The sequence below is a fragment of the Lysobacter sp. ISL-50 genome (assembly GCF_018612875.1).
In the GTDB taxonomy this organism is placed as follows: Bacteria; Pseudomonadota; Gammaproteobacteria; order Xanthomonadales; family Xanthomonadaceae; genus Lysobacter.
In genome coordinates, this window is the sequence record NZ_JAGGRI010000017.1 from 57,672 (window position 1) to 115,342 (window position 57,671).

The window sequence follows — 57,671 nt, forward strand, 5'->3', positions numbered from 1 at the left end:
TCCCTTGTTCAATCCCGGCATCGACTATGGCGCTTATCTCGGCATCGCTTTGCTTGTGGGTACCCTGCATTGCTTTGTCTTCCTGCATGGCGCGCGCACGGTCGCAGCCGAGCGTGGAGATGGGCGGCGCGCATGGTCGCAAGCGGCCCGCGGGCGTCCGTGGACCGCCCTTCTGGGCAAGCTTGTGCCGGCTTGGCTTTGGTGGTTCGTATTCGGCCTGGGAATACTGTACGGCGCCTATTCCTGGCTTGGCTTGCCATGGATGTCGGCGCCTTGGCTGTTGATCGCCGGCTGGGGTGTGCTGGTCGCCGGCTACCTCGCATTCGGCGCCTTGTTGTCGAGCCTGCTGCAGGCGCATCTGGCGTACTCCGGTGTCAGCGTGCTGTCTGCGCCGGCGCTCGCGTTCTCGGGCGTCACGTTTCCACTTGCGGCAATGCCATTGCTGCCCCGGCTGTATGGGGAATGCCTGCCGTTAACCTGGTTCCTCCGGCTACAGACGCAACTCGTGACCGAGCGCATCGATGCACGGTTTGCCTGGCCGACGTTCGCGTACCTGCTGGTGCTTGCCATCGTGCTGGTGCTTGCCGCTGCGTTCTCGCATGCGTTAGCATGGCGGAAAAGGGCGTCTGCGTGAAGTCGTTCCTGGCCGGCATCCGTTTCGAGATCGATGCCCTGCGCCGGACGACGGGTGCCGTCGTGATCCTGGCCGGCGCTTCGCTGTTTTACGGACTCATCTATCCCGCGCCGTACTCGTCACAGGTCTATCGCGAACTGCCGGTCTACGCGCTGGACCGCGACGACAGCGCGCTATCGCGCAAACTTCTCAGCCGCATCGACGCAAGCGAACAACTCCACATCGCCGATAGGTCGGCTGACCCGCGTTCGGCGAAACAAGCGCTGGAGCGCGGCGATGTATTGGGCATCGTCGAGATGCCAGCCGGACTCCAGCGCCAGGCATTGCGTGGCGAATCGCCCGTGGTTGTCGTGTATGCGAATGCGGGCTATCTGCTCGCCTACAGTGAAGTCGCCACCGCGGCGACCATGGCGGTGCTCGAAACCGGCGCTGAACTCGGCGTAGGCGCAGAGGCGATGCGCACGGGCGTGCCGGGCCGGGCCATCGCCGATCAGGCGCCGCTGGGCATCCAGGTTGCGCGTCTGTATGACCCGGGCGGCGGTTACGCAAGCTTCGTGGTGCCGGCAGTGATTGTGGTGATCCTGCAACAGACGATGCTGATCGGTCTGGGCATGCTGTGCGAGGCGCGGCGTAAGGGGCTACCGGCTCCACGCGGCGCGCTTGCACGGATCGGCTGGATATTTGGTCGCGCGACACCTTGGGTCGTGCTGTACCTGGGCCAGTTCGTGTTGATCGTATCGGGCATCTTCGCGTTCTACGACCTGCCGGTCGCAGGTGCATTGTGGTGTGTAGCGCTGTTCATGATGCTGTTTCTGTTCGCCTCGGCGATGTTCGGCATGTTGCTTGCGCAATGCTTCAGGCGCAGCGACGACGTGATTCCGTTGCTACTGTTCACCTCGCTGCCCATCGTGTTCCTGTCCGGGTTTTCCTGGCCGACCCAGCTGATGCCGATGCCGCTGCAATGGCTGGCGCGTATCTTTCCGAGCACGTCGGGTGTCGAGGGCTTCGTGCGCTTGAAACAGATGGGCGCACGGCTCGGCGATGTCCTGCCACAAATGCTCAACTTGTTTGTGCTGACCATCGTGTGCGCCACCACGCTGGTGTGGCTGTCGCGGCGGGATGTCGGTCAGGACGGAGGCGACGCCGCCCTGCCGCCGAATCCGGGCTCCAATGGAACCTCAGCTCAGCGCAACCACCGCCGGCCCGAGGATCGTCAGTAGAATGTTGCCGATCGCATAAGGCACCGTGAAGCCCAGGGCGGGCACCGGACTTTCCGCTGCGTCGCTCGCCGCAAGCATGGCGGCATCCTGGGTTTGCGCGCCGGCCAACGCTCCAAAGAGCACCGCAGGATTGATGCGCAACAGGAAATGACCGACGCATAGTCCGGCGATTTGCGGAACCAGCGTCACCAGCAAGCCCGCGACAAGGATGGTGACGCCATCCGCTGCAAGCGCGGCCATGGCTTGCGGCCCGGCGGTCAGGCCGACCAAGGCGCAGAAGGTGGCAAGGCCCAGGTCCCACATGATCTGTGTAGCTGCAACCGGCACGTTGGCCCGGTCCGGGTGGCGCGCATGCCATCCGCCGAACAGCAACCCCGCCATCAGCGCGCCGCCGCCTGCGGCAAGCGTGATGGGCAGCCCACCAATGGTGATGGTGATCAGGCCGATCAGGACGCCGGACAGCAGCCCGGCTGCTACGAAAGCGATATCAGCGCGGTCGCTTTTCTTCCGCGGCATGCCAATGGCTGGCAAGGCCGTATCCAGGCGTTCGGCCGGTCCGGCAAGCGTCAGCACATCGCCGGGAAGCAGAACCGTTCGCGCGGTGACGGGAATGTCATGCGCCTGGCGCTGGATCCCGCGCAGGAAGACGCCATGCCCTGCTGCGCCGAGCTTATGCGCGGCCTCCCGCAAGGTGATTCCGGTCAGGGACGGGTGGATGACGGCATCCACGCTGGGTCCCAGAAGATCATTGACCAGTGTCTCTGCCAGCATTTCCTCGCCGATATGCGGGGCAGCCTTCACGATGGCCGACTGATAGCCCGCGATGGCGATGAGATCCCCGCGCTGCAGTTCGAGATCGGGAGATGGCGCAAGCGCGGCGCCTGCCCGACGCACCTGCTCGATGGCCGCCAACCCCGTCAAGGTGGCATCCACCTCGGCGACGGTCTTGCCCTGGGCCGCGCCGACGCGAAACACCCGCGCCACCAGCGAGCGATAGTCCAGCAGCGGGTCGTCCGTGGCGGATGCATCCTCCTGTTCGGTTTCGTGTTCCCGCGCCGCGGCCTTGAGATTGACGCCGATCAGCCGCGGCCCGATCTGCGAACAGAACAAGACGACGCCAAGCGTTCCGAAGGTGTAGGTAAGCGCGAAGGCGACCGCCGCCTGACTTTGTACCTGCTGGAGGACATTGCTGGAAATGCCGGAACCGCCGAGTGCGCCGTAAGCGGTTCCAAGCATTGCCGCCTGCGTGAGGGCGCCCGCGGTCAGGCCGATGACATCCCCCTGTCCAAGGTGGAAGAGATGGCCGACCGTCACCGCCGTGACAAGTCCCGTCAGCGCCACGACCACCGCGAGCAGTGCCAGCGGCAAGCTGGCCCGCCCCAGCGAAGCGAAGAACTGCGGCCCGCTCTGGAAACCCACTGCAAACACGAATAGCAGGAAGGCGATCGATTTCAGCGTGGGTGAAATCTCCGGCGCGGCGGTGCCGACCATCGCTCCGATTATCGTTCCCACGATCAGGGTTCCGGCGGCATTGCCGAAGGAGAAACCGCCGGCCTTGACGCGGCCGAGCAACACGCCCAGCACGACCGTCAGGAACAGCAACGCCTCGGGCGAGGCGATGACCGGATGGAGCATTTCCAGCATGGATGGACTCCGGTTGCAGGTTGCCGCCCCTGTCACTGCTGTCGCCGCGGCGAAGCCGAGCGCCCGGCGCGACGGCAGGGCCCTGTCAGGACAGGATCATCGCCACGTAGCCGCCGATCAGGGCCAGTACCGTGGTCAGCGCATAGGCCAGTGGAAACGGCACTGCGGCCACCGTGCTCCTGGACTCGTCGGAGATCGCATTGAGTCCCGGCGTGAAATTACGCGCGCCGGCACAGGCGCCAGCGCAGAACACCGAGTTCAAGTCGAAGAACTTGCGTCCGACCACATAGGCGACCACGACCGGAAGCAGTGATGCGGTGGTGCCGATCAGGGCAACCCAGAGCACGGTGGTGCCCTGGAACGAGGCGATGATCTTCGGGCCTACGTTGGCGGCCAACACGGCGACGAACAGGTTGAGGCCGATATCCTGCAGGAAACTGCGCGCGCCTTCATCGACCGGGCCGCCGAATTCGGGATTGCGGCTGCGGAAGTAGCTGACGAAGATGCCGGCCAGCATGCAGCCGGCCGAGGTGCCCAGCGCGAACGGAATGCCGGCGACGGTAACGCTGACGATGCCGACGAGATAGCCGACCAGCATGCCGAGCGCGAGATAGGTCACCTCGGTGGTGGCCGAGTTCAGGATCGCCTTGCCACCGACCGCCTTGGCGACATGCTGGATCGCCCTGTCCGGACCCGACAGGCGCACCACGTCACCGAACCGGACATCGGTGTTGGGGCCAACCGGGACCTCGTGGCCAGCGCGGAACATCGCCACCAGCTGCACGCCATAACCGATGATCGAGCGGCCAAGCTCGTCGAGGGTCTTGCCCGCAATCTCGTGCGAGCCGATGCGGATGTCGGACACTTCGATGGGAATCTCGCGCGCCAGGGCATCATCGACTTCCAGGCCGATGCGCTCGCCTTCCTCAAAGATCAGTTCGTGGACGTTGGCGCGGACGGTGACGATGTCGCCCTTGCGGATCTCGGGATTGCTCTGGATGTCCAGCACCTGGCCGTCGCGGATGATCCGCAGGATCGGCGCCCGTGGGTATTTCCTGAAAAAATCCTCGATGTGCTGGCCTGCGATCGCGTCGTGCTCGACGCGGTAGGCGCGCAGGTCGTAGGGCGAGAAGCCCAGCGTCAACGCGCTTGGGGAGCCGGGGAGGGCGTGGGTCGCGCCACCGCTGAACACCTGCTCGGCGACCTTCGCGTCCGCGACCGGATCGTGCCCGGACAATTTGGGCAGGTAGCGGATCAACAAGATCGTCAACACGCTCGACAGGATATAGCTGATCGCATAGCCGGCCGCCATGTTGGCGCCGATCTGATCGACCGACACCCCCGTCGGTGGCTGGAACGCGCCGCTCTGCACCGCACTCTGCGCCGCGCCCATCACCGCGGTGATGGTGTAGCTGCCCGAGATCATGCCGGCGGCGAAGCCTGGCTCCAGGCCAAGCAGTTTTGCGCCGCCCAAACAGATGATCCAGTTCAAACCCCAGACGATGACGCTGATTGCGACGATCGCGAGCCCACCTGAGCGCAGCCCGGCGAAGAACTGCGGCCCGACGCGCAGGCCGAGCGCGTACATGAACAGCAACAGGAACAGCGACGAGACGATGCCGGGAATCGAGTAGGTGAGGTCGAACGCCAGCTTGGCCACAATCGATAGAGCGACGCCCGCCAGCAGTGTGCCCGCCGTCGAGCCGAGGGAAATGCCGGCCAGCGACACGCGTCCGAGCGGATAGCCGATGGCCAGCGCAAGCAGCAGGAAGACGATGGGCTGGTTGCCGAGCAGGGCGAAGAAACCGTGGACGCCGCTTTCGGCAACGGGTTCGAAAAACTCGAACACGTTGCCGGCCGCCGATTCCAGTGTTGTGACTGCGTTCAATTCGACGTCTCCGGTGGGTGCGGGGCCAAGTCGTCCATCAGCACTTGCTGGGGGTGGATACCTCGTGACCGTGCAGTTCCGGCGGAGTTGAGGTACCGCCATGCTCCTTCAGCCAGTCGCAGACATGCACGATGTCCTTGGCCAAACCGCAGATGACATTGTGGTTGAGGTGCGGGCGGACAACGATGCGCAGGCTGTTCACGTTCTCCGCATTCGGCGGCATCGAGTAGGCCGACAGCACCCAGCCGCGCTCGCGGACTTTCGACGAGACGTCGAATTCATTGAAGTTATTGAACTCGGCCTTCAGCGTCAGCGCGACCACCGGAATGCGTTGGGTCTGGTTCATGATTTCGAAATAACCGCTGGCGACGAGCAGGTCGCGAAGGTGCTTGGCGTTCTCGACGGTGCGCTGCATGATCGCCTTGTAGCCGTCGAAGCCTAGCCGGATAAAGAGGTAGTACTGGTAGGCGATCTGAGCTGCATTACGGGAGAAGTTCAACGTCGCCGTCGGCATCTCGCCGCCGAGATAGTTCACGTAAAACACCAGGTCCTTGTTGAAGACCTTGTTGTCCCGGAACACGATCCAGCCCAGGCCCGGCGGAACCAATCCGAACTTGTGCCCGGAAGCATTGATCGACTGCACGCGCGGCAGGCGGAAGTCCCACTCGTAATCGGGATAGAGGAACGGGTTCACGAAACCGCCGGATGCGCCGTCGATGTGCATGGGAACGGAATGTCCGGTGCGTTTTTCGTACTCGTCCAGCCAGGCGTGGATTTCCTGAATGTCGTCGTCCTCGCCGGTGAAGGTCTGCCCCGCGATCGCGACAACGGCGATCGTGTTCTCGTCGACCAACTCCTCCAGGTGCTCGACCGTGAGGCGGTAGTTGCCGGGCTTGAGCGGCGCGATCCTCGGCTCGACGTCGAAATAGCGCATGAACTTCTTCCACACGATCTGTACGTTGCCACCGGTAACCAGATTCGGGCGCGAGCCGTCCTGGCCAGCCCGTTCGCGTGCCTGCCGCCAGTTCCACTTGTGTGCGAGGCCGGCCAGCATGCAGGCCTCGGACGAGCCGACCGTCGCCGTGCCATACGGCTCGACGTCCTTGGGGCCGTTCCACAGTTCGTGGAGCCAGCGCACCATCCGACTTTCCATCGCGAAAAGCTGCGGATACATATCGTGATCGATGTAGTTCTTCAGGAAATGCCGCTCCGCCACCTTCAGCGCTTCCGGCTCGGTGAACGTCGTGACGAACGAAGACAGGTTCATCACCGGCTGGGAGTCCGTCCAGGCCTCCGAGTTGACGATCGACTCGGCGGCGAAGGCCGAAATGCTCTTGCGCGGAAAGCGATCTTCCGGGATCTGCTCATTGAATTCATCGAAGAACAGGTCGAATGGCGAACGATGTGTCATGGATCAGTTCCTCGATTGGGTTCCAGTGTCGAACAAGCCGCTGCCGAACAGTTCCTGCGCAATCATTTCAATGGCCTTCTGTGCCTTGACCGAGTTGCCGGCGGCATCGAGTGGCGGGGCGAACGCGGCGATCGCCAGCTTGCCCGGGGCCACCGCGACGATGCCGCCGCCGACCCCGGATTTCGCTGGCAACCCGACATTCCACGACCAGGTGCCGGATGTCTCGTACAGGCCGGTGGTGAGCATCGCGGCCATGGTTTTCTCGGCCGCTATCGCGCCGACGACCTTCTTGCCGGTGACGGGATTGGTGCCGCCGTTGGCGAAGGTCGCGCCCATCGTCGCCAGGGTATTGGCCGTCACTTGGATCGAGCACTGGCGCGTGTACACATCCAAGGCGACTTCAGGATCGCCATTGAGTGTGCCGTAGCCTTTCAGCAGGTGTGCGATCGCGCGGTTGTGTTCGCTGCTGCCGGCCTCGGATTTATAGACAGTGAAGTCCATTTTGAGCTTTTGGCCGGCGTAATCGCTCATCAGTTTCTGGATCGCCTGCCAACGCCCAGTGGCCTCAGCCGGTTCGATCCAGCTGACAATAGCGATTGCGCCAGCATTGACGAGCGGATTCATGGCTGGCGTGGTTGTCGTATGGTTTTCGAGTGCGACGATCGAGTTGAAAGGTAGGCCAGTCTGGTTCGCGCCGATTTTGTCCCGGACCCAATCCGGGCCCCTATGGTCGATAACCTTGGCTGCCGCGAACGGCTTGGAAACAGACTCGATCGCGAAAGGATGGTCGGCATCGCCGATTGCGTAACGCTTGCCGTCAGCGGTGACCACAGCGATTCCGAACAGCTCGGCCGGAACCTTGGCCAATGCGGGAATGTAGTCCGCCTCCTTACCATCGGTGATGGTGCGCGCGGCGGCGTAGGCGCGATCGACTGCCGCTTTGATTTCAGCCTCGGGCGGGATCGCGGCTGCAGTCGCGACAATCGGCATCAGCAGGGCCAGCGCGGCGGCATGAGCGAGCCATTGGCCGGCGCGGGGAGGACGACGTTGCGTGCTCGTGGGGGATCCCATGACCTAATCCTTGTTTGAGAAACTGTATTTGACGGTGAGCTGCAGGCGGCGGTCGCTGCTGCTGGCGCCGTCATGGTCGGTACGCCGTCCCCATAGGTATTCGGCGCCGATGAGGAATGCGGCGCTGGGACGGTTGATCAGGTTGACCGACGCATATTCGCCCTTGTGATAGGCGTCGGCGGTCTGGTTGTTGGTGTTGTCGACCTGGACGAACGAGTAACCGAGCGAGGAGCTCCAGTGTTGGTTCCACCAGCGGTCGTAGTAGAGAACCCCGGCCCAGAGCGGCAGAGCGACGGCGTCCGGAATTACGCCTGGCGGACTGTCGTCCGGAACTAGGTCGACGCCACCATCGTTCATGTAGTTGGCGATACCCCTGCCGCCAAGCGCGGACATGACGAGACGGTCCCTTTCCGCGAAACTCATGGTGGACGTCAAGGACAGGCCATATGCGGTGGCATTGCCGCGTGGCTCGTTGCCCGGTGTGCCTGCGGTTTCGAAGCCGATCCTGCGCAGCAGTCCGGAGGCCTGAAAATGGCCCCAACTCCGGTTCATGCGGAACTGTGCACTGACATCGGGATATCGGTTGCGGCCCTGCGCATGCTCGCCAAAGTCCGGGAACTGACGGCCGAACCGGCCGGTATCGATTGAATCGGTGGCGTCTTCGATTGCGAAGGCAAGGCTGTTCCGACCGCTGAATGGAGTCCAGCGGAACTGCACGGTGCGGAACAGCGCCAAGCCCGTGGGGCCCCAGTAGTCGAGCACGTTCGGAAATACGTCGCCGTCCACGAACAGGCTGTTGGTCTGACCCGCCAGGAACGGTCCGAGTTGGCCGTAGGCATGGCGCAGGCGTAACGTAGTCTGGCCCGCGTTCTGGCCGACACCAAACATATCCGCCTCAAGGTTGACGAAGGCATCGCCGTATTCGGTCGTCCGCGTCGCCTTCACGCCGAGCCGGCTCTGCCGCACTCCAGCGGTGAAGCGGCCGCGGCCGCCGTACAGACCTTCGGTGGTCGGGATCACCGAAGGTCGCAAGGTGTCTTCCCAATCCGGGTGGACCCGGTCGAAATCCTGTATCGCATCGATCTGGGCAAAGCCGTAGAGTTCGATGTTGGTACCAAGATGGGATTCGTCGGCCTGGGCGGTGACCGGTGCCGGGGCAGCGGGTACCGCCGGCGCTGCCCGGTTTTCATGGGGCGATTCAAGCTTTTCCAGACGCGACTCGAGCGCCGACAGGCGTTGCCTGAGCGTCTCCATTTCCGCCTTCAGTGCTGCGCGCGAATCGGGTTGGAGGACTTCCTGCCCGATGGCAGGTATCGCGATTCCGAAAAGGACCAGACCCAGTGTGGTTCCAACACTGCCATTCATGGCATTTCTCCCTGCGCTGTACTTACGCGGTCAACGGTCCTTCACACAAGCGCACGGCGGCAAGACCGGTTGCCATGCGCTTGTCGAGCGAAAATGATCTGGCCATTGCGACGACCGTGACGACCGTGACGACTCGCACGGTGGCCATGAAGGCGGTGGTCACAGCGGATTTCACCGTTTCGATCGTGATCTGCTTTCCCGAATCGGCCAGAAACGCTTTGACTTTCCCCCAGCAGGTTTCGTCGCCAACCGGCTCGATGAAGTCGTGCACTGCCCGGGTCAAGCGCGTCGACATGACCGCAGTCGGAACTTCGACGGCACGGTCCGGGTCATTTACAAGGCAACCATCCGCCAAGCCTTCGTTGATGAGCACAAACCGGTGACAGCGCAACTCATCTTGCGAGTACCCGTCGATGAGGCGATGCGGGATGCGCAACTCCACGGCCAGCAACACTTTGCGAATAAACTCCATGTTTCGGCGCATCGTGACTCCGTCTAGTGGTTGAGCGGGTGCGGTCGCGCATCTGTTGATGCGTCGCTTCCGGCGTCTCCATCGCATCGAGAGGCTCAGAACATTCCTTTGGACACGGCAGATGTGGGGCGGCCACCATCGATTCATATCGCCTTGCGCATCAGCAGGACTGCACGGCATCAACGATACTCAGGCCGAATAGGCGAAACCCGCACGTTGATCACCTTTCCCTTAGGCCGAGCGGAATGCACGCGTGCCCGGCATTTATCGCGCCCGGACTCAGGCGACGCTTACGAAGCCGATGGCCGGCCGCGGATGTCCAAGCGATCTTGGTCTTGATAGAAGCGCCCTGCCAGACCGATGCTTTGTGCAGGAAGGGCTTCCGGAGATATGCGCACAGCCTTTTGACTGGCAAAGCTATCGCGATTTTATGTTTGGTCCCGAAACGTACTCGGCCAAGTACCGAATGGCGGCTGCCGACCGGAGCTGCGGATGTTGGGCGGATCCGGACATAACGATATTTGGTGGGGAGCCGGAGCAAATGTCTGTTCTCTCGCGGCTTTGGGTGGGCCAGATCATCTTCTGGCTCACATGCGGCAAGAGTTCTTGCTGGGCGATGTGGCCGGTTACAGCGATATGGATCTTTTTTTCCAAGGGCTTTTGTTCCCGGATCGGCGGAAACGGAAGTCTGCGTAGGGCCGGCCATGCCGGAGCGTTGATGAGTCGAAGACGCGGTGCGACGTTCGAAGTTTTCCCGAGGCAATCAGCTCATGACCACCAGGAACGCTATGGCAGCAGCTGCCCGCACATCCTCCCATCGAACAGGGAGCTTGCCGCGCGGCGACCCGGCGCGGGGCATCCGCACATCCGCATGCACTTTCGTCGAACGATCTGCTTCACCGGTCGAAAACCCGCGTCGACATTCGGCGAATATCGCCCTTGCTATGACAAACGCGAGAACAACGGCCATGCGGCCCGCGCTGCGGTTGTTCGACTTGACGGTTTACGACCGACAAGAAACCTGGGAGGACTCGCCTAGCGGGTGGCTCAATGAGGGGGCGTCAGGCTCTTGGTGGCGACGCGATGGCCGACCCGTGGACGCTTGCAGTTCGACGTCAGCCCTGCGTCGACGCCGCTTCTCAAGCACGAACGCCCCGCGGTGCGGAGCGTTCGCGTCATGGCCGGAGAACCTAAACGGATTTCAGCCGAACACGCTATTCCAAAGGCTTTTGACGCCCTCGTAGGCTTTTTCAGCCAGACCGCTGCCGGCCAGATGCCGAGTCAGCCAACCACCATGATGTCAGCTCGAATTAGTTCGAAACGATGGATCGGGCACGCCGGCCAAGTGTCCACGAAATCCTGGTAACTCAAGTGCGAAATTTGTATGGAAATCGTAGATGAGCTTAGCTGTCGGCGGATTGCTGCGGTTGCTTATCGTGGATGACGTCCTCCGCATGCCATGCCCGACATAAACTGGAAAATTCGGCCTGTGCGACGTGGCTTTAGGTTTGTTCAGTTGATTCACAGACCGTGCTTCGTCGGTTTTTTTCGCGAATCCGTCACGCGCGCGCAATCCACAATGTCGAGCCGGAAATCTCTGGGCAGCAGTCCGCAAAGTAGGTGTTCCATTCGTCCGGCACACACAGGGGCAGGTCGTAAGTGAAGTTGCCATTATCCAGCGCGCTGTTCGCGTTCGCGCGACCCACCGTCATCCGCTACACCGTCGTTATGGCTCGATTGGCTCATTTCGCCATCGCTGCCACCCCTGGCTTTGCGATCTTGTCTTGGGTGCAGGCCGAACCATCTGCGCAGATTGCCCATTATCTGGCCTTGTCGCTGATCGCGGGACTGCTGTGCGTATTAGTGTTCAACACGTTCGACATGTACGGCCGCGACATGTTCAGCAATCTGCTGCTGATCCGACGGACCTTCTTCGCGTGGTCGGCCACGTTTGGCATGCTGATGATGTTGCATCAGTCATCGCCGTTCATCTTGCCGAATCCGCCCAGAGTCCTGGTGCCGTGGTATTTGCTGAGTTTTGGCTTGTTCGTGCTCAGCCGGCTGGTCATGCTGTCGTTCTTCCGGCGCCGGATCCGCGCCGGACATTTCATCCAGCGCTCGGTGATTCTGGGCATGACCGACAATGCGCTGCGTCTGGCCGAGCAGATTCATCACCATGCCGACGTGATATCTGGCCTAATCGGCTATATCGACGATCGGCGCTCGCATCGTTTGCACGAAGCGCCACCGATCGCCTTGCCGCACTTGGGCGATATCGGCACGCTGGAGCAATTGATTCGCGACGGCTGCGTCGATCAGGTTTTGGTCGCGCTTCCAGCGCAGGCTCAGGACCGCAACGAAGCACTTGCGCAGCGGCTGCGCCGTTTGCCGGTGCAAGTTCTGCTGATCCCCGACATGAACACGTTCCATTTCGCTCATCGTCGCATGGTGCCGATGGGCGGCGTGCCGATGTTTGTGGTCGCCGCGCCACCGTTACAGGGGTGGGCTCCTTTATATAAGCGTTGCGAAGACATCGTGCTGGCCGGGCTGGCTTTGTTGGCATTGTCGCCATTGATGCTGCTGATCGCGCTGGCGGTGAAGCTGGAATCGCGCGGTCCAGTGTTGTTCCGGCAGAAGCGCTATGGTTACAACCAGCGGCTGATCGAGGTCTATAAGTTCCGTTCGATGTACCACCACCTGCGCGACGAACATGCCAGCCGGCAGACCGGCCGCGACGACCCGCGCGTCACCCGACTCGGCCGTTTTATCCGCAAGACCAGCTTGGATGAATTGCCGCAGCTGTTCAATGTGCTCGGCGGTAGCATGTCGATGGTCGGCCCGCGTCCGCACGCCACCGCGACCAAGGCCGCCAACGTGTTATTCGAAGACGCTGTCGAAGAGTACGTGGCGCGTCATCGGGTCAAGCCCGGCATCACAGGGTTGGCCCAGGTCAACGGTTACCGCGGCGAGACTGACACCATCGAGAAGATCCAGAAGCGCGTTGAGTACGACCTGGAATACATCGAAAACTGGTCGCTATGGCTGGACCTGTCGATCCTGCTGCGGACCGTTCCGGCAGTGCTTTCGGCCGAGGCGGCGTACTGAAGTCGCCGGCCCGGTTCATCGAGTTCATACAGCCGGACGCCACATTCTCTGCGTCCACGGCGCCGTGACATGCAGATCATATAATGTGATGTAAGTCGCATTATTTTCGGTCGCCCGAATGTTCCCGCCAGCCGGCGGGGCATCCGGTGGATGACCGGATTCCTTTTGTAATCAGTCTATTACGAAGCCGTTGCGGGAAGCGCAGCGGCCGGGACGGAAGGCATGGTCGAGTGGTTGGCAGGGGGGCGGTCATTGGCCTGCGGCAGGCAGGCGGCGGGACGGAATTCGGCCTCGCGTCCATGGCGGGCCGGCGCTGCCGCCGCGATTCGCGTGGTGTTGGTGTGTGTACTGCTGATGTGCGCCGCCCTGTCCTCGGCAACGGCGCACGGCCGCGGCGAAACCACGCCGGTTGAAGACGCGAACCTCGCGATGCGGTTGTCGACGCGCGACGCGCGGCTTGCCGACACCCCCGTTGCCGACGATTACCGCATCGCGCCGGGCGACGAACTGGCGTTGAAATTCTTCTACGTCCCCGAGCTCAACGAAGTCGCGATCGTGCGGCCCGACGGCAGGATTCATCTGCAACTCGTGGGCGAAATCCGCGCGGCCGATCTCACGCCCGAGCAACTGGCCGCGGCGCTGAAACGCGCGTATGCCTCGAATCTACGCCATCCGGAAGTCTCGGTCGAAGTGCAGAAGGGCTTCGCCCGGCAACAGGTGTTCGTCGGCGGCGAAGTCGCCCGTCCCGGCGCGCAGCCGCTGCTGCCGTCGCTGACGGTGATGCGCGCATTGATCGTCGCGCAGGGACTCAAGGACACCGCCGCGGCCAATCGCGTGGTGATTCTGCGTCGCGGCGAAGACGGAAAACCGCAGGTCATCCAGGTCAACGTCGCCTCGCAATCGCGCAAGGGCGCCAGCGACAGCAACGACCCCTTGCTGCAACCCTTCGACGTGGTGCTAGCGGTTCCCTCGCGCGTTTCGCGTCTGAATAAGTGGATCGACCAGTACGTGCGCCGAAACCTGCCGGTCAACGTGGGCTTCTCCTACGACCTCAACGACAACCGGTCGGGTTATTGAATGGACAAGCCGACGCACCACGGCGCGGGCGCCGAGCCCGGTAACGGATTGCGTAAGCCCGCCGCGGCCTTTTCGCTGCGGGAAATGCTTGAGATCGCGTTCAAGGACCGGCGCCGCATCGCGCTGGCGTTTGCGATCTCCTTCGGCCTGGTGCTGTTGGCGTCGCTCCTGCCGACCGCGCGCTATGTCTCCGACGCCAGTCTGCTGGTGCGCCTGGGCCATGAATACGTCTACCTCGCCGATACCTCCGAAGGTGGCGGCACCGGCGGCGCCACGCCGCTGATGTTCGACCGCACCGAGGCATTGAGCGCGGAAACCGAGATCCTCGCCAGCCGCGACGTGATCCGCGATGCAGTCGCGCGCGTCGGTCTGAGCCGGCTGTATCCCTCGATCGCCAGGCAGAGCGAAGACCCGCGCCGTCCCAAGATCGATCAGGCCGTGCAGGCCTTCCGCGAACACCTGGACGCGCACCTGCTCAAGGGCGCCACGGTGATCCAGATCAACTTCAGCCATCCCGATCCGGTCGTCGCGCAACAGGCGTTGCGTGCCTTGGTCGAGACCTATCTCGACCGCCGCCGCGCGATTTTCTCCGACGACCAGGTGCGTTTTCTCGCCGGCCAGGTCGCCGCCGTCGACAAGCGCCTGAAAGATTCCGAGCGGCGCCTGACCGCGTTCAAGCAGACCCACGGCATCGTCAACTACGACCAGCAGATCAGCTTGTTGCTGCAGCAGGGCAACGACCTGGAAACCCGTTTCAACGAGGCCAGCCAACAGGCGCAGACCGCGAACGCGCGGGCCAAGACGCTCAAGCGGATCGCCGGAAAGACCCCGGCGAATCTGGTCCAGTACAGCGAAACCCTGGGCGATCCGCAGGTGCCGCGCCAGTTGTTGGACCTTCAGCTCAAGGAACAGAGCCTGCGTTCACGCTATGTCGATGACAACCCGTTGGTGGTGAACGCGCAGAAGGATGTTTCCACCGCGGAATCCTTCATCCGGCAACAGCGCCGCGCGCCGCCTACCACGGTCCGCACCGGCCGCAATCCGGTGCGCGAGGCCGCCGAGCTGGATCTGCTGCGTGCGACCTCGGACGAATCGGCGCTGGCGGGCGGCCGCAAAGCCTTGCAGGAGCGCCTCACCCAGTTGCGCAAGCGCGCCGCCGAGCTGAGTCGGCAGCAGATCGAACTGGGCGCGCTGAGCCGCGAACAGAAACTGCTGGAAGACAGCTACGCGAACTATGGGCGCAAACTGGAAGCCGCCCGCATCAACGAGGCGCGCGACCAGAAACAGCGCACGAGCGTCAGCGTGCTGCAGGCGGCGAGTTGGCCGCTCAAGCCCAAGAGCGTGCGACTGGCGATCATCGGCATCGGTTTCTTCTTCAGCCTGGGCGTGGCGCTGGTCGTGGCTTTCTTGTGCGAGGCCTTGCGTTCGAGTTTCCTGTCGCCGCAGAAGCTGGAACGCAGCCTGGGCGTGCCGGTGCTGGCGACGATGCCGCTGGTGGAGCGCTGATGGCGGCGGGCCGTCCGCCGCTGAGTAGGCGTGCATGGCGCGGCCTGATGTTCTTGCTGTTGCTGCTCAGCGGCAGCGCGGGCGCGGCCGGGTTTCAGCGCGGCGTCAATCTGAGCCGATGGTTCGAGGCCAGCGCGGGAGCGCCGGTGGAGAGCAGCGAGCTGCGCCGCCTGCGCGATGCCGGTTTCGATCACGTGCGTATCCCGGTCGATCCGGTCGCGCTGGGCTGGTCGCCGGTTCGCGGTCCGCGACTGATCGGTAGCGCGCGATTGCGCGCCGCGATCGACGCCGCCTTGGCGGCCGGGTTGGACGTGATCGTCGATCTGCATCCCGACCAGGACGCGAAGCTGTCGATCGAGAGCGACCCGGTGTGGGCCGACGGCTATGTCGCGATGTGGGAACATCTGGCGACCGAGTTCAAGCCGCTGCCGCCGCGTCGCGTCGCTTTCGAGCTGCTCAACGAACCGGGTTATTACGGGCTGACCGGTTCCTTCGCCTGGAGCCGATACCAGCGACGATTGGTGAAGGCCGTTCGCGGCGTATTGCCGCGGCACACGCTTATCGTCAGCGGCCGCAAGGGCGGCAGCCTGGAAGGTCTGACTGAACTGGCCCGGCTCGACGACGACAATCTGATCTACAGCTTCCACTACTACCTGCCGTACATCTTCACCCACCAAGGCGCGAGCTGGATGCAAGGCGACGAATGGACCACTGCCGGGCATTGGCGCCGCGTGCGCTACCCGTCGGCGCTCGCACGCGCACAGTTGCCGCGTACCGACGGAAAAGTCGCGGTGGATCGGGCCAAGGACGAGTTGACCGAGTATTTCCAGGCCGGCTGGGACCGCGAGCAGATCGCCAAGCAGTGGCAGCCGCTGCGCGACTGGGCGCGACGCAACCGGGTCCGCGTGCACTGCGGCGAGTTCGGGGTGATCCGTAACGGCGTGGACGCGCAATCGCGCTATCGCTGGATCGGCGACGTGCGTTCGCTGGTCGAGGCGAACGGCTGGGGCTGGTCGATGTGGAACTACGCCGACGATTTCGGCATCACCGGCAATAGCAACACCGACGGGAGCGCGCGCGGCGAACTCGAACCGGCGGCCCTGCAGGCACTGGGCCTGAAGAAGGCCGCGCCATGAATACGGCCGGCGCACAGGCGGGCATCCTTCAGCGCATCGGTTATGCGATCGCCGCGTTGGCCCTGGTCGCGTATCTGACCTTGTCGCCGGCGTTGCTGTCCGTGCTGGGGATTCCCTACGACGCGCCTTACGGCAACTTCCTGTTCAAGCTGCACCCTGGCGACTACTTGCTCGCCCTGGCGCTGGCGTTTTCCCTGGCCGGGCAGGGCAATCCCCTGGTGGCGTTGCTCGGGCGCCTGCGCGAATCGCCGCCGCTGAGCCTGTATCTGGCCGCGATGACGCTGACTTTCGTCTACTCGTTGCTGCGTTACGGTCCCTCGGGGTCCGCGTTTTTTATCGACACGTTGATGATGCCGGCGGTGGTCGTGTTGATCATGAGCCGTTTGAACGACGCGCAGTTGCGCGGTCTTTGCCGGCTCATCGTGGTACTGGTGGTGGTAAACGCGGCGATCGGTCTGGCCGAAGCGGCGTTCCAGCATCACTTGGTGCCCTATACCGTGGCCGGCGGCGTGCCGGTCATCGAAGACAAATTCCGCGCGACCGCCTTGCTCGGCCACCCGCTTGAAAACGCCTTGCTGACCAGCATCGTGCTGCTGGCCTGCCTGGATATGCCGATGCCGCCGTGGCGGCGCTGGGCGTTGAGCGGCTTCCTGGTTCTTGCCTTGCTCGCCTTCGGCGGGCGTACCAGCTTCCTGCTGACCGTCATGGCGGTGCTGGCCTATTCGGCGTTGCACGCGGGCAAGGGGCTGCGCGCCGGGCGTTACGGCTATCTGCACATCGTCGGCTCCTGCGTTGCCGCATTGTTCGCGCTGCCGGTAGTGGCGGCATTGGTCTGGAGCAGCGGCCTGGGCGAGCGGATCTTCGAAGGTCTGTATCTGGACGACAGCGCCGCCGTGCGCTTTCGCATCTTCTCGGTATTCGATTACCTCGACCTCTTTGATGTTCTGTTCGGTATTTCGCCGGCGCAGATCCAGGAGCTGTCGGCGCGCATCGGCCTGTCCACGAATCTTGAAGCGATCGAGAACTTTTGGTTGTTCATGCTGCTGCAGCTGGGCGTATTCGGTTTCGCGACGTTCGCGATCGGTCTGTTCAGCGGCTTGTGGCTGCTGTGGCGCCGCGCCGGAACCGGCGCGCGCTGGACCTTGCTGGTGTTTCTGATCACCGCATCGACCACCAATTCGCTGGCCTCGAAGACCAGCGCCTTGACCTTGCTGTTCGCGATGCTGTGCGCTGCGGCCGGCTACCGCCCGGCGCGTCAGCTTACTTCTCAGGCCGCCAGAAGCTGGGATATGCCCGTGCGACAGGGAGTCTATGCATGACCCGAGTATCCGTCATCAGCGCGCACGATGGATGGCAGATCAGGCCGCCACGCCCGCTGCGCGCCTTGCACCTCATCAACGGCGAGCACTACGCCGGCGCGGAGCGCGTGCAGGATCTGCTGGCGCAGCAACTGTCGCGGTTCGGTTGGGTGGCTGATTTCGTCTGTCTCAAGCAAGGCGTGTTCGAGCAAGTCCGCGAGTCGACAGAAAGCCGGGTCACCACGCTCAACATGCGTTCGCGCCTGGATTTTTCGCCGGTAAGCCAAGTCGCCCGTCTGCTGCGCGAAGGCAATTACGACCTGTTGAATACCCACACCGTTCGTTCGGCCTTGATCGGACGCTTCGCCGCGCGCCGCGCGCGCAAGCCCATGGTCCACCACGTCCACAGCCGTACCGACTTCGATACCGAGAGCGCCCTGCGTAACGGGATCAACAGCGCGATCCAGACCTTCAGTCTCAGGCGCGCGAAGCGCCTGATCGCGGTGTCGCACGGAACCGCCGACTATCTGCGCAAGATCGGCTACGACGACGACCGGATCCGTGTCGTCCCGAACGGGGTCCCCCGCGCGGATTCGCCGCGAGACTGGCGGCCGCCGCCGTCGCAATGGGTGCTCGGCATGGTCGCCTTGTTCCGTCCGCGCAAGGGGGTCGAGGTGTTGATTCGGACGCTGGCCTCGCTGCGAGCGGCCGGATATCCGGTGGTCTTGCACGCGATCGGCGGTTTCGAAAGCGAGTCGTATCGCCAGCAAGTGCTCGAGTTCGCGCAAGTGCAGGGCGTGGCCGAGTCCATCGTGTGGACCGGTTTCACCCGCGATATCGCCGGCGAGCTGGCCAAGATCCATTTGTTCGTACTGCCCAGTCTGTACGGCGAAGGCTTGCCGATGGTGCTGATCGAAGCATTGGCGGTCGGTTTGCCGGTTATCGCCACCTCGAACGAGGGCATTCCCGAAGTGCTGGCTTATGGCGGCGCCGGAATGCTGGTGCCGCCGGGCGATGCGGCCGCATTGACCCAGGCGGTGATCGCGATGGTCGAGCAACCAAAACGCACGCAATTGCTGGCGCACGCGGGTCTGCGCCGGCAGCGCGAGCACTATTCCGATATCGCGATGGCGCGACAGGTCGCCGCGGTTTATCAGGAAGTGCTGCAGGAAGCCAAGCCATGAGCGATATTCTGGCCGCGTCCGCCGCGGGCGAGCGCAAGGTTTCGCGAATTCACGATTTGCTCGACCGGATGCGCGTCGTCGCGGACGTGCGCCAGCATCGCCGTTTGCTCGATGAGTTGAGCCGGCCGAAGCGCGTGCGAGTCGTTTCGTTTCTGAATCAGCATGCCTTCAATCTGGCGTGGACCGATCCTGCGTTCGGCGACGATCTGCTGCGCAGCGATGTCCTGCTGCGCGATGGCGTCGGCATGGCCGCCTGCCTGCGCCTGCTCGCCCGCGAGCCCGGGATGAATTTGAACGGCACCGACTTCATTCCCGAGGTGATCGCGGCCTATGCGGGCCGGCCCGTGGCGTTGATCGGCACCACCGAACCCTATCTGGAACGCGCCAGGCAATACCTGCACGAACGCGGCGCCGAGGTCGTCTGCGCGCTCGACGGATTCGGCGATGAAGCGCGTTACCTGGCGGCGGTCGCGGAATCCCGGCCGGACCTGATCATCCTCGGCATGGGGATGCCGAAGCAGGAGCGGATCGCTTCGTGCCTGGCCGCGGCGGCGGACTATCCGGTGGTCATCATCAACGGCGGCGCGATTCTCGATTTTCTCGCCGGGCGTTTCCCGCGGGCGCCGATGTGGGTTCGCCGCGTCCGGATGGAGTGGCTGTACCGGCTGGCCCGCGAGCCGCGCCGTTTGTGGCGCCGTTATCTGCTCGGCGGCGCGCAGTTCCTGTCGCGCGTTATCCGGCTGTGTTGGGGCGATGGCCCCGTCCCGTCCGCGGCCGGGATGAGTCACGCCGTCGATTCCACCGTAACGACCTGGGAGATGCCCTCGATGGCCATGGATACGCAGCCTTTGTTCGCTCAGACCGATACGCGTCTGGCCCAGTTGGTGCAGCGCCTAGATGTGGGCCTGGGCGAAGGCGGAAGACGCATCGTGCAATTCATCGCGGCGCGGCCGGGCGAGGGGGTCAGCAGCCTGGCCTACAGTTACGCGCTGGCCTGCGCGCAACTGCGCAAGCGCAGGGTGCTGCTGCTTTCCAACGACATGGACGATGCCGAACAGGCCGCGTGCCTGGTCGATGAGGTCGGCAGGGACGATCCCGATCCAATCGTGCCGGCCGCCGGCGAGGGGGTGACGCGCATGCGCTTGTTCAGTCACACGCGCAGTTATCAAGACAATTACGCGGTGCTCGACGACCGCGCCGTGTGGAAAGGGCTGGCCGAGCGCTTCGACGAAATCGTCGTGGATGCGCGCTCGCCTTTCGCCCTGGCGACGGCCAAGCACGCCGGCGGGGTGATTCTTGTGGTCGAAGCCGAAGTCACGCGCGCTTCGTTGCTGCGTAAGTTGCTCGACGATCTGGCCGGAGTCAACGCGCGCGTGCTCGGATCGGTATTGAACAAGCATCGTAGCCACCTGCCGTATGCGTTGCATGAGCGACTTTGAAGATCCCTCGGCCGCGCGGGTCCGTATCGCCGTACTGTTGCCCGCGGTCCGCAGTCGCACATGGCAGGAAGACGCAGCCATGGCGCTGCGCCGGTTGTCCGCGGTAGAGGTCGAGATCCGTCGCGTCGATGTCGAGCACACCGGTGATGCTCAGTGGCGAAGGTTGCAGACCACCGTGCCCGCCATGCTCGAATCTTCCGTGTCCTGTATCGATTCCGAGCCGGGCGACCCTTTCTGGAATGCGGTGATCGACCTGGCGGGCGTCGATGATCCCAACGCGTGGCGCGCATGCAGCATGCGCGGCGTATGGCAGCCGTTGGATGCGCAGGGTACGCACTTGGCCGCCGCCTATCCCTGCCTGGCCTCGATCACCTCCGGCACCGGCGGCGAGCTGTTGTTGGTCCGCAATGGCGACACGGTCATCGATTCGGTTCGCTTCTTCGCTGATCCGCGCTACTCGAACTCGCTGGAAAACCTCTACAAGCAGATCGTTCCGTTGCTGAGCAACGCGGTGCGGGATATGGCTTACGCCGACCACGACGAACCCGCATCGGTATTTTCGCGCCAGCCGCGCCCGACCCGGTTGCGGCGGGCGGTTCATGAGCTCCGCGGCCGTGCATTGGCTTGGCGCAGGCGTGTGCAGGCGCGATGGTTCAGCGAGAGTTGGATGATCGGAGTCATCGACGCGCCGATCCAGCACATGATCGACCAGCCGACGGAGCGCAGGGTTCGATGGCTCGGTACGCGCGAATCGATGTTCTATCGCGCCGATCCATTCGGCGTTCCGGGCGACGATCGCGTCGTCTATTGCGAAGTCTACGATTACCGCGACGGATTCGGCCGCATCGAAGCCGTCGAACTCGGCGACGGCCACGACATCGTCGGTGCGGTGCCGGCCCAGCTGAAACTGCCCGGGCATATGTCCTATCCGTATTTGTTCGAGCATGAGGGCCGGGTGTATGCCGTGCCCGAAACCGCCGCCCGTGGAAAATGCGAGCTGTACGAAATCGATAAGACCGGGCAGTGGCGCTTTGTCGCGGTCCTGCTGGACGGCGTGGCCGCGGCCGATGCGAGCTTGTTCTGGTGGAACGATTTGTTTTGGCTGGCTTATACCGACCTGGCCCTGGGCCCGTTCGACAACTTGTGCTTGAGCTATTCCGAGGAACTGCATGGCCCTTGGAAGCCGCACCCGCGCAATCCGGTCAAGGTCGATCACCGCAGTTCGCGCCCGGCGGGAACGCCGTTCGTTCGCGATGGCGTGCTGTATCGGCCGGCGCAGGATTGCGGCAGCGGCTACGGACAAGCGGTCGTGATCAATCGGGTGTCGTTGTGCACGCCGCAGCAGTATCGCGAGCAGTCCGTGCGCCATTGCCTTCCCGATCCGGGCGGGCGCAATCCGCATGGCTTGCATACCGTGTCGGCCTGGGGCGAGCGGACCTTGGTCGACGGAAAACGTTATGTTTTCAATCTGCATGAGCTGACTCGCAAGCTGCGGCATCGGCGCGACGATTCTCGCCGGGCGGTTCGCGAATGAGCCTCATCGGCTCCACGGCAGGCGTGCCCGGCAATCGGTCCGGGCTTGCGCCTGCGCGTAAGGTCATGGTCTATCTGCCGCAGCTCAAGGTGGGCGGCGCCGAGATTTCGATGCTGCGCCTGGCCCAGGGGCTACGGCAGCGGGGCGTCGAAACAGCGCTGGTGGTGCATCGCGCCGACGAAGCGGCCCGGGCCTTGGCCGGCGATATCGAGCTGATATCGCTGGCGGCCGACAGGACCTTGAGCGTGCCGATTCGATTGGCGCGTCTGCTGCGCAGCCGAAGGCCCGAGATCCTGATTTCGGCGCTCACGCACAGCAATATCGTCGCGTGCCTGGCCGCGCGTCTGGCCGGTTCGCGAACGCGCGTGGTCGTGACCGAGCACGCGCCGGTTTCGTCGATGCGGCAGTTGGACCGGTCGCGGCGCTATCGCGCGACGCTGCGATTGATGCCCTGGGCTTATCGGCTCAGCGATGCGATCGTAGCGGTATCGCAAGGCGTATCGAACGATATCGCCGGACCGCTGGGGCCGGCCAATCGGTCGCGCCTGTCGGTTATTGCGAATCCGATCCTGCGCGAGGATTGGCAGGCGCTGTCGGAAGCGGCGTTGGACGACGATTGGTTCCGGCCGGGCAGCACGCCGGTGATCGTATCGGTCGGCCGCCTGAGTCCGGAGAAGAACTTCATCGGATTGATCGGCGCCTACGCCGGGCTGCGCCTGCCGATGCGCGTGCATCTGGCGATCGTCGGTGAAGGTCCGCAGCGACCGGTCTTGCAGGCGCTGATCGACGATCTGGGTTTGGGCGAGCGCGTGCGCTTGCTGGGGCAGCGCGATAATCCCTACGCCTATATGCGCCACGCCCGCGTCTTCGCGCTGGCTTCCGTGTTCGAAGGCTTCGGCAACGTATTGATCGAAGCCATGGCCTGCGGCGCGCCGGTCGTCAGTACCGATTGCCCGGTGGGGCCGCGCGAAATACTGCGCGACGGGCTCTACGGCACCTTGGTCGCGGTCGGCGATACGGCGGCGCTGACCGCGGCCATCGAGAACCAACTGCAACGGCCCAATGCCCGGGTCGAGGCCGACGCCAAGGCGCATGCGTTGCAGTTCACGGTCGAGCGCAGCGTCGATCGGTATCTGGCGCTGTTCGATCGCATCGCGCCGATCCGCGGCGCGTAGCGAAATCGCATTCCCGGATATTACTGGGCCCGGTCCGCGCGCCGGGATTTCATCGCCGAGAGCCGCTCGCGCAGCCGCGGATGGGTCGCCAGCCATCGCCTGGCCCGGTGCTTGAGCGCGACCTGGGCGCTTCGGGGCAGCCCCCTCCACGACAGGGCGACGGTCGAGTCGAACAAGCCCAGTTGATCAGGCATGAAGCCGCGTTTGTAAGCGTAGTCGCCGATGGTGAAATCGAAACGACGCACGCCCTGGGCGTGCAGCGCGGCCATCGTGCGCTCGATCACCAGCCGGCCGGGCGAGCAACTGCGCCATTCGCCGGCGGCGTTGCCGATTCGGATCATCGCGTATTCGCTATCCCGGCGCAGACCGAGCAAGGCCGCGACGACTTCTTCGCCCGCCATCAACGCGGTCAGGACCACCTCGCCGCCGGGTAGTCCTTGTCGGATCACGGTTCGGTAGAACTCGCGATAACCCGGCTCATCGAGCAGGTAGGCCCAGCCTTTGCCCAGGATCGCGGCGCGCTGATGGACTTCCAGCGCGTCCATGACCTGCATCGCTCGCTCGACATCGAGGATCTGCTCGAAGCGCGCATCGGCGTGGCGGGTGAACACGCGCCAGGACCGTTCCAGTTCCTTGCGATGGGTCTTTTCGCGGCTGAAACGCCAGGCCTCGAAGTCCTCGCCGATCGTCGCCGGATTGCCGAACAAGGCCGATGGTCGCGTTCCGGGAAGCCGGCGCAACGGATTGGGGCAATCGCCGACGCGCTCGGGCATTTTGTCGATCGTCCACAGGTCGGCGCGGGGCAGGGCGCGGCGCAGAGCGGCGAACATCGCGCGCACGGCTTCGCCGTCGTCCGGGCAGTCGGGCATCCACAGCGGCGCGGCATAGTCGGTCACGCCCGCGTCGGCGAAGGCGATACGGATCAGGCCGCCGCGTTCTTCGCGTATCAACGGCAGCGCCATTACCGTGCGGCCGTCCGAGCGGCGGGCGATGCTGGCCAACAAGGGCGTGCGTCCGGCCTGAGCGCCTAGTGTGGCGTACCAGGCCGCCAGCCAATGCGTGGTCTGGAATACGCTGGCGATCGCGCCGGATTCGATCAAGCCCTGCCAACGCGGCAGCGCTTTGGCGACATCGGTTTCGATGATCGCGGTGTAGGCGTCGCGGTCCATGCTCATGCGGGAAGGTTGCCGTCGAGATCGACAATTCGGCCGGGGTATTCGGGGTCGAGGCGGAAATCCACCGGTCGCGCGGCGCGGCGCAGGGCGTTCAGCCGGCCGCTGCGGCGCCACAATGATTGCAAGGCCGCCTTGGCGTAGAACGAGGGGCCGCTCAAGCGGCGATTGCGCGGCGTGTGATGGAAGTAGCGGCGCAAAATGCCGTTGGCCATGTTGATCATATGGCTGCGGCGAATCTCCTGCGTCCAATACTCCAGCGTCATGGAGATGTTGAGGCAGTCGTGGTTCTCGATCCGATGCGGCGAATTGAGCGGCCAGAACAGGCCTTGTCCGGCTTCCAGATCGAACACTTGCGCGCCCTGGTCGAAATCCGGCTCGTAGCGCAATCCGACTTCCAGCTGGCTCAGCGCGATGTTTTCCAATCCTTCCGGGCTCAGGAAGGGCGGGCGCGGCGGATAGAGGTAGATGCGTTTGCGGCCGTGCAGTTGCAAGAGCCCCTGGCCGGGCAGGTCGGCGTGGTAATAGACCTGCGCGTTCGGCGAGGACACCAGGATGCCCATGCGGTGGTCGTAGCTCGACACCGGTGGCGCCAGCGCGCCGGCCTCGGCGAACAAGCTCATCATCGCCGCGCGCAGCGACGGGTCGATGTCGTGCCCGTCGCGCAGGTTCAGCCACAGTCGGCCGTGTTCGATCGCATCGAGCACCCGATGGCCGTCGAGTCCGCCGAATTCGCCTTCGCGCCACACCCGCTTGCCGTTCGCGCCTTGCTCGCCCATGTGCACGATGGAGTAGTTCTGCCGCGGATAACGGCCGATCAGATCCGCGATGGCGGCTTTATCGAAGCCCGGATCGGTATGCAGACGGTGTTCGAACAACAACGGCGCGCGTTGCCATCGCGCGGGCGATTGCGGGGTCAGTGCGCTCAATGGCGGGATTGCGGTGCGATCCATGTCGGGAGTCTTCAGGATGTGGGATTGAGAGAGCCGCGCAACTTGCCCAGATGGCCGCGATAGCACAGCGCGAGCGTCGCCGCATACACCGTGCCGCCGAGCGATACCGCGCCGATCAACGCGGCCCAGCCCGACAGCGGCGGCAGCAGCGACAGCGTCGCGGCCATCGCCGCGGTCGCCAGCGCGATGCGCAGCAAGTGCGCGAGCGGGACCGGCATGTCGAGCTTGCGCACGGCGATGACGAAGGACACCAGCGCGCCGATAAGCACCGCCGCGAACGCGCCCCAGGCCGCGCCGGCCAGACCCATCGTGCGCAGGCCGATCGCCGCGCCGATGAGGAACAAGCCGGTTTCCAGGGCGTCGATCGCCAGGGTCCAGGCGGTTTTCTGCGCCAGCAGGAACGGCTGATTGGCGAAGTGGCTGCGCAGGTTCTTGACCAGGCCGGCGAGCGTCGCGATGGGCAGGATGCTCAGCGTCGTCGCGACATAGACGCCTGAGACGGCCAAGCGCGACAGCGGCGCGGCGAGCAGTATCAATCCGGCCGCGGTCGGCAGCACGATCGCGCACAGCAGCGCGCCGTTGAGCGCGAGTTGTTCGAGCGCGCGGTGCTTTTCGCCGTCGGCTTCCAGGCGCAATGCGATCGGGAACGCGGCCGCGGTGACCAACATCGCGGCGAACGCGCAAGCGCGCTGGCCCAAGGTCCAGCCGACCGAGAACAGGCCGACCGCGGCGATGCCCATGCCGTGTTCCACTACGAAACGGATGCCGTTGCCGGGCACCCAGGCCAGCACGCCGCTGACGGCCAGCGGCAAACCGTAGAGGCAGATCCGCCGCAACAACGCAGCGTCGGGGCGGCGCAGGCGCAATTTCAGGCGCAGGCTGGGCACGGCGAACACCAGCGAGAGAGTCTGTGCGATCGCGTAAGCGGCCAGCACCTGGGCGGGGCCGATCTGCGCGGGGCCGTTCGACATCGAACTGGCCCAGATCCAGCCGATGATCAATCCGCCCAGCGGGCCGACACTCTGCAAGGCGGTGTATACGCCGATCGCGTTGGCGACCTTGGCGCGCTCGGCCAGGTGCGTGCAATACGAACGGGTGAAGGTGAATACGAACAAGGTCAGCAGCAAACTCGCGTCGGGCCATTCGTGCGCGACATAGCGCAACAGCACGAGCAATGTCGCCGCCTGCAGCGCGCCGTTGGCGAAGAACACCCAGCTCTCGATCGCGTCAATGCGTTCGCGCGTGGCCGCATCGGCGCCGGGCAGAAAGCGCAACAGGAAGTACGACCAGAACGCCAGGAACAGCAGGTACACCGCTTCCTGCGTCGCCAGCGCCAAGGTGAACAAGCCGAATTCGTTCGGATCCAGCCAATGCGTCCACAGCACGATGGCCGCGAGCTGGGCCAAAGGGCCGAGCAATTGCGCAGGCAGATACAGAACGGTCTGACGGATCAGCATGCCGCGTTCACGCCGGCGGCGTGCGTCGCGGCATCCGCGGTGTCCGGTTGGGGACGGTTGCCGCCTACTGGCCGACTCATGTCCTTAGGTGGCCAGTTCATTCATAAGTCTGAATATATTTAAGTGATTTGCGTCACAAATTGATCGTGCCGCATACTCCCATGCAACGGCCCGGAGCGACAAGAGTTCGCCGCGGAAAACCAGGAAATCGCTTCAGATTCAAAGGAATTTCGTGACATTTTCTTCACCCGGGCCGCGGCCCGGGACGAGCCGCGTTCCTGTCCCGGCCGACACGCGGCGCGCGCGCCATATCCTGGTCTGCGGCGGCGCCGGTTACATCGGCGCGCACGTCGCTTATGCGCTCGCGCAACAAGGATTCGAAGTCAGCGTGCTCGACAATCTGAGCACCGGCCATCGCGAAGCCTTGCGTTGGGGGCGATGGATCGACTCCGATCTGCTGCAGCCGCGATCGCTCGACGCCGCGTTCGCGCGGCAGGTCGATGCGGTGATGCATTTCTGCGCTCGCTCGCTGGTCGGCGAATCGGTAATCGCGCCTTACGACTATTACGACAACAATGTCGTGGGCAGTCTGAATCTTCTGCGCGCGATGCATCGGCACGGCGTTGGCAAGCTGGTGTTTTCCTCATCCGCCGCGGTGTTCGGACACCCGGTCGGCGAAAGAATCGACGAAGCCCATCCCAAAGCGCCGATCAATCCCTACGGCGCCAGCAAGCTGATGGTCGAGCGCATCCTCGCCGATGCGGCTCAGGCCTACGGTCTGCGCTCGGTGTCGTTGCGCTACTTCAATGCGGCCGGCGCGGCGGTCGAGGCCGGCATCGGCGAATCGCACGATCCCGAAACCCATCTGATCCCCAATGTGATCCGTGCAGGATTGGGGCATGGTGGCGCACTCAACGTTTTCGGCGATGACTACGACACTATCGACGGCACCTGCGTGCGCGACTACGTGCATGTGCTCGATCTGGCTGACGCGCACATCCGCGCCTTGGACTGGATGGACGGCAACGAGGGCGCGCACAGTTTCAATCTTGGCAACGGCGCCGGATTCAGTGTGCTGCAGGTCATCCGCGCGGCATCGGTGGTGATGGAGCGCGATATCGATTATCGAACCGCGCCACGACGACACGGCGATCCCGCGGTGCTGGTCGCATCGAGCGAGGCAGCGCGCACCCATCTGGGATGGATGCCGCGTTTTGCCGATATCGAGCGCATCATCGAAAGCGCATACCGCTGGCATTGTGATCCTGCATTTTGAGCAGCGGATGGCTTCACGAATGCCAGTCGCCCTGGATGGGTCATGACATGAACGGGGGCGGAGCCGTCCTCTCCCTAGCGTCCTTCATTGGCCCCTCAGAAGGTTTGAATAGGGGTTCGGTTGCGACCCAAAATCGCCCTTATCGGCTGAGGAGACTCGCGCTCCTTTTGGCATCAAATACCGACTCACCTCAACCCCCATTCGCCCCCAACAGCCTCCAGCCACCCCCATTCGCCCGTCAAGGGGGTTTGAACCCGGTTCCCGTGGCTCCACCAAACCCCAGCAGCGCTCATCGGCGCTTAAAGACCGCATTGAATTAGGTGAGCATGGCGCCGGCGTCGTGGTATCCAATCAAGGATGCTGGGTAGAGAGGGTTCGTCGGGCGAACGCACGAAGTGCAGCAGGGGCGCCTGCCATGGCAGTCACGCAGAACGTAACGCGGAATTCTGCGAAGTGGTTGTCAGTGCAGGGATCGCTAGGGTTGGAGGCTGGCTATGTAAGCTTGACACGCCTGGTCCAAGTATCCGCCGAACTAGCAATACGGTTAACGGATATCAGAATAGAGTTAGTTGATTTTCAGGTGACGCTCTCGATTTTCCTGGTCTGTACCACCGTTTTCTCCACGGGATGAACGCAGGCTCGATCTCTTCTATGCCGTCAAATAAAGAGGATTGTACTCTTGCGATGAGGCCGATCCGTTTTATCCGATCTTTCACCGTGGCTGTTTGAATCCACAGTAGCGCAGCCAAGCCTTCAAAGTCCCAGTCCAGCCGGACGAGTAGTAACGCGTATGCTGCGGCTTGGGAGTAGCTCCGTTGAATTTTTGCGAGGAGCTCGTTACGTCCTTCAGCGGCAAGCAGTCGCATTTGCGGATCAGATTCGATTGGCGCGCTGAGCATGCGTGTGAGCATTGCTCCGAGGGTTTCGCGATCTTCGTCGTCTCCGTTTCCCAGTTTTACTGCAAAGCGGACGACCTTGTTCGCGTACTTCACCAGCCGGGAGTGGAGCCACGCGAGGAGAGTGTCTTGGTCGTCGGGATTTAAGAAGCGAAAGGGCTGGGCGCGCTTGGTACTGATTTCAAGAGCGACTAGCCATGCTTCTTGGACAAGATCGTCGTAGTCCAGTTCGCCGTTCGTACCTCGAGCGATCCGTTTCAGATCGCTTTTTCGAAGCTGAACGAAATGATGAAAGTCGTGTTCGAACAAGGTCTCGCCCTTCGAACTTCGCGTTGAATCTCAAACTCCGTGCCTTCTATGTCCATATCACGACTAGGGGATGACACTGGCAATGCGTCGATATCAAGTGTGGTGTGTTGCGCATTCCTACGGCGCCAGGGCGGAGAAAGATGGCCGGATTAAGGCCCGTGTGCCGTTCATCCGAGTTTCCAGTTGTCTGTGGTCGTCTTAATCGGTGAGACGGAAGCGATTAAGATTCAAGATTGATGGCAAGGCCGCGGTGCCCGAACTCAAGGATGTGTGATTTGATGCAGCAAGAGGACACTCCGCCGCTATTTGATCGGCTGCCGCCTGAGCTGTTCCGCCCGCTGGCCGCCAGCAACGCCCGCCGCTACTGGACGTTGCTTTGCCGGTTGATCGATGAAATGTGGGGCGATGGGGGCCGCTCGCCAGGCGAGGAGGCGGCTAAGTCGGTAGTGGTACGCAAGGTCGAGACCCTACTGGCCGCAGACGATCCCTGGGACGAAGAGTTGGAAACGCCGATCGGCGTCCGAGCGCACGAGATCGTTCGCATCCTGGCCGAGTCCGGTTGGCTCAGCCAGCGCCGCCGCGGGGTCGTCGAGATGATCACCCTGCGTCCGGTCATCGCCCAGTTCTACAACGTGCTGTGCGAGTTCTCCTGCCACGAACCCGAGTTTCTCGGCAGCAAGGTCCGTTCGATCTATTTCAATCTGCGTGCGGTGGCCAACGGCGAGGCCAGCGGCGACCAATACGCCGAGGCGGCCAAGCAGGCCAAGCAATGCATGGCCCATATTGCCAACACCGGCTGCCGGGTCCAGGACCTGATGGAAGAACTGCTCAAGAGAACTAGTGCGCGCGAGTTCGTACGCGGCTTCTTCGAGGAGTATGTCGAGAAGGTCTTCATCGCCGACTACAGCGAGCTGCGCACGAAGGACCACCCGCTGCAGCACCGCTCGCAGATCGTAGCTATGACCCTGCAGCTACAGCACGATCCGGATCGACGCAGCACGCTCACCGCTTGGTACCAGGAAAAGAAGGCCGGCGGTGCTGCTGCCCGCGCCGAATACCTGTACGAACGCGACACCCGGTTGCTGTTGCGCCTGAAGGATGTGGACGAGCAACTGCAGCGGCTGGATGAGGAGATCCGCGACGCCAACCAGCGCGCGATCGCCTTCATCGAGTACAAGATGCGCGCGCCCAAGCACCTGGACAAGCTGCTGGCCCGCGCCCTGCAGGCCAGCGACCGCCTCGCCGAGGGCCACCTGGCCCTGCCCGCGGCCTGCGGCGTCCGCCACGCCGGCCCGGAACTGCTCGCCAGGGCGCGCGCAGCGCAGCGCCCGGCGCTGGCGACGGCGGTGGAAAAGCATCCACCGACCCTGCAGGAACTGGCAATGGAGCAGTTGCGCAAGCGCATGGCCGACAACCGCCTGGTCGACAAGGTGAAACTGGCCAATTATTTGGTCCGCCAGTTGGCCGGGCGCCAGGCCGTCACCTCCGACGACTTGCGCATCGATTCGATTAACGACCTGTGCTGCTACCAGCGCCTGTTGCTGATCGCCGCGCACGGCAGTTGTCCGCCGTCGCAGCGCCGCAGCGATCCGCAACTGCAGATGCTCAAGGGCGTGCGCATCGACTTCCTGGCCCGGGGCACCACCCGCAACGCCTATCTCGAACATCCCCGGTTCCACATCCAACGCGAGGACGCCCGATGAGCCATTGGGAACGACTGGCCGCCCAGAACCCGGCCTACGCCGAAAGCGACTACCAGAAAGCCGGCTACCGGCTGGTCATGGAGCAGGTGCTGTACGCCAGCGACCCGCGCAGCCGCATCGCCTACGAACTGGTGGTCCGGCACCGCAAGGAATACGAGACCCTGCTCACCCAGTTGGGCATCAGCATGGTCCACAACCCGCACCTGGGCTATCTGGTGGCCACACCCAGCCAGTACGTGGCGGAGAAGATGCGCCTGACCGAAACCAGACTCGCCCTGGTCCTGCGGCGGCTGTACGACGACAAGATGCACGCCACCGAAATCGTCGCCGGCGAAGCCTTCGTCGACATGATCGAGCTCGAGCGCGCCTACAAGGACCTGCTCAACCGCGAGCTGCCGGTCACTTCCGCGCTCAATGAACAACTGCAGGCGATGAAGCGCTACGGGATCGTCCGCCTGGAGGACAGCCGCGACGAGCAGCGCGTGCAACTGGCGATCCGCCCGGGCATCGTCGACGTGCTGGGCGAGACCGCCCTGCTGCAGCTGGCCGCGCATGCTGTTTCTCAGGAAGAGGAAGACGCCGATGAAGCAGCTTGAAGGCTTAGGGATGGTCCAGTACTTCCTGTACGAACGCGAGGACCTACAACTGGGCGGCAACACCGCGTTTCTTGGGCCCAACGGCACCGGCAAGACCGCCTTGCTGGACGCCTTCCAGATCGTGCTGCTGGCCGCCGACAGCAACAAGACCCACTTCAACGCCTCAGGCGAAGGCAAAAAGCGCGCCCGTTCGCTGCGCGAGTACTGTCTGGGCATCTACGGCCAAAGCGATGTCGAACGCTGCCGGACTTCGGCAAATACCTACATCAACCTAATTTTTCGCGACTCGGAAAGTGGCATTCCGATAACCGCCGGTGTGTCGCTCTCGGCCAACGCCGAAGATCAGGACCACAGTTTCAACAGTCTCTACATCCTGCCCGGCGTGGCTTTAGCAACCCAGGATCACGTGGATCCAGGCGCCGAGAGGGAAACGATCCTGCCCTGGCGCAAGTTCCAGCACGTGGCCAAGGACGCATGCACGCTGGCCGGCACCACGCCGGTGTTCACCCAGAACCGCGAGGAGTTTCTGCGCCAGCTCTTCATTGGCCACCTGGCCTCACCCGGCGAGCGCCCCAACACTCGTGCCATTCGTTCCGCCTTCGCCCGTTCGCTCAAGCTCAACAAGGACGTGGACGATCTCGACGAGACCCTGCGCCAGCACTTGATCGAGCAGCGCCTGACCAATGTGAAGGCGTTTCGGGTCCGCCTGGAGCAGTTCCGCGAGGTGCGCGAAATGATCCGGCGACTGGTCGAGCGCATCGACCGCGCTAGCGCCGTGGCCGATCGTTACACCCAGGTCAAGCGCGAACGCACCACCCACGCCAATCTCGACGCGCTGCACGCGCTCTACGAAACCGAACGCTTGTCCGAGCTACTGACCGAACAACTGGATAAGGCTGAGGAACTTCGCGAGCAGTTGCAGGCAGCCAGCTTGGACCTTGGGCGCGCGGAGACCGAAAAGGCTCAGGCGCAGGACGCGCGCGAACGTGCGCAGCGATTGCTGTACAGCGACCCTGATTACCTGAAGCAGGCCGGCGAATCCGGACGCGTGAAGGACAAGCAGGACCAGCACGAAAGCACCCGCAAAGAACTCGCCAAGCTGCTCAAGCTGGCGCTGGAAACGGCGGTCGGCGCGGGAAAACTCCCGGCGATGTCCAACCGTCGCGGGGAGTTCGAAGATGCCGTCAATCAACTGCTCGAGCTGCAACTGCAGGCCGATGAGCTGCAGGCGCCGCCGCCGGCCGCGATCCGATCGGCAATGCAGGCCATGGCCCAGGTGCGCGGCTTGGTCGCCAAGGCCCTGGCTGGCGCCACCCGCGATGCCGACAAGGCCAAGGACGACGCGCACGACGCCAGAACCGCATGGGAACGTACCCAACGCGGCCTCGCCCCGTTGCGCCGTGAAACACTCGCCTTGCAGCGCCTGCTCGACGATGCGGGGATCGAGGCCAGGCCGATCTGCGACCTGGTTGCGATTGCCGACCCGCAATGGCAGCCGGCGCTGGAAGCCTACCTGGGCATCCACGCCGACGCCCTGTTGGTGCCCGAGGCACGGGAGCTGGATGCTATCCGGGTCTACAAGGAGCACAAGGACGCCCGCAACATCTTCCGGGTCAAGCTGGCCCTACCCTCGCGCGGCCAAGCCTGGCAGGCGCGCAGCGGCGGCAAGTTCGCCGCGCAGTTGATCGAAAGCGAAGACCGCGCGGCGATGCGCTACCTCCAGGGTGAGCTGGGACAGCTCAACCTCGCCGGCAGCGCCGAACAATTGCAGGTCGGCCGCAGGGCGCTGTCCAGCGACGGCATGGTCAGCTCCGGCGGCGGCGTAGAACGCCTTCGGCTGCCCGCCCGCAACGACCTGCTGATCGGCCGCGGTGACAGTCAAGCCCAGCGCGAGGCCGCCTACGCTGCCCACCAGCAGGCCGAGGCTGCGCTAAAACAGGCCAACGACCTGGTCGCGCAACTCGCTCCGGTGGAACAGCGCCTGGCGCTGTTTGCCGATGTGGAGACCACCTATCCGCAGTTGGAGACGCTGTTTACCACGGCGGAGGCAGGCAGCCGCGAACTGCGCGAGCTGCAGGAAGCCTTGGCTTCGACCCAGTCCGATCAGCTGAGCGTGTTGAATTTCAATTCCGAGCAAGCCGGCAAGCGCCTAGCCGGCGCCGATTCCGAGGTAAAGCGCCTGGTCGGGCACCTGTCGACGCTGAACGCCGACGCGAAAAACGTGGCGGGGCGCATCGACGGCCTGACCCAGCGCCAGGGCTTGGCCGCAGCGCACGAAGCCCGGACCCGCCAGCATCCGCTGTACGGAGCAAACGAGGTCCAACGCCATCGCACTCGCTACGATGAGCGCCACGGCGACGATTGGGATGAGCGCTTGAATGCTCTGCACTCTGCGAGGCGGAACGCCGAGGCGGCGGCGAACAATCACGACCGCGATGCCTGGGAGAAATTCAGCGTCTATCTACGCGATTTCCAATTGCAGAACATCGCCATTGCCAGTAACCAGTGGGAGCGCGCCTACCAGTACATTCTTGAGGATAGGCAGCGTCTGGTGGACCTGGAACTGGCTGACCAGGAAGCCAGGTCGCAGGAAGCCTACGAGGCCGCGGTGAAGGTATTCCGCACCGACGTGGCACAGACCCTGCTGGAAGGCTTCGACGCGATCGAGGAGCAGATCGGTGGTTTGAACGAGGTGCTCAAGCACGCGCCGGAGTTCAGCAACGGCGAGCGCTACCGCTTCAAGTACGCGCCCGTCGAGCAGCACCGGCCCCTGTACGACTTCCTCAAGCGCGTGCGCGAATTGGGAGATATCGAGGAGGATCTGCTCGACAGCCCGGGCAAGGTGCCGGAGGAATTCAAGGCCTTGATCGAGGGCGACGTCACTTCCGAGCTGCTGCACGAAACCAGCCCGCTCAATGACCACCGCCGGTTCTTCAGCTACGACGTAGAGATATTCACACAGAACAAGGCGATCGGCCTATTGAGCAAGCGTCTGGGGCCAGGCTCCGGCGGTGAGCACCGCACGCCCTTGTATGTGATCTTCGGCGCGGCCTTGGCGGCAGCATACGGCAAGACCCGCGGTAGCCGGACTGGCGGAGGGATCATGCTGCTGGACGAGGCGTTCGAAAAAATGGATGCGCAGAACGTGCGCGCCACCGCCGACTACCTCAACGCGCTGGGCCTGCAACTGGTCATGGCCGGGCCCGAAGCCGACCAAGCCAAGATGTCGTCGTTCCTGAATATTTACTACGATATGGCGCGCTACGGTTCGCGCACCGTACAACTGACCCAGAACATCGTTCTAGACGAGGCGCGCGAACTGCTGCAGAGCGACAACTATCTGCTGCACCCAGAACTGCTGGAGCAGACCATGGCGAAGATCGCGGAAACCGAACGTGCACTTGGCTGAGGACGTCCTAGCCGGCTTGCTGCAACGAGGTGAGCGCGCCGTGTTGCGCGGCTCGGATCGGGTTATCCAGACCCGCTTCAACGCCGCGGATTCGCTGTACTGGCGCCAAAGCTACGAACAGCGCCAGCGCTGCCATCTGCGTTTTGCCGAGGCCGAACGCGTTGGCGCAGTAACACTGCACTGGGCCAAGCATGGCGGCGAAGACCGGCCGCTTGAAAGGGTGCGCTTGGTCGAACTCGGTCGGCTGGCGTCCTTCCTCGGCGTCGCTACCGTATCTGACGCGGTGCGCGCGGCGAAAACAACTTTGGATCCGTGGTTGGATGGATATCCTCGCGCGGCAGAACTGCTCGACGCCTGGACCAAGCTGAAATCGCCGCGCGGACTAGGCAAAGACTGTGCCGCTGACTTCGCCGACGCCCTGCGGGTGTTGGATGCATTGGCGCAGGATGGTGGTCAGGATCAGATCGTCCGCGTTCTGAGCCGCAGTTTGTTCCGCGATAGCAAGCGGATCGAGGCGCTCTGGCGCCACGTCGATCTGTTGACCGGTGAACATTTAGGCTCCCCGGCGAGACAGCAGGAGGAGGTGTTCAGCGCGCTGGGTCTAGTCAAGGCGCCGCAACCGTTCCTGGTCGCTGGCACCGGCAGCCTGCAGCTGGCGCCAACGCAGACTTGCGCAATCGCGTGGCCCTTCATCGGCGTATCCAACCAGCATGTAATGGGTTACGCCGGAGCGCCGGCCTGGGTACTGAGCATCGAGAATCTGACCACCTTTCATCAAGCGAGCCAACATCCGGATGCCGCCTCCGGTTTGGTGCTCTACACCGGAGGCATGCCATCACCTAGTTGGTGCCGCGCTTATGGTCGCATCTTGGAAGCGGTTCCCGGGCGGATCCAGGTTTTCCATTGGGGCGACATCGATCAGGGCGGATTCCGGATCGCGGCGCATCTAAAGCGCAAGTGCGTCCAGCGACATGCCTTTCTTCCTTGGTTGATGGATGCGAACGATCAGGATCGCGAAGCGGCGTCCGACGTAACCGAAGACGCGCGTCGAAACATGGCGCGGCATGCCCATGAAGCGGGGTGGAATGCGCTTTCTCTATGTATGCCCGCTCTCAAGATCGAGCAGGAGGGAATTGAGCTCTATCTGCCGACGAGCTGACTAGGCCAGATATCGCCGAAACTCTGGGCGACTCAGTCGAGCGCCTCGCGTTGGTCGCCAAGATTTCCTCGAAAACCAAGTCAAGGCTTAAGCGGAGCTCCTCCACTGAGGGAGCCGGTGATCCCGGGCACGATTTGCGTAATGTCAGCGGCGCGGTGGGATCTCGGCCAAGCGGATGGTGGTCGGACTAATAGTGCGAAGGGCCGCCGGCTCGTTGACGCCGCTCAATTGAGTGCGTTGGGGCCCTGGGGTTCCGCGGACGTCAGCCATGGCTTTGATCCATTTCGGGAATAGACGATTGCGGTCAGGAGGTCGCTCCGGAACAGCAGCCCGCTTAACCCGGTAGGCAGGCACTGCCCACCACAGCCCCGTTTAGGTCGCTAGCCAGGATCTTACCCGCCGGTAACTCATGCGCGAGCTGGCTACAAGGAGCGCATGATCCAGATAACTCTAGGTAACCGTGGGTGATCCTGGGTAATCAAGAGAGTTGGATTCCGGTTGCTCAGGCTCCACCACTGCCCCGCGGTCAAATGCGCGCCTCCCCTCTCCGCGCCTCACGAAAACGCCTTATTTTCGGCCTTTTCGGCAATGGCCTTTGGTTTCGTGAAATCCAACGCGCCCGGTTTCTGGTGAAAATTTCGCCGAATTTTCTCCGTTTTCTCCGCACCTTTGGACCGCGAACCAAAGCCGCCATTTTTCCGAGTCTTACGAATCAATGGGTTAGCTTTGGACTTATCACGCAAGTTTTTTCGCCATCAACCTGCCAGCCAGAACACTCAACTCGAAACCACGGTCCGAGAGTGCTGAGGCTAAGCGCCGCAGCAGTCGTTTAAAAACATCAATTATTGGTCGGAGGTTCGAACTCCTCCCGGTGCGCCCACGACTACCCAGTTCAAACCAGTCTATTCACTCTGGGGAGCCTTGGGGAACAATAGGCTGTCAGCATTGAGGATCGGTCGCCGGACGACCCAAAGCCCTCGCCGCAGCCAACCGGAGCCCAATGGAGTAAGCGCCTCACCTTAATTATCTGGACAGCCGCGTCGCCTCCACACGGGCGATCGAGATCGGCAAGTATTTATCCTCTTGAGGCTGTGGTCGAGGCAACATCGCTGGGCTGGAGCAGAGGCGGCAGTTAGTGTCAGCCGCGAATTATCGGAGCAAATAGCGCCAGTGCGTTCCCCCGGTTCTGCCCGAAATAGTGCTCGGCAAATACATCGAAAAGCTGGCGAGCGATGTGCTCGCGGGATTGGGTGGCCTTCACCGTGCGAATGTGATCAATCACCGCAGCGACCGCCAGGGCAGCATCAAATCAAGATCGACATCAGGGATACGGAAGATCAGCCACGCCTATTTGCCAAGAGCAGCCAAGACGCATACGAGCTTGCGCAGAGTAGTTCTCATCAATTTATGGAGCAGCAGGTCCACGGCATAGGAAGCGTAAGTCAAGCGGCGCACATTCCGAAGTAGGTGCGACGTTTAGCAGAATCTCAGTGATCGATCGATGACATCCTGATCGCGTTGCGTCGTTGAACATTTCGTCGCAACGACGCAACGACGCAACGACGCAACGACGCCGCGACGCCGCGACGCCGCGACACAGCCGCGATGTGCGGGCGCGCCACTGAGCCGCCGCCCTTGCCTCACTCTCGTAGGACGCGGCCCACACGCACCGACACGGCGCGACGTCGGGCCATAAAATCGGCGGGTCCTACCTCGCCGAGTCGGGGTGCGGGGGGCAGCCGCCAAATGTGGCTAGCGTCCGGCCATGAAACTCGGTTTGCACCGCAAGAGTTTGCATGAGGCTTGCGGCCTGCTGCAAAAGAACGCCCTGAACCTAACCCCCTCCCTCGGGAGGCCCCAACGACTAGCTCTCTTTGCCACTCTTCATTATTCGACACGTTGATTGGATTTCCTGGGGAAATAAGTCGCAGTTCGGTCCGCCTCCAGCTGACTTGGAGCCGCCGTTGCTCTCGAACATCAGAGGTGTAAGAGCCCGGGGTGGGGCCGATCCGCTCTGTCGCAACTTAGTGGCCGTGACGATGTAAGCATGATCGAATCCCATCGCCGTCTGGCTGGTCCCGACCTGGTATAGGCCATTGTCGCTGAGCGCACTCGAGCGACTGGTAAATCCGCCGAGCGTCGGCACCTCGGTAATTTCGGAGGTCGGCGACCAGACAAAGGAGCGCGTCAACCCCAGGGCATTCTGGGATGTGCCGACCACCTTGCCGTTGTCCGCGATGTCCTTCGCGCGTGTCCAGTACCCGCCTAGCGTTCCCAGGTCCAAACCAGACTCCGCGGCTGGGTTATTGAGGGGCGCCCACACGAACGCATAATTACGCCCATCGTCGGACAGGTAATTGCCGACAATGACGCCCACCTCGTTCATGTCTATTGCCTGGAGTTGTTGGCGCGTGACGCCATCGCCGTCTAGATCCGTGAGCCATGTCAGGCGGCGTCCATCCGGAAACCATCGAACCGCCGCGAGATCGCCTTTCTCGTCATGGCAAGTGCCTGCGACATTCAAGTTGGAATTTACCGAGACGGCCATGCAATTAGTGCCACCTGGGATTTGCGGTAGTTCACGCGCTCGATAGCCCAACAGCTGTGGATCCCAGCGAATCGCCACCGAGCCGCCATCACGAAGATCACAGGTGCCAACAATCACTGGCTCGGCCGAGTCCTCCAAGTCCGCAATGCTGCATTCTGTGCTGCTTGGCAGAAGTGGTGGCAGTAGGCCCAATTCCGGAAGGGACTTGGCCTTGCTGGTATTGGCGGCCCACATCACCGGGGTCTTGCTGCCGTCCGCGGCGATACTCTCTCCGACGACCACGCCGGTGTGACTGATGGCGATCGCGACCGCCTTGGCGTGCGAGGCTAGCGGATCGAGCCGCTGAGGCGCGCGGCCTGGCAGCGACGCCACCCAACGGACGGGGAAATACTCTCCGTTACCGCCAGAGGTGCAATTGCCGGCGATCACACCAGCATTATTAATGTCGTAGGGCTCACAGCTGCCTCCGCTCTCCAACGGTGTCAACGGTAACGGATCAGCCTCTCCAGCGGGCCAGTACACAGGAACGACATCTCCATCAACGCTACGGCACGTGCCAATAGATTCACCGCGGTTGTTGGTGTTTAAGCTTCGACAAGTGTTGCCCCCCAGCGTACCCAATTCTTCCATCCCGGCCCTTGCTGGCGCCAAAGAGGTCACAAGAAGTGACAGCAAGATCCAACTCGCGGTTGATAGTTTCACGTTTCGCTCCTCGAATGGCGAAGCTCTTGCTTACGCTGATCCGGTCGGGCCGACCGTGAAAGAATTCAGCTTTTGTCCAACAAAGTTGATTGCTCACCTTCAAGAACCAAAGCTCACTGGAGCTTTGTGATGGGCATAGTTCCCAGTTTCATGCAGATGCGATCTGCGGCGGGTACTTGAGTCCGCGACCTGCTGTCCCGAACACCGGGTTTGGCACTTCGCCCACTGAAACTATCATTCGACAGCCTCATTCCGAGTAACGATTGAACCTCCACATCGAACGACGCTCCGTCGGCGCGCTCATTCCGTATGCGCGCAACGCGCGCACGCACTCCGACGCGCAGGTCGCCAAGATCGCGGCGAGCATCGTAGAATTTGGTTGGACCAACCCGATCCTGGTTGATGGCGACAACGGCATCATCGCCGGCCATAGCCTGTTGCTCGCCGCACGTCAATTGAGCTTCGACAAGGTGCCGGTCATCGAACTGGCGCACCTGACCTCGGCGCAGAAGCGCGCCTACGTCATCGCCGATAACCGACTCGCCGAGAACGCGGGTTGGGATGAGGAACTGCTGCGGCTGGAACTAGCTGATCTACGCGATCACGATTTCGGCCTGGACTTGCTCGGCTTCACCGATGACGAACTGGATGAACTGCTGCTCGACGGCCACCAGGCCGGCTAGACGGACGGCGACGAGGTGCCTGAAGTGCAGGAGCAGCCGGCCTCCCGTCGCGGCGACGTTTGGATTTGCGGTAGCCACAAGGTGCTGTGCGGCGATGCCACTCAGGCGGATGACTACGCGGCGCTGCTCGGCGACGAACTGGTGGACATGACCTTCACCGATCCGCCCTACAACGTCGGCTACGCCAACAACCCGAAAGACAAGCTGCGCGGTAAGCATCGCCCGATCCTCAACGACAACCTGGGCAGCGATTTCGGCGCATTCCTGGAAGCGTGTTGCACGCAGATGGTGGCCCTGACCAAGGGCGCGATCTACATCGCCGTGTCATCGTCGGAACTGGACCGGTTGCAGTCGGCGTTCCGCGCTGCCGGCGGTCGGTGGTCCACCTTCATCATCTGGGCCAAGAACAAGTTCGCCACGGGGCACGCTGATTATCAGCGGCAATACGAGCCGATCCTCTACGGTTGGCGGGACGGCAATGATCGGTTCTGGTGCGGCGCGCGCGACCAGGGCGACGTGTGGTTCATCGACCGCACCAGCAAGAACGGCCTGCACCCGACCATGAAGCCGGTAGCGCTAGTCGGGTGGCGGGAAATAATTGTCGTCCGTCTGCCCCACGATCCACTGCTCCTGAGCGGCGACGCGTGGCTGGTGCCAGCGATCGGCGGCAGATGGACCGTCTCGGCTCGCGTTGGCCAGCGCTCTAATCACAATTCGAAGAAGATCTGCCAGCAGCTTGGCTGCGCACATTGTTGAAACGTGCTTTAGCGTGAGTTGTCAGTGAGGAACGGTGATCGAGAGTCGAAATGCAATCGGCATCACTTCATTACATAGTGCCTTGATCAACCATCGACTTATGCGCATCCAGCGAGGCTGGTCTGTACGGAATATTCCTGCAAGTCACATAGGCACGCGCGATGCGTGCCGTCCTTCGGCTGCTCTCGGAGATTGCATATGAGAACGATGGCACACACCCTTATTTTTTGCTCCGCTGCGGCCCTTCTCGGAACGGCACCGCACGCAAGAGCAGCTGCCGTCTTCGACGTGCTTGGACTGCCTTCTTGTGTTGCGATCGGGGTGAACGATTCCGGCGAAGTCCTCGCGAAATGCGCTATCAGCGAGGCAAACGGCCTCTATCGGATTCCGTTGTTTGGGCCGAGGGTACGCCTTCCTATTGACACATTTTGTGGCGTTGCGGGGATCGCCAATAATGGTGTCGTGTTCGTCAATTGCCCCGAGAATGATAGACTGCGCGGGTACGTTTGGCTGCCTCAGCAGTCCACCCTCCTGCCCCTGAAGCCAGTTTTCGGGCACGAGCGGGCTACCATCTCGGGTTTCAGCAGTAAGGGCGTTGCGATCGGAACGTCCGTCGATCAACGAGGCAATGCCTATCCCGTGTTATGGCGAGACCCGACCGCCCGGCCGACAGAACTAAAGGTTGGGCTGTTAGGAACTGAAGGTCGCAATTGCGTGGCTATTGGTGTCGAGAAGGACAATGCGGTCGCCCCCGCAGTGACTGGAAGTTGCGTCGCTAACGGTGGCGAGGTTCGAGTTCCCATTGTCTGGAAGCGCGACTCGCTTCTACTGACGTATCGGGCCCACAAACTTGCATATCCAGACACTGAGGATGATCCGGATCAATGCGATGCGCTGGGAATCGCGGGTGATATCGTCGTCGGCAGGTGCGCCGGCGATACAGTGCACACCGTCGCTTGGGACTCAAGCACTGGAGATCCTGAAGTCCTGGATACGACCGCGGACGGCGAACCGTTCATTTTTAGCAACCTCACCGACGTGGCAATCGATGGAGGGGTCGCTGGCTACGCGCTTGTAGCTAACGGAGGCGCCCGGCCGTTCATCTGGTGGCCGAAAGACGAAGAGCTCAGTTGGTACCCGGATCCTTCAGATCCCGATCGCCCGAATTACAACGTTATTCCTAAGCGTTACGTCGTAAACAAGGCTCTGATCGGAGAGATGGAAGTATACGATTCTGGACATCCGAGCTGGCCGACCAAAGTTCTATTCCGATTGAACTTGGCTAATGGCGTTCGCGAAAACCTCGGCATTCCGCCGGAATTTCGCTCTATGGAGGTTACGACCATTTCGGAGTCGGGTTGTTATGCGTCCGCAACCGGCCTGAGGGCGCCGACCGGCAGGATCCCCGAGGTTATACGCGTGCGGATGTGCCCTTAGGCGATCTTCGTGTCCGCGCGCTTGGGCTTCTTCGGCGAGGCCGGTGCAGTGGGCGCGGGCGGCGCGGCGTCGGTCCCGGGGGCGGTGCATTCAGTCTGTCGGCTGCCCTGTCGAGGATGTTGAAAGAGGCGGCTCTTATGCTCACCGATCCTCATACTGTGACGAGGCCGGGGAATCTCCGCGTTGCGCTGGATAACACTGAGCGAAATGCGTCGCCGAAGTTGCCAATCGCATCTCGCCCAAGCTGGAGTACGCCTTGCGCAAAAGGATATCGCTGGTCGCCTTTGCGCTATTGGTGGGCGCAACCCCCGGCGCTGCAGCGCCCACCGCGCTGGGCGTGCTCGGCGGCAACACCTGTCGCGCGATCGACGTCAACGACGGCGGCGCAGCGATCGGCGACTGTCGTACCGGCGGCGGTGACTTCGTCCCGGTCTACTGGCCCGCCGCCGGCACCGGAGCCCTGGTCCTGTCGGCATTGCTGGACAACGGCGCCTGCAACGTGGTCGGCCTCGCCGAGGACGGTGCGATCGGTGGCAACTGCGATTGGGGCGACACCGGCGAACAGGCGCCGGTGCGCTGGGCGGCGCCGTCGCTACCGTCGATGCGGCCGGAAATCCTCAATGCGCGCACCGGCGACGACCGCGCAGAAGCCCGGTTCGTCAATGCCGCCGGTGCCGTCGCCGGAATCAGTACCACCCCCGGCGGCAAGGATCAGCCGGTCGTATGGAAGGGCGGACAGCGTGTGGCGACCGCGCTGCCGGTGCCCGGCCTGCTACCGCCGTTGCTGTCGCCGGCGACCGAGTGCAGCGTTGTCGCCCTGAGTCCCGCGCCGACGCCGGTCGCGGTGGGTCTGTGCGAGTTGCGCCGCGGCGGCGTCGCGGCGGTGCAATGGACGCCCAACGCGCTCGGCGGCTACAGCGTGAACGTGCTGCCGGGCCTGGCCTCCGGCGCCGATTGCACGGCTGTCGCGATCAATGGCGCAGGCCAGATCGCCGGTACCTGCGAGGACGAGACCGGCGATCTCGTGGCGGTGCGCTGGAGCGCAGCGCAGGCGGTGCCCGCGGCGCTGCGCGGCCTGCCGCGCGAGGCGGCAGCGGGGCAGCAACTGTCCGCGGTCGATATCAATCAAGCCGGCATCGTCGCCGGCTACTACATCGACAGCGCCGGGCGTTCGCGCAGCTTCGTCTGGGCGCCGAGCCAGGATCAGACGAGCGAGGACGCGCTCGACCTGGGTACGCTCGGCGGCGCCGGTGTATTTGCGCGGCAGATCGCCGACGACGGCCGCATCGTCGGTTCGGCCGAAAATGCGCAGGGCGCAGAAGTCGGCTTCGCCTGGGGCCCTGGAACGGCTATCGCCGACCTGGGCACGCTCGGCGGCCGCACCAATTCGCCCGCCGCTATCAGCCGCAGTGGCCAGTGGATTGTCGGCACCAGCACGAACGAGGTGGGGCAACGGCGAGCCTATAGAATCGGCCCGGAGCGGCGAGGCGCGGTTACTGCGTCTGCGCAGCGGGGCCTAGCGCGAACCGCGTACCGGTATCGCGCGTCGGTGCTGCTGGAACCCGCGCCCTCGTCCTCATGCCAAGACTTGGCGGCGGATTGTCCGGCACGCGCACACCTGTGCAACGACTCCAACTACTACGCCCTGATGACGGCACAGTGCCCGAGAACATGCGGCCGATGCCCGCAGTACCCGCCTGGTGGCGCCGCGTCGGCGCTATTCGACGGACCGCCCTCTTGCGAAGATAAGGTACCTAGTTGCAACGCCAACGCTAGCCTGTGCCACAACAGCGCCTACTACACGCTGATGACCGACCGGTGTGCGAAGACCTGCAATCGTTGTCCGCAACTAGCCTACGGAATTCGTTAGGGCCGGTCGCAAGCTGGCCTGATCGCCAGTGAGCCGATGATGATTTCAGATATCGCTGGATAACCGTGAGTAACTCAGGGTAATCAAGAGAGTTGGATTCCGGTTGCCCACGCTCCACCAACCCTCATTAGCCCTCACTGACCTCCGCTGGCCCCCATTAGCCCTCACTGGCCCCACTATCCCTAAGTGGTCCCATAAAGAAAGCTTGCGGACGGCGGCGACTGCCTGCGAAAGATTGGGCGATTCACTTTGTCCACGGCCACTCTTGGTGGACCTATCGATTCATTTAGCCGAAGCCGCTTCGCGGCCCGGCCTCGCGCGAGCCGCGCCCGAAGCAGGATGGCAATCGGACTCCTCATTTGTCGCTTTAGCCAGGGCATGAAAAAAAACACCCACGCATCGGTGGACTCCATGCCGAAGCTCGGGACAATCTCTGGCTCCAGGTTACTCATTGGCCCTGTATCCGAGCGTCCGCTCGGCTTCGTCTTGCGAGGTCAGCGCGATGCGCGAGAACGACGGTTGAAAGGTGCTGAGATTTCTATCGTCAATAAGCCGGACGACTTCGACAGGTTCGCGCCGGCCAGCGCGAGACACTTCAACGGTATCCCGAGCGTGGTCCATTGGCCGACCGGCAGCGACGTTGACGACGGTGTCCGCCCCCGATGAACGTCGCGCAGATGCGCTGCTGCGGTGCGGCATCCACGCATTACACGGAGCAATGGCGTGACGCCGTAAGAAGTACAACGGTAGCGCTACCATTTTCAGATTGACAGCGCTGCCATTCGGGCGTATCACTCGCTCCGCTCCACACCGGCCGCCGACGGTTGCCGCCACGAGAGCTGGAAGATGGGAGCGTCCGAACTGTAGGGAGAGGACATGGCGTACCGCTTGCACGCGCTGCATGGCGCACTTGAGTATCGCGCGGCCGCGCGCCGGGTGGTGTGTGAATCGTTGGTTCTGTTGAAGAAACTGAGCGGCGTACTCCCGGCTTACAGCGATGATTCCGTGCCCGCGCCTGACGTGATGACGGCGGAGGGCCTCGCGAGACTCGTACAGGACAATTGTTCTTCTCTCATTCGTTGCAACGTTCGCGGGACGCGGGCGACAACAGTGGATCAGCGTGGCATAGGGGTGCTGGAGTCGGCTATATGCGACAAATGAAATCTTCTTCATGTGCTGTCCCCGCGCATATAGCTGCTGAGCGATCGAGGGAGAGTCTCATGATCCAATCCCCAGCCAAACTGCTAAAGGCTTCGCGGCTTAAAACCCGCCACCTGCAGCTGCTACTGCACTTGTACGAACATCGATCGGTGGTGCGAGCGGCCGATGCGGCCGATATGACCCAGCCAGCGGCCTCCAAGCTGCTGTCGGAAATGGAACACATCTTGGGCGTGCCGCTATTCGAGCGACACGCGCGCGGGGTGGAGCCCACTTGGTATGGCCAGGCACTGATCCGTCGTGCGCGCTCGGCCTTGTCGGAAATTGGACGCGCCCATCACGAGATAGAAGCCATGCGCAGCGGACGCATGGGCCAGGCGGCGATTGGCACGGTGGTCAATCCGGGCACCAACTTGGTCCCGCAGGCCATCGCCGCGGTGAAGCGTGACTTCCCCGACATTCTGATCCGGGTGGAAATGGACTACAGCCGGCCATTGGTGGCGAAGCTGCTGGGCGGGCAATTGGACATCGTGATCGGTCGGATCCTGGGGCCAGAAGGAGCAGGCGATCTGGAGTTCGAACCGCTGGCCGACGAACCGCATTCGGTGATCGTAAGGGCCGGGCATCCGTTGACGCAGCGCAGTGAAGTGACCCACGCCGATCTGCTCGAGTACGGTTGGATCATGCCGCCGGCAGCCAGCATATTGCGCACGCGCTTGGATTCGATGTTCCTGGAACGTGGCTTGGCGCCGCCGCAGAACATCATCGAGACCGCGTCGCTACCGCTCATTATTCATCTACTGCGCTATGGCGATTTGCTGACCGCCCTACCTGCCGAATCGGTGGCGCCGTACATTCAAACGGCGCAAATGCAGGTTTTGCCGATAGATCTGCGCGTGCGAATGGAATTCTTCGGAATCATCCGCCGCCGCGACCAGCAACTGTCTCCCGGGGCGGAATGCGTCCTGCAAGCGCTTCGCGCAACCGCGCGCAATTTATATCCAGCCCTGTAACCGATTGCACCGCCTGAGCGGCAGATTTTTCGGTTATGTATTCCAAAAGCACATAGGTTTTGCCAAACATTTCATTGGCGTGGAATGTCGAGAGCGGCCTATGCTGCCATGGAAGTCGCAACGTGACATCGGCGTAAGGCGGATGCGACAAACGTCCAGAACATCAGACAGCTGTTGGAACGATGTCGCGACAGCCGAGAGGACGAGTGATAACAACGCACGGGGAACCGGCAGGCGCCGGGGCGGGCGCGAAAACATCTAAAAACCCGGACGAGGAACGCAACAGTACCCACGGGTTAGAAAACCAGCCAATCGTTCGTCAAGGTGTCCTGGGAGGGAACAACCATGTCAACGCGCCAAAGCCGTACTCTGGCGAATCGGGTAGCCGGGCGTGCCAGTTTCCGTCGATTGCAGCATTCGGCCATCGCTTTAAGCATCGCTGCGCTACTCAGCACCAATGCCTATGCGCAAGAACCCCAGGTCGCCCAGGACAACGCCGGCGAGAAGAAAAAAGCGGCCGTCGATCTGGACGCTGTCGTCGTCACCGGAATCCGGGGTTCCGTCGCCAAGGCACAGGACCTCAAGCGCGACTCCGACACCTTCGTCGATTCCGTCACCGCGTTAGACATCGGCGCGTTGCCCGATCGCAGCGTCACTGAAACGCTTTCACGCATCCCCGGCGTGACCATCGACCACTTCCTGTCAGTGGGCGATCCGGAACACTTCTCTGCCGAGGGCAGCGGCGTACAGGTTCGCGGTTTGACCCAGGTCCGTTCCGAACTGAACGGTCGCGATAGCTTCTCTGCCTCCGGCGGCCGCAACCTGAGTTTTCAGGACGTGCCCGCCGAACTGATGGCGGGCGTCGATGTCTACAAGAACCAGAAGGCCGATATGATCGAGGGAGGAGTGGGCGGCAGCGTGGATCTGCGCACCTTCATGCCCTTCGACTTCGATGGCCAGAAGATCAGCGGTAGCTTGAGCGAGAACTACGGCGACTTCGCCGAGAAATACAAGCCTACCGTTTCCGCCCTTTACAGCAACACCTGGGACACCAGCGTTGGGAAAGTCGGTTTCCTGGTCGATATCACCCACTCGGAACTGGCCACGCGCACCGACGGCCTGTTCGTGCGTCCGTTCTTCAAGAACGGCAATAACGATCTCAATGGCGACGGCGTCAATGAGGCGCTCTGGCTGCCACGCGGCGCCGACTGGCGCACCCTGGAGTACGAACGCGAGCGCGAGGGCGCCTATATCGCTCTGCAGTGGCGCCCCAGCGATGACGTTGAGCTCTACGCGACCGCCTTCCAGAGCAAATACGATGAGTTGTGGAACGAGGACGCCATCTTCGTCTCGAACAATCCCCTGCAAGTAATGCTCGACGCAAGTCAGCCTTATCAAATGGACGGCGATGTATTCCGTTCGGGCCGGCTGACCCAGCCCGGCGGCGTTCCCATGGGGACGGATATCCGTGCCTCTCACCGTAAATCCAAGACCACTGACTTTTCCTTCGGATTGAAGTGGTCGCTCAGCGACAGCACCGAACTGACGACCGATTTTCAGTACATCAAGGCCACCACTCAGGGCCTCGATTCGACGGTGGCCCTGGGCGTCGATGTGCCTTATATCGACGTCACCCTCGGCGGCAGACCGACCATCGGCGTCGACGAACAGTTCACGGGCAATCCCAATAACTATTATTGGGGCTTCACCATGGACCATCAGGACGACAACAAGGCCGACGAACTGGCTTGGCGCGCAGACCTCAAGCACAGCTTCGATAGCGGCTTCATCAAGTCGATCAAGTTCGGCGTGCGTTTGACCGATCGTGGCGCCACCAGCATCGATACCGGCTACAACTGGAAACCCGTGTTCCAGACCTGGATGCGCGGGGGGGCGTTGCCCAACGGCGCGATGCCGTCGCTGAATCTAAACGGCGAAGTCAACTCCAGCCTGGTGCACGTGAATTCGTTCGACAACTTTTATCGTGGCGACGCCAACACGCCGGGAGGATTCTACGCGCCGGTTCTGGGTACTGCGCTTGGGTATCCAGGCAGCTATCAGGCCATCCACGATGCTGCCGCTGCGTATTACCAGCCCGATTCTGGCATCTCGTACACGACAACGCAACCGGACAACCTGCACACCAACGTTCAGGCCGAGATCACCCGGGCCGTTTATCTAATGGCGAATTTTGGTCTCGACAACGCGCGTCTGGACGGCAACGTCGGCGTGCGTGTGGTGCACACCGAGAATGCCGCCAGGGGGTTTTTGGTCTACCCGAACAAATCCTTCGCGCCGTATCTGGGAGCCGGTGAATCGGAACCCATCACGGCGGAAAATTCCTATACGGATGTGCTGCCCAGCTTGAATCTGCGTTGGGAAGTTGCCGATAACCTGATCATGCGTTTCGCCGCCTCCAAAGCCATCGCTCGTCCGAATTTCAGTGACATGCAGGCGTACCAGGTACTGAACGCCGATCCGAAGCAGGGGGTCGAGCAGCCAAACCCAGGCGACCCTTCGACCCTGCCGGTCACTCAGCTGAATCTGGCGGGCAGTTCCTTCGACAACCCCTACCTGGAGCCGATGAAGGCCAAGCAGTTCGATCTGTCGTTGGAGTGGTACTTCGATCCCGATCGCGGCGGCATGGCCTGGATCAACCTGTTCCACAAGGACGTCGAGGACTATTTCCGCCGTCAGACGCAACTGGTCGCCTATCCGGGCGCCGATGGCAAGCAATACGATTATCTGATCACTCGCCCCGTGAACGTCGGTACGGCACGCATCCAGGGTGTGGAGGTCGGCTGGAACCAGTTCTTCGACTTCCTGCCGGCACCTTTCGACGGATTCGGAATGTCGGCGAACTACACCTACATCGACAGCTCCACCAAAGTGCCGAATAACCTGGATACACAGCCGGTCGACACCGATGGATCAGTGTTTACCGACTTGCCGGCCGATGGGCTGTCCAAGAATTCCTACAACGTGGCCGCCTTCTACGAGAAGGGGCCCTGGCAGATCCGTTTGGCCTACAACTGGCGCAGCCAGTACCTGCTGTCGACGGGGCCCAATGGCTACAACGGAACCGACAACGGTATTGCCTGGAAACTGCCGGTGTACAGCGACGCCTACGGACAGCTGGATGGCTCGATCTTCTACAAGTTCAGCGATCACATCCAACTTGGCCTGGAAATGAACAATCTCAACAACGCCGAACAGCGCACGCTGATGGATCAGAACGGAGCCGGCCGCCGCGTCACTTCCTGGTACGTAAACGACACACGCTACGCCGCGACCCTCCGCGTTACGTTCTAAGCGTGATGGGCCTGAGAACGGCCCTCACCTTCCTCCCGCTCAGTGTTTACCGCCCCACCGCAGAGCAGAAAACGCAGAGCGAGTTGAGACTTGCTCTTTAAGGCTTGCTCTGCAGCTACACGTTTGACTCCCGAGAGTGTGCCTGCTGCGTCTGCATCGACCCTCACTGCACAGAAGAGCCCATGCCTAAGCTTCGTCTGACATTCGCACTCTTTGCTTTCTTGCTGGCGCCCGGTGCGGCGGCGAAGGGCGAAACCGCCGAGTATCGTTGGCGAAATGTCTCCATCGGTGGCGGAGGCTTCGTCACCGGCTTAGTGTTTCATCCCGCCGAGAAGGGATTGGCCTATGCGCGTACCGACGTTGGTGGTGCCTACCGTTGGGACGACAAGGCGCATCGCTGGATACCGTTGACCGACTGGCTGGGCGCGGAAGATACCAACCTGTTGGGGATAGAAAGCTTGGCGATCGATCCGTCCGATCCCGAGCGTGTCTACCTGGCGGCGGGCACTTACTTGAACAAGTGGGTGGGCAACGGCGCGATCCTGCGTTCGCTCGACCGAGGTAAAAACTTCCAGCGCACCGATCTTCCGTTCAAGCTGGGCGGCAACGAAATGGGGCGTGGCAACGGCGAACGCCTGGCAGTCGACCCCAACGACGGCAGAGTGTTGTTTTTTGGCACTCGCGCGTCGGGTCTGTGGCGCAGCCAGGACAGCGGTGCAAGCTGGTCGCAGTCGGAGTCGTTTCCTGCGATCGCTCATTCGCCTTCGGCCAGCGTGCAGACTTCGTGGGCGGGCCCGCAGCCGGTGGGTATCGTGTTCGTCGTATTCGATCCCGCTAGCGGCCAGAAGGGCGCACCGACGCCGAAGCTGTATGCTGGTGTTTCCACCCGCGAAACCAGCGTGTACGAATCCAGCGATGGCGGCACGAGCTGGCGGCCGGTGGCCAAACAGCCGCTGGGCCTGCGCCCGAACCATATGGCGCGTGCATCCAATGGCGACTATTTCCTGAGCTACGGCGACGAACCCGGGCCCAACACCATGAACAACGGCGCGGTGTGGAAGTTCGCACCCGCGTCGGGCCAATGGACCGACATCACTCCAGCGCCGCAGTCCATCGATGCCGAAAACGACGGGTTCGGCTGGGGCGCGGTCGCGGTCGATCCACGCAATCCTCAGGTGTTGCTGGCGACAACGTTCAACCGCTTCGTTCCACACGATGAGATCTACCGCAGTAGCGACGGCGGTCGGCATTGGCAGCCGCTGTTCCCGCGCTCCGAGTTCGACCACACCATTTCGCCGTGGACCGCGCATGCCAGTCCGCACTGGATGGCCGACATCGAGATCAACCCGTTCGACAGCGACGAGGCGATGTTCGTCACCGGTTACGGCATCTGGGCGTCGCGCAACCTGACCGCGTTCGACGAAAGCCAATCCAAAGTGAAGTGGTGGTTCAAGAACACTCATCTGGAAGAAACCGTGCCTCTGGATCTGATCAGTCCACCGCAGGGCGCGCATCTACTCAGCGCGGTCGGCGATATCGATGGCTTCCGTCACGACGATCTGGCGACCTCGCCGTTGCAGTTCGCCGGTCCGCGCTTGACCAATGGCGAGAGCATCGCCTATGCCGGGCAGGCGCCGCAGATTGTGGTGCGCAGCGGTACCGTCCGTCATCGCAACAACAACGAAGTGCGCGCGGCCTATTCGCTCGATGGCGGCAGCAACTGGAGCTCGTTCGCCAGCGAACCGCCGCAGGGCGAGGGCGCCGGACACATCAGCATCGCCGCCGACGGCAAGCGCGTGATCTGGACGCCGTTGAAATCGGGCGCGTGGATCACCGCGGATTTCGGTAAGCGCTGGCAGAAGGTCGAGGGCGTCCCAGATACGGCGGTGATTGAAGCCGATCAGGTCGACGAAGACATCTATTACGGATTCGACGGAATCACCGGCAAGCTGTACGTCAGCGATAACGGCGGCATGGAATTCCAGGAATCCCAGAACGCGGTGGGCGAGTTCGACGACCGGTTTCGTCCCGAGGTGCATCCTGATCCACAGCGCAGCGGCGTGGTCTATCTCACTGCCTCCTGGCGTGGCCTGTTGCGCTGGTCGGCGGGCAAGCTGGAGAAGTTGCCTGGCGTGGAGAACGCGTATTCGCTGGGGTTGGGCAAGCCGAAGCAGGGCAACGAAACGCCGGCCCTGTATCTGTTCGGACAGATCGCCGGCAAGACCGGCCTGTTCCGTTCCGACGACGATGGCCGCCGCTGGACGCGCATCGACGACGATGCGCACCGCTACGGCAAGATCTACCACGTCACCGGCGACCCACGCTTATACGGCCGAGTGTATTTCGCCGCCGGCGGCAGGGGAATCGTGTATGGCGATCCGCGCTGAATCCCCAGGCTCGTACGTGCTGCGCCGGCTCGCTATTTCGCTGCTGGCATGTTCGCCGTTGCTGGCCGCTGCGCAGGGTTACGCGCCACGTCCGCAGGAGCGCGTGAGCGATGCGCGGATTTCCGCGCCCGATGCAGAGCCCGCCTCCGCACCGCTGACCAATTTGCCGGACCGAAAACGACGCAGTCTCAACGGCAAATGGCAGGCGCTCGTGGACGGCTACGCCGCGGGCATGGGTGACTGGAAAGCCGTCTGGAAAGACCGCACCGCGACAGGCAAGAGCCAGTTCTTCGAATACGGATTCGACGACAGCGTCACTCTGGACGTGCCGGGCGATTTCAATACGCAACGGCCGGAACTGACTTGGCTGGAAGGTTCGGTGTGGTATCGCAAGGCGTTCGAGCACGACGCCGCTGCCGCTCGGCGCGAAGGGCGGCGCTTGTTCGTTCATTTCGGCGCTGCAAATTACCGCGCCGACGTGTTTCTCAACGGCGAGAAACTCGGCAGTCACGAAGGCGGGTTCACGCCATTCCAGTTCGAACTGACCGAACGGGCGAAGCCTGGTGAAAACCGACTACTGGTACACGTCAACAACGAACGCCGCAAGGACGGCATTCCGGCGCAGGGTTTCGACTGGTTCAACTACGGTGGACTGACCCGCGATGTGGCTCTGATCGAAACTCCGAAAACCTACATTCAGGACTACTCCCTGCAACTGGCGCCGGATTCGTTGCGGCGCGTCGATGGCTGGGTGCAACTGGCCGGTACCGCGCCGCGCCAACCCGTGCGCGTCCGCATTCGCGAGCTGGGCGTGGACGTGCGCGCCCAGACTGGCGCAGACGGTCGCGCGCCGTTGCGTTTCGAGGCGTCGTTCGCATTGTGGTCGCCAGCGCAACCCAAGCTGTACCGCGTGGAAGTCTCCACGCCGGAAGAGTCGCTGCACGAAGACATCGGTTTCCGCAGCATCGCCGTCCACGGCGACGAGCTCCTGCTCAACGGAAAGCCGCTGTTTCTGCGCGGCGTCAATTTCCACGAAGAGATCGACGGCCGTCGCGCGCATTCCGAGGCCGATGCACAGCGCATGCTGGAGCAGGCGAAACAATTGGGCGCCAATTTCGTGCGTTTGGCGCATTACCCATACAGCGAGCATCTGCTGCGCCAAGCCGATCGTCTGGGCCTGCTGTTGTGGCAGGAAATTCCGGTCTACCAGGGCATCGACTTCGCCGCTGCCGGCATGCAGGACAAGCTCGAAGCCATGCTGGCGGAGATGATCGGTCGCGACCGTAATCGCGCGGCGGTCATCGTGTGGGGGATCGCCAACGAGACGTCGCCCGGCCCTGCACGCAACGCGGCGCTCACGGCGCTGGCGCAACAGGCGCGCCGACTGGATCCGACCCGGCTGATCAGCGCGGCGTTCTATGGCCCAGGTTTCCATGGTCGTACGTTGACCGTCGCCGATCCGTTAATCGCTTCACTGGATGTCGTTGGCATCAACGAGTACTTCGGATGGTACACACCCTGGCCGGTCGAACCTGTGCAAGCCGAGTGGAAACCATTCGGCAAGCTGCTGCTGATCACTGAATTCGGCGCCGAGGCGCGTTACGGCCATCACGGCGCGAACGATGTGGCCAGCGCCTGGAACGAGGAGTTCCAAGCTGAGATCCATCGCAAACAGCTGCGCATGTTCGCGCGTATTCCGTTCCTGCGCGGCACGGCGCCCTGGGTGATGACGGATTTCCGTTCGCCGGTGCGAATGCATCCGCTGCAGTCCGGCTACAACCGCAAGGGACTGTTGTCCGAGCGCGGTGAGCGCAAGCTGGCCTGGCAGGTGATCCACGACTATTACGTAGAGGTGGAACGGTGAAACGCAGGCTTTTTATCGTATTGGGACTGTTGCTGACGGCAGCGCAGTCTGCGCAGGCGAAGATCGTGTTGCCGCTGCTGTTTTCCGATGGCGCCGTGGTGCAGCGCGATCAGCCGTTACCGGTCTGGGGCTGGGCGACGCCGGGCGCGAAGATCGAAGTCGAGCTCGACGGCCGCAGCGCAAAAGCTACAGCTTCCGACGACGGCGCGTGGCGGCTTGAATTGCCCGCGCACGCGGCGGGTGGCCCTTATCTGTTGAAGGTCAGCGAGCACGCAGGCAACACCGCCATCGTGCGCGATCTCCTGGTCGGCGACGTGTGGCTGGCTTCAGGCCAGTCGAATATGGAATGGCCGGTCGCCCAGGCCAAGGATGCGGAGCGAGAAATCGCGCGCGCGGGCGACCAACGTATCCGCCATTTCAAGGTGCCAAAGTCTTGGTCGGGACAACCACAAGCGCGTTTGACCGGCGGTCAATGGCAAGCGGCTTCGCCGCAGACGGCAGGTGCATTCTCGGCGGTCGGATACTTCTTCGCGCGCGAATTACGGGCGAAGACGGGTGTCCCCATCGGCATCATCGACAGCACCTGGGGCGGCAGCAGCATCGAGGCCTGGACCGAAGCATCTGCGCAAGGGTTGGATGCGAAGGCGATCGCGCGGCAGGAGAGTGAGTTGCACGCGCGCGATCAAAGCGCCGTGTCCGAGACCCTTGCACGCCTGGCTCGATGGCCGCAGAAGGGCGTGGATACTTCGCGCTGGAGCCAGGCCGATTTCGACGATCGCGATTGGGGTCGCATTGCGGTGCCGGGCTTGTGGGAAAAGAGCGGCTACAGCGGCATGGATGGCGAGGCGTGGTATCGCGCCAGCTTCACCCTGAGCGATGCCGAAGCGAAGGCGGGGATCGTGCTGGGCGTGGGCCGTATCGACGATTCCGACACCACCTGGGTCAATGGCCAGCAAGTAGGCGAGACGCGCATGCAGTACAGCCTGCCGCGCGAATATCCGGTGCCGCCGCAGGCGCTGCGCGCCGGCATCAACCAAGTCGCGGTGCGGGTGCAGGATTTCGGCGGCGGCGGCGGTATCCATGGCGAGGCTGGCGAAGTGTTCGTACAACCGCAAGGCGCGGCTAAGCGGCCCTTGGATGGTTCGTGGAAATTCCGACCGGCACAGGTATCGGTAGCGCTGATCGACGACAAGAACCAGTACCCCGCGCTGCTGTACAACCAGATGATCCATCCGCTGTGGCCGTATCCGCTGCGCGGAGTGATCTGGTATCAGGGCGAAGCCAATGCCACCGCGACCGGTGCCTTGCGGTACCGCGACCAGTTCGCCGCATTGATCGACCAATGGCGCGGCGACTGGAAACAACCGGCCTTACCGTTCCTATGGGTGCAACTGGCCAATTTCATTTCCGGTGCGGATGTTCCTGGCGAAAGTGCCGGCGCCGGTAGTCCATGGGCGCTGCTGCGCGAGTCGCAATCGCGCGCGCTCGCCCTGCCGGCCACCGCGCAGGCGGTCGCCATCGATATCGGCAATCCCCACGACATTCATCCGCTCGACAAACAGGAAGTCGGCCGCCGCTTGGCCTTGGCCGCGCGCCATGTCGCCTACGGCGAATCGCTGGTGTATTCCGGGCCGGTTTACCGAACTGCCCGATTCAAGGGCCGTGAAGCGCGAGTGGAGTTCGAACCTTCCACCAGTGCATTGACCGTGCGCGGTGGCGGCGATACAGCGCTTGGCTTCGAACTGGCCGGCGCCGATCGCCGTTTCCATCCGGCCATCGCCGTCGTCCAGGGCGACATCGTCGTCCTGACCAGTGCCGCAGTCGCGCAGCCGCAGGCCGTGCGTTACGCGTGGCGCGACAACCCCGAACAAGCCGATCTGATCAACCGCGACGGGCTGCCGGCATCGCCGTTCCGCAGCGACACGTGGTGACATGGACAACCCTACGATGATGATGGCCCGAATTCCGAACCGAACTACTGTCCTTGGCTTGTTGCGATCGGCGGCAGTGATGGCGGCGCTGGCGGTTCTGACCGCATGCAAGCCTGCATCCGATGCACCGCAGACGACTGCGCCTGTCGACGGAAAAGTCGCGCCCAAGTCGGAAATGCGCCACGCCGAGGCGCCGATTCCGAAACTGGTGAGCAAAAACGGCCGTCACGCGTTGCTGGTGGATGGCGAACCCTTTCTGCTGCTGGGCGCGCAGGTCAACAACTCCAGTAACTATCCCGCCGCCCTCGAAAAGGTGTGGCCCGCCATTGAAGTGCTGAAGCCGAACACGGTGATGGTGCCGATCGCCTGGGAGCAGGTCGAACCGCGGGAAGGCAAGTTCGATTTCTCTTTCCTCGACACTTTGTTGACACAGGCGCGTCAACACGACGTACGGCTGGTGCTGTTGTGGTTCGCCACTTGGAAGAACAACGGCCCCAACTATGCGCCGGCCTGGGTCAAGCTGGACAACAGACGTTTCCCACGCGTTATCACGGCTGACGGCAAGACGTTGAATTCACTGTCGCCGTTGGCGGCGCAAACACTGGACGCCGATAAAAAGGCTTTCGTGCGATTGATGCGCCATCTCAAGCAAGCCGATCCGCAGCGCACCGTCATCATGGTGCAACCGCAGAACGAGCCCGGCACCTATGGCGCGCCGAGGGATTTCTCGCCGCTGGCGCAGAAGGCGTTCGACGGCGCCGTGCCGGAAGCGTTGGTCAGGAAGATGGGCAAACAGGCGGGCGACTGGAAGCGGGTATTCGGCGGCGACGCCGACGAGTTCTTCCACGCCTGGCATGTAGCGCATTACATCGATCAAGTCGCGGCCGCGGGCAAGGCCGAGTATCCGTTGCCCATGTACGTGAACGCGGCCTTGCGCGATCCGTTCACTCCGGGCTTGCCAGGTCAGTACGAAAGCGGCGGCCCCACCGACAACGTGCTAGATGTCTACAAAGCGGCCGCACCCCATATCGATCTGCTGGCGCCGGACATCTACATGCGCGAGTACGGAAAGTACATCACCGTGCTGAATCGTTACTCGCGCTCCGACAACGCCTTGCTGGTGGCCGAAACCGGCAACGATGTGCCGTTCGCGCGATATTTCTTTGCCGCGCTCGGTCACCAGGCCATTGGCTGGTCGCCGTTCGGCATCGACTACACGCGTTACTCCAACTGGCCGCTCGGGGCGAAAGGCATGTCGCCCGAATCGTTGGAGCCGTTCGCGCTGAACTATCGCCTGGTGCGGCCAGCCGCGCGGCTGTTGGCCAAGCTCAGCTTCGAAGGAAAGGTGCACGGCACAGCGGAGCAGAGTGGACAGCCGATACAAACCCTCAAACTCAACGAACGCTGGAATGCGGTGATTACCTACGGCGTGCCGCAGTTCTGGTTCCGGGGTGAAGCAGCGGGCAACCCGACGCCGATCGGCGCGGCATTGATCGCTGAAACCGGTGTCGATGAATTCCTGGTCACCGCTTACCACGCGCGGGTGAACATCGTCGCTGCCGACCCCGAGGTCGCCGCGCGACAGATATACGACCGCGTCGAGGAAGGCACGTACGAAGACGATCAATGGAAATTCCAGCGGATCTGGAACGGCGACCAAACCGACTATGGTTTGAATTTCTCCAATGCCACCCAGTTGCTGAGAGTCAAGCTGGCGACATACTGATGAAGAAGGAAACGGGCATGCGTTATCTGATCGCAGTGGCGGTTCTGCTGCCGGCATTGCTGGCATCGGCGTATGCCGGCGCAGTCGAAGCGGGAAAGTACGAACGAAACAGCAACGGCATCGTGGTTCATCCGGCGGAAAGCGACGTCGCACAGGTCAGGTTGGAAGTCGTCGCGGCAGGGATTATCCGCGTCA

General features: G+C 62.8%; 40 protein-coding genes (2 of these 40 cut by a window edge). 28 read left to right on the forward strand and 12 right to left on the reverse strand.

Annotation, left to right across the window (positions count from 1 at the left end; all coding sequences use genetic code 11):
- Nucleotides 1-634 carry the 3' portion of an ABC transporter permease gene (locus J7J50_RS10410; protein WP_215055818.1) on the forward strand. The gene continues 530 nt to the left of window position 1, outside the view, so only the last 634 of its 1,164 coding nucleotides appear in the window; the start codon falls outside the window, past its left edge; it ends in the stop codon at nucleotides 632-634.
- Complete coding sequence (locus J7J50_RS10415; protein WP_215055819.1) at nucleotides 631-1,854, forward strand: ABC transporter permease; 1,224 nt, start codon at nucleotides 631-633, stop codon at nucleotides 1,852-1,854. Before J7J50_RS10410 ends, J7J50_RS10415 begins: the two co-directional genes overlap by 4 nt.
- Here the strand turns inward: J7J50_RS10415 and J7J50_RS10420 are convergent.
- The 6 genes from J7J50_RS10420 to J7J50_RS10445 form a co-directional block, all read right to left on the reverse strand.
- On the reverse strand, nucleotides 1,813-3,498 hold the full coding sequence (locus J7J50_RS10420) for a hypothetical protein (protein ID WP_215055820.1): 1,686 nt from the start codon (nucleotides 3,496-3,498) through the stop codon (nucleotides 1,813-1,815). The genes J7J50_RS10415 and J7J50_RS10420 overlap by 42 nt on opposite strands.
- A gap of 85 nt (nucleotides 3,499-3,583) precedes the next feature.
- Nucleotides 3,584-5,386, reverse strand: a complete 1,803-nt coding sequence (locus J7J50_RS10425) for a TrkA C-terminal domain-containing protein (RefSeq protein ID WP_215055821.1) — start codon at nucleotides 5,384-5,386, stop codon at nucleotides 3,584-3,586.
- Between the two features lie 37 nt (nucleotides 5,387-5,423).
- Nucleotides 5,424-6,797 carry a glutamate decarboxylase gene (locus tag J7J50_RS10430; RefSeq protein ID WP_215055822.1) on the reverse strand — a complete coding sequence of 458 codons (1,374 nt, stop codon included), beginning with the start codon at nucleotides 6,795-6,797 and terminating at the stop codon, nucleotides 5,424-5,426.
- 3 nt (nucleotides 6,798-6,800) lie between these two features.
- Nucleotides 6,801-7,868: a glutaminase A gene (gene glsA, locus J7J50_RS10435; RefSeq protein WP_215055823.1), complete on the reverse strand. Its 1,068-nt coding sequence runs from the start codon at nucleotides 7,866-7,868 to the stop codon at nucleotides 6,801-6,803.
- A 3-nt stretch (nucleotides 7,869-7,871) separates the two neighbouring features.
- Entirely contained in the window at nucleotides 7,872-9,233 is a 1,362-nt protein-coding gene (locus tag J7J50_RS10440; protein WP_215055824.1) for a DcaP family trimeric outer membrane transporter, read from the reverse strand.
- 22 nt (nucleotides 9,234-9,255) lie between these two features.
- Complete coding sequence (locus J7J50_RS10445) at nucleotides 9,256-9,717, reverse strand: DUF2513 domain-containing protein (RefSeq protein WP_215055825.1); 462 nt, start codon at nucleotides 9,715-9,717, stop codon at nucleotides 9,256-9,258.
- Nucleotides 9,718-11,364: 1,647 nt separating this feature from the next.
- Here J7J50_RS10445 and J7J50_RS10450 point away from each other — a divergent pair.
- From J7J50_RS10450 to J7J50_RS10490, 9 genes are all read left to right on the forward strand, one after another.
- Nucleotides 11,365-12,810, forward strand: coding sequence for an undecaprenyl-phosphate glucose phosphotransferase (locus J7J50_RS10450; protein WP_215055826.1), 1,446 nt, complete (start codon nucleotides 11,365-11,367; stop codon nucleotides 12,808-12,810).
- 354 nt (nucleotides 12,811-13,164) lie between these two features.
- Nucleotides 13,165-13,887, forward strand: a complete 723-nt coding sequence (locus tag J7J50_RS10455; RefSeq protein ID WP_215055827.1) for a polysaccharide biosynthesis/export family protein — start codon at nucleotides 13,165-13,167, stop codon at nucleotides 13,885-13,887.
- On the forward strand, nucleotides 13,888-15,393 hold the full coding sequence (locus J7J50_RS10460) for a hypothetical protein (RefSeq protein WP_215055828.1): 1,506 nt from the start codon (nucleotides 13,888-13,890) through the stop codon (nucleotides 15,391-15,393).
- 47 nt (nucleotides 15,394-15,440) lie between these two features.
- A complete protein-coding gene (locus tag J7J50_RS10465; RefSeq protein WP_215055829.1) occupies nucleotides 15,441-16,529 on the forward strand; it encodes a cellulase family glycosylhydrolase in 1,089 nt (362 codons plus the stop codon).
- Complete coding sequence (locus tag J7J50_RS10470; protein WP_215055830.1) at nucleotides 16,526-17,848, forward strand: VpsF family polysaccharide biosynthesis protein; 1,323 nt, start codon at nucleotides 16,526-16,528, stop codon at nucleotides 17,846-17,848. Before J7J50_RS10465 ends, J7J50_RS10470 begins: the two co-directional genes overlap by 4 nt.
- Nucleotides 17,845-19,011: a glycosyltransferase gene (locus tag J7J50_RS10475; RefSeq protein ID WP_215055831.1), complete on the forward strand. Its 1,167-nt coding sequence runs from the start codon at nucleotides 17,845-17,847 to the stop codon at nucleotides 19,009-19,011. Before J7J50_RS10470 ends, J7J50_RS10475 begins: the two co-directional genes overlap by 4 nt.
- Nucleotides 19,008-20,450: a WecB/TagA/CpsF family glycosyltransferase gene (locus J7J50_RS10480; RefSeq protein ID WP_215055832.1), complete on the forward strand. Its 1,443-nt coding sequence runs from the start codon at nucleotides 19,008-19,010 to the stop codon at nucleotides 20,448-20,450. Before J7J50_RS10475 ends, J7J50_RS10480 begins: the two co-directional genes overlap by 4 nt.
- 79 nt (nucleotides 20,451-20,529) lie before the next feature.
- Entirely contained in the window at nucleotides 20,530-21,984 is a 1,455-nt protein-coding gene (locus J7J50_RS10485) for a hypothetical protein (RefSeq protein WP_215055833.1), read from the forward strand.
- Complete coding sequence (locus J7J50_RS10490; RefSeq protein ID WP_215055834.1) at nucleotides 21,981-23,159, forward strand: glycosyltransferase; 1,179 nt, start codon at nucleotides 21,981-21,983, stop codon at nucleotides 23,157-23,159. Before J7J50_RS10485 ends, J7J50_RS10490 begins: the two co-directional genes overlap by 4 nt.
- Before the next feature lie 20 nt (nucleotides 23,160-23,179).
- Here the strand turns inward: J7J50_RS10490 and J7J50_RS10495 are convergent, their stop codons facing one another.
- From J7J50_RS10495 to J7J50_RS10505, 3 genes are read right to left on the reverse strand one after another with little or no spacing between them, the layout of a single operon-like run.
- Entirely contained in the window at nucleotides 23,180-24,334 is a 1,155-nt protein-coding gene (locus J7J50_RS10495) for a GNAT family N-acetyltransferase (RefSeq protein ID WP_215055835.1), read from the reverse strand.
- Nucleotides 24,331-25,284 carry a hypothetical protein gene (locus tag J7J50_RS10500; RefSeq protein WP_215055836.1) on the reverse strand — a complete coding sequence of 318 codons (954 nt, stop codon included), beginning with the start codon at nucleotides 25,282-25,284 and terminating at the stop codon, nucleotides 24,331-24,333. The genes J7J50_RS10495 and J7J50_RS10500 overlap by 4 nt, the downstream gene beginning before the upstream one ends.
- Nucleotides 25,285-25,295: 11 nt before the next feature.
- On the reverse strand, nucleotides 25,296-26,741 hold the full coding sequence (locus tag J7J50_RS10505; protein WP_215055837.1) for an oligosaccharide flippase family protein: 1,446 nt from the start codon (nucleotides 26,739-26,741) through the stop codon (nucleotides 25,296-25,298).
- A 310-nt stretch (nucleotides 26,742-27,051) separates the two neighbouring features.
- On the opposite strand from J7J50_RS10505, the gene galE reads away from it, so the two are divergent.
- Entirely contained in the window at nucleotides 27,052-28,017 is a 966-nt protein-coding gene (galE, locus tag J7J50_RS10510) for a UDP-glucose 4-epimerase GalE (protein ID WP_215055953.1), read from the forward strand.
- Between the two features lie 554 nt (nucleotides 28,018-28,571).
- Here the strand turns inward: galE and J7J50_RS10515 are convergent.
- Nucleotides 28,572-29,222 (reverse strand): hypothetical protein, encoded by a 651-nt coding sequence (locus tag J7J50_RS10515; protein WP_215055838.1) that lies wholly within the window; start codon nucleotides 29,220-29,222, stop codon nucleotides 28,572-28,574.
- 278 nt (nucleotides 29,223-29,500) lie between these two features.
- Between J7J50_RS10515 and J7J50_RS10520 the strand changes: the two genes are divergently transcribed.
- From J7J50_RS10520 to J7J50_RS10535, 4 genes are read left to right on the forward strand one after another with little or no spacing between them, the layout of a single operon-like run.
- Nucleotides 29,501-30,925, forward strand: a complete 1,425-nt coding sequence (locus J7J50_RS10520; RefSeq protein WP_215055839.1) for a Wadjet anti-phage system protein JetA family protein — start codon at nucleotides 29,501-29,503, stop codon at nucleotides 30,923-30,925.
- Nucleotides 30,922-31,521, forward strand: a complete 600-nt coding sequence (locus J7J50_RS10525) for a DUF4194 domain-containing protein (RefSeq protein ID WP_215055840.1) — start codon at nucleotides 30,922-30,924, stop codon at nucleotides 31,519-31,521. The genes J7J50_RS10520 and J7J50_RS10525 overlap by 4 nt, the downstream gene beginning before the upstream one ends.
- On the forward strand, nucleotides 31,508-34,930 hold the full coding sequence (locus J7J50_RS10530; protein ID WP_215055841.1) for an SbcC/MukB-like Walker B domain-containing protein: 3,423 nt from the start codon (nucleotides 31,508-31,510) through the stop codon (nucleotides 34,928-34,930). The genes J7J50_RS10525 and J7J50_RS10530 overlap by 14 nt, the downstream gene beginning before the upstream one ends.
- Nucleotides 34,923-36,089, forward strand: coding sequence for a Wadjet anti-phage system protein JetD domain-containing protein (locus J7J50_RS10535; RefSeq protein WP_215055842.1), 1,167 nt, complete (start codon nucleotides 34,923-34,925; stop codon nucleotides 36,087-36,089). The genes J7J50_RS10530 and J7J50_RS10535 overlap by 8 nt, the downstream gene beginning before the upstream one ends.
- 554 nt (nucleotides 36,090-36,643) lie before the next feature.
- On the opposite strand, the gene J7J50_RS10540 is transcribed toward J7J50_RS10535, so the two are convergent.
- Both J7J50_RS10540 and J7J50_RS25265 read right to left on the reverse strand, forming a co-directional pair.
- Nucleotides 36,644-36,832, reverse strand: coding sequence for a hypothetical protein (locus J7J50_RS10540; protein WP_215055843.1), 189 nt, complete (start codon nucleotides 36,830-36,832; stop codon nucleotides 36,644-36,646).
- 1,121 nt (nucleotides 36,833-37,953) lie between these two features.
- Nucleotides 37,954-39,339 carry a hypothetical protein gene (locus tag J7J50_RS25265; RefSeq protein ID WP_215055844.1) on the reverse strand — a complete coding sequence of 462 codons (1,386 nt, stop codon included), beginning with the start codon at nucleotides 39,337-39,339 and terminating at the stop codon, nucleotides 37,954-37,956.
- A gap of 263 nt (nucleotides 39,340-39,602) precedes the next feature.
- Between J7J50_RS25265 and J7J50_RS10550 the strand changes: the two genes are divergently transcribed.
- The 12 genes from J7J50_RS10550 to J7J50_RS10605 form a co-directional block, all read left to right on the forward strand.
- The gene (locus J7J50_RS10550; RefSeq protein ID WP_215055845.1) at nucleotides 39,603-40,022 is read left to right on the forward strand and encodes a ParB/Srx family N-terminal domain-containing protein; all 420 of its coding nucleotides are present in this window, start codon (nucleotides 39,603-39,605) and stop codon (nucleotides 40,020-40,022) included.
- 15 nt (nucleotides 40,023-40,037) lie between these two features.
- On the forward strand, nucleotides 40,038-40,778 hold the full coding sequence (locus J7J50_RS10555) for a hypothetical protein (RefSeq protein ID WP_215055846.1): 741 nt from the start codon (nucleotides 40,038-40,040) through the stop codon (nucleotides 40,776-40,778).
- Nucleotides 40,779-40,976: 198 nt separating this feature from the next.
- Nucleotides 40,977-42,215, forward strand: coding sequence for a hypothetical protein (locus tag J7J50_RS10560; protein WP_215055847.1), 1,239 nt, complete (start codon nucleotides 40,977-40,979; stop codon nucleotides 42,213-42,215).
- A 256-nt stretch (nucleotides 42,216-42,471) separates the two neighbouring features.
- Nucleotides 42,472-44,085 carry a hypothetical protein gene (locus J7J50_RS10565; RefSeq protein ID WP_215055848.1) on the forward strand — a complete coding sequence of 538 codons (1,614 nt, stop codon included), beginning with the start codon at nucleotides 42,472-42,474 and terminating at the stop codon, nucleotides 44,083-44,085.
- Nucleotides 44,086-44,424: 339 nt separating this feature from the next.
- Nucleotides 44,425-44,751: a hypothetical protein gene (locus tag J7J50_RS24765; protein ID WP_251044403.1), complete on the forward strand. Its 327-nt coding sequence runs from the start codon at nucleotides 44,425-44,427 to the stop codon at nucleotides 44,749-44,751.
- Nucleotides 44,752-45,305: 554 nt separating this feature from the next.
- Nucleotides 45,306-46,256, forward strand: a complete 951-nt coding sequence (locus tag J7J50_RS10575) for a LysR substrate-binding domain-containing protein (protein WP_251044402.1) — start codon at nucleotides 45,306-45,308, stop codon at nucleotides 46,254-46,256.
- Between the two features lie 345 nt (nucleotides 46,257-46,601).
- Nucleotides 46,602-49,568: a TonB-dependent receptor gene (locus J7J50_RS10580; protein WP_215055851.1), complete on the forward strand. Its 2,967-nt coding sequence runs from the start codon at nucleotides 46,602-46,604 to the stop codon at nucleotides 49,566-49,568.
- Nucleotides 49,569-49,672: 104 nt separating this feature from the next.
- The gene (locus tag J7J50_RS10585; protein ID WP_251044401.1) at nucleotides 49,673-51,955 is read left to right on the forward strand and encodes a cellulase; all 2,283 of its coding nucleotides are present in this window, start codon (nucleotides 49,673-49,675) and stop codon (nucleotides 51,953-51,955) included.
- Complete coding sequence (locus J7J50_RS10590; protein WP_215055852.1) at nucleotides 51,939-53,819, forward strand: glycoside hydrolase family 2 TIM barrel-domain containing protein; 1,881 nt, start codon at nucleotides 51,939-51,941, stop codon at nucleotides 53,817-53,819. The genes J7J50_RS10585 and J7J50_RS10590 overlap by 17 nt, the downstream gene beginning before the upstream one ends.
- Nucleotides 53,816-55,750 carry a sialate O-acetylesterase gene (locus J7J50_RS10595; RefSeq protein ID WP_343222478.1) on the forward strand — a complete coding sequence of 645 codons (1,935 nt, stop codon included), beginning with the start codon at nucleotides 53,816-53,818 and terminating at the stop codon, nucleotides 55,748-55,750. Before J7J50_RS10590 ends, J7J50_RS10595 begins: the two co-directional genes overlap by 4 nt.
- Before the next feature lies 1 nt (nucleotide 55,751).
- Nucleotides 55,752-57,476 (forward strand): DUF5597 domain-containing protein, encoded by a 1,725-nt coding sequence (locus tag J7J50_RS10600; RefSeq protein ID WP_251044400.1) that lies wholly within the window; start codon nucleotides 55,752-55,754, stop codon nucleotides 57,474-57,476.
- Nucleotides 57,476-57,671, forward strand: partial view of a TIM-barrel domain-containing protein gene (locus J7J50_RS10605; protein ID WP_251044416.1) — the beginning only. 2,696 nt of this gene lie beyond the right edge of the window; only the first 196 of its 2,892 coding nucleotides appear in the window; its start codon is at nucleotides 57,476-57,478; the stop codon falls past the right edge of the window. The genes J7J50_RS10600 and J7J50_RS10605 overlap by 1 nt, the downstream gene beginning before the upstream one ends.

Coding starts and splice junctions, on each gene's coding strand:
- J7J50_RS10600 (WP_251044400.1), top strand. CDS start 55,752: ATGGACAACCCTACGATGATGATGGCCCGAATTCCGAACCGAACTACT.
- glsA (WP_215055823.1), bottom strand. CDS start 7,868: ATGGGATCCCCCACGAGCACGCAACGTCGTCCTCCCCGCGCCGGCCAA.
- J7J50_RS10460 (WP_215055828.1), top strand. CDS start 13,888: ATGGACAAGCCGACGCACCACGGCGCGGGCGCCGAGCCCGGTAACGGA.
- J7J50_RS10560 (WP_215055847.1), top strand. CDS start 40,977: ATGAGAACGATGGCACACACCCTTATTTTTTGCTCCGCTGCGGCCCTT.
- J7J50_RS10465 (WP_215055829.1), top strand. CDS start 15,441: ATGTTCTTGCTGTTGCTGCTCAGCGGCAGCGCGGGCGCGGCCGGGTTT.
- J7J50_RS10420 (WP_215055820.1), bottom strand. CDS start 3,498: ATGCTGGAAATGCTCCATCCGGTCATCGCCTCGCCCGAGGCGTTGCTG.
- J7J50_RS10430 (WP_215055822.1), bottom strand. CDS start 6,797: ATGACACATCGTTCGCCATTCGACCTGTTCTTCGATGAATTCAATGAG.
- J7J50_RS10475 (WP_215055831.1), top strand. CDS start 17,845: ATGACCCGAGTATCCGTCATCAGCGCGCACGATGGATGGCAGATCAGG.
- J7J50_RS10440 (WP_215055824.1), bottom strand. CDS start 9,233: ATGAATGGCAGTGTTGGAACCACACTGGGTCTGGTCCTTTTCGGAATC.
- J7J50_RS10575 (WP_251044402.1), top strand. CDS start 45,306: ATGATCCAATCCCCAGCCAAACTGCTAAAGGCTTCGCGGCTTAAAACC.
- J7J50_RS10445 (WP_215055825.1), bottom strand. CDS start 9,717: ATGCGCCGAAACATGGAGTTTATTCGCAAAGTGTTGCTGGCCGTGGAG.
- J7J50_RS10490 (WP_215055834.1), top strand. CDS start 21,981: ATGAGCCTCATCGGCTCCACGGCAGGCGTGCCCGGCAATCGGTCCGGG.
- J7J50_RS10480 (WP_215055832.1), top strand. CDS start 19,008: ATGAGCGATATTCTGGCCGCGTCCGCCGCGGGCGAGCGCAAGGTTTCG.
- J7J50_RS24765 (WP_251044403.1), top strand. CDS start 44,425: ATGGCAATCGGACTCCTCATTTGTCGCTTTAGCCAGGGCATGAAAAAA.
- J7J50_RS10485 (WP_215055833.1), top strand. CDS start 20,530: ATGGCGCTGCGCCGGTTGTCCGCGGTAGAGGTCGAGATCCGTCGCGTC.
- J7J50_RS10530 (WP_215055841.1), top strand. CDS start 31,508: ATGAAGCAGCTTGAAGGCTTAGGGATGGTCCAGTACTTCCTGTACGAA.
- J7J50_RS10525 (WP_215055840.1), top strand. CDS start 30,922: ATGAGCCATTGGGAACGACTGGCCGCCCAGAACCCGGCCTACGCCGAA.
- J7J50_RS10505 (WP_215055837.1), bottom strand. CDS start 26,741: ATGCTGATCCGTCAGACCGTTCTGTATCTGCCTGCGCAATTGCTCGGC.
- J7J50_RS10520 (WP_215055839.1), top strand. CDS start 29,501: ATGCAGCAAGAGGACACTCCGCCGCTATTTGATCGGCTGCCGCCTGAG.
- J7J50_RS10455 (WP_215055827.1), top strand. CDS start 13,165: ATGTGCGCCGCCCTGTCCTCGGCAACGGCGCACGGCCGCGGCGAAACC.
- J7J50_RS10470 (WP_215055830.1), top strand. CDS start 16,526: ATGAATACGGCCGGCGCACAGGCGGGCATCCTTCAGCGCATCGGTTAT.
- J7J50_RS10580 (WP_215055851.1), top strand. CDS start 46,602: ATGTCAACGCGCCAAAGCCGTACTCTGGCGAATCGGGTAGCCGGGCGT.
- J7J50_RS10500 (WP_215055836.1), bottom strand. CDS start 25,284: ATGGATCGCACCGCAATCCCGCCATTGAGCGCACTGACCCCGCAATCG.
- J7J50_RS10590 (WP_215055852.1), top strand. CDS start 51,939: ATGGCGATCCGCGCTGAATCCCCAGGCTCGTACGTGCTGCGCCGGCTC.
- J7J50_RS10495 (WP_215055835.1), bottom strand. CDS start 24,334: ATGAGCATGGACCGCGACGCCTACACCGCGATCATCGAAACCGATGTC.